Source organism: Salinivibrio sp. PR919, from assembly GCF_001995355.1.
Taxonomy (GTDB): Bacteria; Pseudomonadota; Gammaproteobacteria; order Enterobacterales; family Vibrionaceae; genus Salinivibrio; species Salinivibrio proteolyticus.
The window spans coordinates 1-45,100 of sequence record NZ_MUFL01000024.1 but is presented as its reverse complement, the minus strand read 5'-3'; the positions used below and the strand labels follow the sequence as shown (position 1 = coordinate 45,100).

The following is a 45,100-nucleotide window of genomic DNA, read 5'->3' as shown; positions in this document are numbered from 1 at the left end:
GTATATATGATCATGGTCGTGAATCTTATACGCAACACTTATCTTTCTGTGGATAACTAAAGCAACGCCAGATAGATCTTCACCATGAGGATCCTTGCGCCTTGCTCGACGCTTAACGATAATGCCGGTCATCTTGTGCCAAACATTATCCGTTGCCGAAAAGCTATCCGTATGCAGTCACCACAGTCCGAATCAGAACTCATGCAGCGTGCCGCTGATTTAGCCGGTTTCACGCTAGGGGAAGTCAGCCAAGAGCATGGGATCGTCTGTCCGGCCGATCTGAGCCGAGAAAAAGGCTGGGTAGGCATGTTGCTAGAAACCTGCTTGGGCGCGACGGCAGGAAGTAAACCCGAGCAAGACTTTGCTCATTTAGGGATTGAGCTAAAAACGATCCCCGTAAACGCGCATGGCAAACCACTCGAAACCACCTTTGTATGTGTTGCGCCTTTGACAGGTATTAGTGGTGTACAGTGGGAGCACAGCCATGTTCGACACAAACTCTCCCGTGTCCTTTGGGTTCCCGTTGAAGGAGAACGCACCATCCCACTCGCAGAGCGACGCATAGGCACTCCCCTGCTCTGGTCACCCAGTCGAGAAGAAGACGCGCAGCTGCGTGCCGATTGGGAAGAGCTGATGGATTTGATTGCCTTAGGACGGGTGAATGATATTACCGCGCGTCACGGCCAGTATTTACAGCTGCGCCCTAAAGCCGCTAACAGCCATGCACTTACCGATGCGTTTGGGGCAAAGGGCGAACCGATCAAAACCCTACCGCGTGGCTTTTATCTGCGCACCCAGTTCACCCATCATATTCTAAGCCGATTTTTCGTCAGCTGACCGAACGGCTTAAAAGCGTATCGGCATATCCTCTTTGCAGGGCGGTTGATCACCGGTGGCAAACTCGTCGTAGGGGTCGAACAAGCGCAACACACCTTGTTCAATCCCCAGCGCCTTTAAGCGGTCTCCCACTTGACCCACATTATCAAACTGCATCACTTCACCAGTAGCATCGTCACGCAAAGGTTCGAGGTGGTGTTTCACCTCCACTTCAACGGAATATTTCGCACCACCGGCGTGGGCCATCACATAACACTGGGGGCAAGAGCGCGGGTCGGCGCGCATCCATGCCTTAAGTTGTCCATAGTTCATGATGCTCTCCTCATTATGATCTTTATCAGTTAAGAGCAGGATCTGAGAAACTGTCAAGCAAGGCACACAATGCTTTTGCTTCGCAATAAAATTCTCTACTATGGAATGCCATAGGTCGATTGCAGACAAGGAGACAGGATGCAATACCACCGCCTRCCCCATTCCACCTTAGATGTCAGTAAAGTGTGCTTGGGCACCATGACCTTCGGTGAGCAAAACACCGAAGCCGATGCTCATGCGCAATTGGATTTTGCCTTCGAGCGCGGCGTTAATTTTATCGATACCGCCGAAATGTATCCGGTTCCGCCCAGCCAAGCCACGCAAGGCCGCACTGAGGCGTATATCGGTAGCTGGTTAGAAAAGTCGGGGAAACGTGATCGTGTGATTTTAGCGACTAAGGTCGCAGGCCCACGCAATGTTCCTTACATCCGTGAGGATATGTCCCTCAATCGTCGTCATATTCATCAAGCGGTTGAAGACAGCTTATCGCGCTTAAAAACTGATTACATCGATTTGTATCAGGTGCACTGGCCACAGCGTCACAATAACTGTTTTGGCAAATTGAACTATCCGTATCAAGACGAGCACTCCGGCGTCACCTTGCTAGATACCCTGGATGCGTTAAATGATCTGGTGAAAGCCGGTAAAATTCGCTACGTCGGGGTGTCCAATGAAACGCCTTGGGGCGTGATGAGCTATTTGCACTTAGCCGAGAAACACAGCCTGACGCGGATTGTATCGATCCAAAATCCCTATAATTTACTTAACCGTAGCTTTGAAGTCGGCCTGTCTGAAATCAGTCATCACGAAGGCGTCGAGCTACTTGCCTACTCCCCCCTTGCCTTCGGGGCACTCAGCGGGAAGTATTTGGGCGGCGCGCGTCCCTCTGGTGCGCGTTGTACCTTACATCAGCGTTTTTCCCGCTATTTTACTGAGGCGGGACAAAAAGCGACGCAGGAATACGTTGAGTTAGCCCGAGCGCACGGCTTAGATCCGGCGCAAATGGCGCTCGCCTTTGTCAACTCTCGCCCTTTCGTTGCCTCCAATATTATTGGCGCAACCACCCTAAAACAGCTAGAAAGCAATATCGACAGCCTCGATATTACCCTCAGTGAAGACGTCCTCGCGGGGATTGACGATATCGCTACTCGCTATCCAAACCCATGCCCTTAAACCAGAAACGGCAGCCTTATAGGCTGCCGCGGAGAGGATGATTAGATAGGGCGGCGTTTGCTCTCAAACGCCGCTTTCTGGGACCCATTACAGCCACCGCCATCGTCGTCGCCATGTCACAAGATAGCGTTTTGCCGCGAAATGTGTACTCACAGGCAACCCATCTTGAAAGTCGGCGGTGATAGCAAGATCACGCTGCAAATGACGGTTCAATGCAACATTGGCAATTCGATAGCGGTTCGCGTTGGTACGACGCCGACGAAGTGTATCGATACGAACAACAACTTGCGCTAATGGGTATAAAGATAGTTGAGTCATGTTGGCTCTCCTTGTTGGTTAAAGGAGGCCACAGGCACAATACGTAGTGGGACTGCAATCTGGCCGCATTATGCCCGCGGCCAGTTACAATTGGTCGCAGAGTCAGATGTATAAGCGGGTATCTCGTGCGCAATGATTGGCACGACCCATCGCTGAGGCAAAGATGACACCCTGTTTTTGGCTCGGTATGTATGTCATGTTGCCTCCTAAATACACATGAATCTGCGTGACTTGAGGGTTTATTGTTCAACATCACGTCATTATATTCAATAACTTATTCGAAAATTGTGCAAATTTAACGCAATACTCTGCTGTCGTTTTTAGCAACCTTGTATTTGCACTGCTCTGGTTAACAAGGCTGTGACATAAATAGATAATTATTCTGTTCCTATCTCAGCATCAGCTGTCGCTTTCATCCCCTTCGAGCCTTAAACTCATTGAACGGGCGATAAGTTGACCTTTGAGGCAATAAGCTGTTGGCGCAACGCTTGTAGGGCTATCCCCATAGCCTGCTGAGGCAACCAAACCAAATCGACAAAAAGTTCCCAGCTATCTTGTGCAAGATCGGAAGGCAAAATCACTAACTCACCTTGTTGAACCGCCGTTTCCACCAATGAGAAGGGTAGCTCCGCCCAACCAATCCCCGCCTCAACCAAACGCAATGCCACACTCAAGTTTTCTGTTCGCCATGCGCTGTCTGCATATTGCCAACGCGGCGCCGCGTGCCTATCTCGTCCGGCCACCACAATTTGGCGATGCTTCACAATTTCAGGCCAATCAAAGTGCGTTAACCGCGCGAGTGGATGTTGAGCACTGCAAACCGCGCACATGCGCATCATCTCAAGGTTATAAAATTCAAAGGCGGTCGGCAGCTGTTGCTCCTGCACCAGCAGCCCTAATTGCGCGCGCCCTTGCTCAAGTAAGCTAATCACATCCACATAAGCGGCGGTGAGAATTTCAATTTCGACCTGTGGAAACTGCTGTTCAAACGCCGCCAGACGCGCAGCAATACTGGGCGAGATCGCGGCAGACTCTGCAGCAATGGTGAGGCGGGTTTCGACACCGGTTGCAAACGCATCTGCGCTGGCTTGAAGACGCTGCATTTCGGTTAAAATTCGTTTCGCTTTACCCAGCAGTGCCTCACCTTGCTCTGTCAGCACCGGGTAGCGCCCTTGACGGTCGAATAACGTCACCGCCCAATCAATCTCGAGATTCGCGACCGCGGTGCTGACCACAGATTGTGCTTTACCCAGCTTTCTCGCCGCCGCAGAAAATGAGCCAGTCTGTGCTGTCGTCACAAACGCGGCTAATTGATCCAATGAAAACGCCATCAAGCTCTCCCGAGAATTATCATCTATCTATTTATACGATAGTTAATAACTTAGATACATCGATTTTATCTATACAATAGTTCAGAAGCTCGATAGTGGACGAAACGGTGTCTTCTCCCTAGCGTCGCCACTATCGATCGCGAATAACGTAAATTGATTGGGTTGTGTGAGGTTGTAATGCGAACAAAAGCCGACCGCTGGCGCCATGCCATTGGCTTTGAATTAATAGGCCTAATTCTAGTGGTATTCGGGCTCAATTTGATATTGGGGGCTGATATCGGCCACTTGGGGGTGATGGGCGTGCTGTTTTCTGTGATCGCGACGGGTTGGAACTATGTGTATAACATCCTGTTTGATAGAGCCATGCTCGCGATGCGAGGCAGTGTCCTCAAAACCCTACCAATCCGAATCCTGCACGCCGTGCTGTTTGAAGCTGGGCTTTTGGTGGTCACCATTCCGTTTATTATGTGGTGGCTCTCGATGACCCTTTGGCAAGCCGTGGTGATGGATTTAGGTATGGTTGTGTTCTACTTGTTTTACGCCTTTGWTTATAACTGGGTCTATGATCAAATCTTTCCGATCCCTTCCCATTCGCCCCAAGCGTAATGGTCAGGCTGCACGGAAGCAGCCCAACCCAATCTCTTTATTGACGAAATGTGCGAGGGGTGGGGATCAAGTTATGTTTGTTGAGCAAGCGATACATGGTAGCTCGCGACACGCCCAACTCTCTCGCCGCTGCCGACACCTGCCCTTTGTTCGACTCGAGTACCGCAATCAATGCATCGCGCTCTGACTCTTCGCGTATTTTGCGCAGACTTTGTTTGTAGTCCCCTTGGCGAGGTAAATCGAGATGTTCCGCTTCGATGACCAAGTGATCGGCAAGAAGCACGGCCCGTTTGACTTGATTGATCAACTCCCGCACGTTCCCCGGCCATGAATAGGCGCTTAATACACTCTTGGCTTCATCTGAAAACGTTCGCGCTTGGGTATTATATTGACGGGCAAACTTGAGCAGAAAATAGTCGGCTAAGTCGATGACATCAGCTTGTCTATCTTTCAACGACGGCATGTTAATACGCAACACATTCAGCCGATAATACAGATCTTCGCGGAACAATCCTTCAGCGACCCGTTTCTCTAAATCCATATGGGTTGAGGCGATAACACGCACATCCAAATCACGATTGTATTTGTCATGACTGATGTCGAGCATCCCCTCTTGCAATAAATGCAATAAATGGCTTTGTAAGTGCAGCGGTAAGTCACCGATTTCATCAAAAAATAAGGTGCCTTGATGGCATTGGCGTATTTTTCCGGGCGTCTCGTCATCACCCAATAATTCTTGCTGCATTTGCTCGTCGGCCAATGCCGAGCATTTAATCGACTCAAACGGGCCTTTGGCGCGGGTAGATGCATTATGAATAGCCAGTGCGACCAGCTCTTTACCTGTCCCACTCTCACCGGCCACCAATACAGACACATCGGTTGGCGCGACACGTCGCACCTGATCGCGCAGCTTTTTCATTGCAGGGCTTTTGCCTTCCAAGCCCATATCACTGTGATCGCCCAAATGGGGCCACACCTGACGCTCCAAACGCAGCATACCCAATTGGTGACCAATGGTGCTCATCAACTGTGAGTTCGGCACTGGCGAGGTGAAGTAATCAATGCAAAAGCTGACAATAAACTGGCAGATTGCTTCATTCCCCAATTGCTCTTCGCGCACCAAGGCCAACCAACGCACTTGCTTGTTACGGTTAACCATAGACGCGACGCCATTGAGGCTAAAATCATCGTGGCTTAAGTCAACAATACCAATACAGGGGCCAATGTCTTGCAACAAAGATTGCGCTGCGCGCAAGTCGTAACAACGATGACACCGCCAGCCTGCTTGTTCCAGGGTTGCTATCCAAGGCTCATACGGGCCCCCGACGACCACCAATGAGCTCAAGTTTGTTTCACTCCCTGTGTGTAATCCCATAACCTCTGCCTTACATCCAGTCTGTGATACTGCGGAAGAACCAAAGCCCCATTATAAGGAGGCTCAGTCCTGATTCTGTCTCAATAAAGAGACATTGAGTAGGTCAGAATACGTATAATTTTAGTCACTCGTCGCAAAAAGCAGAATAAAATAAAGCTTTTAGCGCGGGCATGATGCCGCTGATAGAAAAAAAGCGGCTCGAAAGCCGCTTTTTGATCAAACCTGACGATTTAGCCGTTTTGTTGTGGGCGCATCGCTGGGAATAGAATAACGTCACGGATGGTATGCGTGTTGGTAAACAGCATTACCAAGCGATCAATACCAATCCCTTGTCCTGCCGTTGGCGGCAAACCATGCTCAAGCGCGTTGATGTAGTCTGCATCATAATACATGGCTTCATCGTCGCCCGCGTCTTTCGCTTCCACTTGGGCTTTAAAGCGCGCGTCTTGATCTTCCGCGTCATTCAGCTCCGAGAAACCGTTCGCCACTTCACGACCACCGACAAAGAACTCAAAGCGATCGGTTACAAACGGGTTGTCATCGTTGCGACGTGCTAGTGGTGAAATATCTGCCGGATACTCAGTGATAAAGGTTGGCTGAATCAACTGAGGCTCGGCGGTTTCACCAAAGATTTCTTCCATCAGCTGACCGGCAGTCCAAAATGACTCCACACTGATTTTCAGTGATTTGGCAATCGCCGCGAGATGATCACGGTCTTGCGCATTCTCGTAGGTCAATGCTTGGATCTCAGCATGATCGGGGTTGTATTGCTTAATCGCATCCAGCATGGTCATGCGTGGGTATGGACCAGCAAAGTTAATTTCATGCTCGCCGTATGGCATCACAGATTGCCCCAGAACCTCGAGAGCAACACGCGATAGCATGTCTTCGGTCAAGTCCATCAGATCATTGTAATCCGCGTACGCCATATAGAATTCCATCATAGTGAATTCTGGGTTATGACGAGGCGACAAGCCTTCGTTACGGAAGTTGCGGTTAATCTCGAACACACGCTCAAAACCACCCACGACCAAACGCTTAAGATAAAGCTCTGGCGCCACACGCAAGTACATATCAATATCTAGCGCATTGTGGTGAGTGATAAATGGACGTGCAGTCGCGCCCCCAGGGATGACATGCATCATCGGGGTTTCTACTTCCATAAAGTGTTTTTCTACCATGTAGTTACGGATGGCTGTCACTACACTGGAACGGATTTGGAACGCCTGACGCGATTCTTCGTTGACGATCAAGTCGACATAGCGCTGACGATAGCGCAGCTCTTGATCCGCCAAGCCATGGAATTTTTCAGGCAATGGACGCAAGGCCTTGGTCAGCAACTGGTAGCGTTCCATATTGACATACAGATCGCCTTTGCCGGATTTGTGCAGCGCACCGTGTACACCGATGATGTCACCGATATCCAAGCCGTGGTATTCGGCTTTCAGTGCCTTTTGAACGTCTTTAGAGGCATAGGCTTGAATACGGCCCGAGACGTCTTGTACCACCAAGAAAGGACCACGTTTTGCCATGATACGGCCTGCGATGGTCACTTTATGATCGAGCGCTTCTAGCTCAGCTTTTTCTTTTTCGCCAAATTCAGCTTGTAGGTCCGCAGCAAGGTGCTCGCGACGGAAATCATTAGGATGACCGTTCGCCTTGCAGTTTTCACGGATGTGATTCAGTTTGGCGCGACGCTCGGCTATCAGCTTATTTTCGTCTTGTAACTGGTCAGTCATAGAAAACCCTTTACTCAAAGTCGTGATTACAGGCCAGATTTGAGGCTGGCTTCAATAAATTTATCCAAATCGCCGTCAAGTACGGCCTGTGTATTGCGGTTTTCAACCCCGGTGCGCAAGTCCTTGATGCGTGAGTCATCCAGCACGTAGGAACGGATCTGGCTTCCCCAGCCGATATCTGACTTCGCGTCTTCGTTGGCTTGTTTTTCCGCGTTTTGCTTTTGCAACTCAAGCTCAAACAGTTTGGCGCGAAGCTGCTTCATCGCTTGGTCTTTGTTTTTATGCTGCGAACGGTCGTTCTGGCACTGCACCACCGTATTGGTCGGCACGTGAGTAATACGGACCGCTGACTCTGTGGTGTTAACGTGCTGACCACCTGCGCCAGATGCGCGATACACATCAATACGCAGATCGGCAGGATTGATGTCGATGGCAATATCATCATCAATTTCAGGGTATACGAACGCAGACGCAAACGAGGTATGGCGGCGACCACCCGAATCAAATGGTGACTTACGAACCAAACGATGCACCCCGGTTTCGGTACGTAACCAACCGTAGGCGTATTCACCTGTAATCCGCACGGTGGCAGACTTTAAGCCGGCGACTTCACCTTCAGATACTTCAATGACTTCCGCTTTAAAGCCTTTCGCATCGGCCCAACGCAAGTACATGCGTAACATCATGTTGGTCCAATCTTGCGCTTCTGTGCCGCCGGAACCGGCTTGCAGATCGATATAGCAATCTGACGCATCGTGTTCACCGGCGAACATACGGCGAAATTCCAGCTTCTCAAGTTTGGCTTCTAAGTCGGCAAGCTCTGGCTCGACTTCATCAAAGGTTTCTTGATCGTCTTCTTCAACGGCGAGCATCAAAAGCTCGTTAACATCCTCACCACCTTGGGTGAGTTGGTCAATGGTTTCAACCACAGCTTCCAACGAGGCACGCTCTTTGCCCAGTGCTTGTGCGCGCTCAGGTTCGTTCCAGACGTCTGGCTGTTCTAATTCGGCATTAACTTCTTCTAGACGCTCTTTCTTGGCATCGTAGTCAAAGATACCCCCGAAGAACATCGGTGCGTTCAGCGATGTCCGCGAGGCGGTTTTTGATTGGATTGATCTCAAACATGGTCAAGCATCTTCATTTGCGGAAATTTAACCGCCGAATTTTAGCGAATTGTGGGGTCAATAAACAGGGCATGACGGAAAAAGCCGCACAATTAAGCACTCTCCAGATGAGAAACAATCAATTGCGCACTGCGATTACCACGAAACTCGTTAATATCCAGCCGGTAGACTAACCGCATCTGCTTCACACTCGGGTCCGGCCAACGGCGCACATCGATATTAAACGCAATTGCATCAATCATGGCACCACCGTCTGGATGCTCCACCATTAATTTCAGATGCTTACTGCCAACCAGCTTTTGCTGTAACACCTTAAACGTGCCATCAAATTGCGGCTCCGGAAATCCTTGTCCCCAAGGTCCCCCCGCTTGGATAAGCTCCGCGGTTTCGATGCTCAAGTCACGACTCGACAGTTCCCCATCACTGAGTAGTACGCCTTTGAGATCATCCTCGCTGACTGCCTCACGGACTTGCGTATCAAACAGACGGGCAAAACGCTCAAATTCACTCTCATCGATAGTCAGCCCTGCCGCCATGGCATGCCCGCCAAACTTTTTGATCAAGCCGGGATGCTGAGTATCGATCCGATCCAGCGTATCGCGCATGTGCAATCCTGGAATCGAACGCGCCGAGCCTTTAATGGTGCCATCGCCCCCATCGGCAAAAGCGATCACGGGACGATGAAACTGCTCTTTCAGACGCGAGGCTAAAATACCAATCACGCCTTGATGCCAATCTCGTTGAAAGAGTGCAAGGCCAACGGGTAAGTCTTGTTCGCTTTTTTCGGCAATCAAGCGCTCACACCATGCCACCGCTTCTTGCTTCATCCCGGCTTCAATTTCTTTGCGAGTTTGGTTAAGTGCGTCCAACTCAGAGGCCATGCGGCGCGCGGCGTGGATATTGTTGCTCAGTAACAGCTCCACCCCAAACGACATATCATCCAGTCGACCCGCCGCGTTGATCCTTGGGCCTAAAGCAAATCCAAAGTCGCTGGCCACCAAGGTCGCCATGTTTCGGTTAGCGACTTCGATCAGTGCCTGAATACCGGGGCAACATCGCCCTGCACGAATGCGCTGTAAGCCTTGGTGCACCAAGATACGGTTGTTGGCATCCAATGCCACCACGTCAGCTACGGTTCCCAATGCAACCAAATCAAGCAGTTCCGCCAAGTTCGGTATCGCAATGCCTTGTTGCTCAAACCAACCTTGTTCACGCAAATGGGCCCGCAATGCCAACATCAAATAAAATGCTACCCCAACACCGGCAAGGGCTTTGGACGGGAAGCCACAGTCATTTAGATTAGGGTTTACCATCGCATCTGCGTCAGGCAGCTGCTCTCCGGGTAGGTGGTGATCGGTCACCACCACTTGCATGCCTAGCGCTTTGGCATGCGCGACTCCGGCCAACGATGACACACCATTATCAACGGTCATGATGAGATCAGCATCACGCTCGGCCGCTTGTTCGACGACGTCAGGACTCAGTCCATAACCATCGTCAAAACGGTTTGGCACTAAATAATCGACTCGCGTTGCGCCCATCATGCGAAGCGCCTTCACCGAGAGCGCCGACGAGGTCGCGCCATCAGCGTCAAAGTCTCCCACGATAAGAATCGACTTGTGGGTTGCGATCGCCTCCGACAGTAGTGCGACAGCGCCTTCGATACCGGTTAACGCTTGGTATTGATGTAAGCCTGCCACACTGCGGTTTAACTCACTGTCTTCGCGCAGTCCTCGATTGGCATACAAGCGTTGTAGCAAAGGGGGAATATCATCACTAAAGGCCGGCGTGACCGTCGGCATTCGTCGTTTTATCTCTATCATAATCACCAATCAGGGTTAGCCGCGTGGATGATGAGTTTGATGCAGCTGTTTCAAGCGCTCAGTCGCAACATGGGTATAGATTTGGGTCGTCGAAAGGTCGCTATGGCCAAGTAACATTTGTACCACACGCAAATCAGCACCGTGATTGAGCAAATGGGTGGCAAACGCGTGGCGTAACACATGCGGGGAGAGCGCGTCGCTATCAATCCCTGCCAGCTGAGCGTAATACTTAATACGATGCCAAAACGTTTGGCGTGTCATCTGTCGCGCCCGTTTGCTGGGGAAAAAAACATCGGTACTGGTTTCGCCAAGCAGCACAGGCCGGCTGTGTGCCAAATAATGCTCCAACCAATCTACCGCAGTTTCTCCCATCGGCACCAAGCGCTCCTTGTCGCCTTTACCAACCACACGGACCACACCTTGCCGTAAACTCACATTTTCAGTGGTCAAGCCCACCAGCTCAGTAACACGCAACCCCGTGGCGTAAAGCAACTCAAGCATGGCTTTATCGCGCAGCTCCAGCGGATCGTCGGTATTGGGCGCATCGAGTAATGCGTCAATTTGCTCTTCACTGAGATCTTTCGGCAAGCGTTTCGGTTGTTTAGGGCTAATTAAGGTGGCACTCGGATCATCCGGACGCAGCTTTTGACGGTATAGATACTGGAACAAACGACGCAGTGCCGACACCATACGGGCTCGGCTGCTGGGCTGATAGGCTTGCTCGTGCAACCAGTACTGATAATCCTGCAAGTCCTGTTTACTCACCGACAGCAATGCACGGCTATCAAGCCAGTGGCAGAGCTTAAGCAAGTCATTCCGATAAGAGCCGAGGGTGTTTTCCGATAGCCCCCGCTCCATCCACATGGCATCGAGGAACTGCTCGATTAATTCAACATTCTTGTTCACATTCAGCCTGCTTATTGGGGAAAACTCGAATAATAACGGCGCCACACGCGACTTAGCGCGGGTCATTATACAAAATGTCGGCGCCGCTTGCTGGATCAAATTACCCACCAGCAGGTAAACTGCAGGTAATCAAACCAAATGAGTCAAACTATGAGAATCGGTCTGTTTTATGGCTCAACCACCTGTTATACCGAAATGGCAGCGGAAAAAATCCGTGACTTTATCGGCGACGATTTGGTTGAGTTGCACAACGTCAAAGAAACGCCGCTGGCCAAAATGGCAGAGTATGACTTGCTACTTCTCGGCATTTCAACTTGGGACTTCGGTGAGCTGCAAGAAGATTGGGAAGCCGTTTGGCAAGACATTGATAGTCTGCAACTGCAAGGCAAAGTGATTGCATTATTTGGCCTTGGCGACCAAGAAGGCTATGCCGAATGGTATCTTGATGCCATGGGCATGCTCCACCAGCAGCTGCAAGGCAGTGGTGCGCAATTTATTGGCTATTGGCCCACCGAAGGCTACCGCTTTGATGCGTCTAAAGCTGTGACAGACGACGGAAAACAGTTTGTTGGCTTGGCCCTAGACGAAGACAGTGAGTACGACCTAAGCGACGAACGGATTCACACCTGGTGCGAGCAAGTTTTGGTTGAATACCAAGCGTTACTCGAACAGGCCTGATACCTCGCCTGTTGATATAAAAAAACCGCGCCTGAGCGCGGTTTTTTTATTGGGTAAGATCGTTACGCTTGCGCGAACTTGTCCGAACTTGTCCCAAGCCATTTCGCCACAATCATGGCCGCCACGGTCGGGAGCAACCATGCCATGCCAACATCGAACAATGGCAAGAAGTTAAAGGCGCTCATATCCACACCCATCACTTTCACCGCATCGAGCAGGCTAAACAGCAAAGCTACGCCAAGTACGACACGATAACCCAATGCTGGGTTTGGCAACCAGCGACGGATAAAGGTTAAACCGATCAGGGCAATTGCAACCGGATACAAGGCAAACAATACCGGCACTGAGATCGCGATCAGTTGTTTAAGACCCACGTTTGCAACAATTGCACACACTAAAGACACCACAACTACCCAGCGGCGATAAGTCCAACTGGTCAAAGTGCTAAAGTAATCGGCACAGGCGCTTACCAAGCCAATTACTGTGGTGAGACAGGCCAAGCCAATAATCGCCGCCAAAATCATTTGCCCTACAGGACCAAACAACGCATTAACGTAGGCGGCCATGATTTCGCCACCATTTTGCGTCCCAGCGGCCACTTCACTGGCAGTCGATCCCAAATAAAACAGAGAAATGTAAACAAACGCCAAGCCGGCTGCTGCAATCACGCCTGCATAAATCAGATACATACAGGTCGTTTTATTGTCTTCGATGCCTTTTTTGCGAATCACATCGACAATCAGCATACCGAACATCAGTGCCGCAAAGGTATCCATGGTGTTGTAACCTTCGAGGAAACCTGTAGTCAACGCATTGTTCACATAGGCGCCTTGCGCCGCTGCCACGTCACCCTGAGGATTGACAATCACAGCAATCGCAAGAGTTGCCAACGCCGCGAATAGCAGCGGAGTCAGTAGCTTACCAATCGAGTCAATCAATTTGCCCTGAGAGAGTGAGAAAAACATAGCAACGGCAAAAAAGACGATGGAGAAAGCTGTCAGTTCAACTTGACCTGGCTCGAGCAAAAAGGGTTTAAAGCCAATTTCGTAAGCAACGAGCCCGGCACGAGGCGCAGCAAAAGCAGGACCGATAATGATAAAAATCAGCACTGCCATTAAAGTGGCGAGTCCCGAGGGTAAATCACGCGTCAGGCCTTTCCAGCCGCCACCAGCGATGGCAACCGCAATGATACCAACCAGCGGGAGACCAACAGCCGTGATCAAAAAGCCCGTCATGGCGGATGTGAAGTGTTCACCGGCTAACATGCCAGCTTGAGGCGGGAAGATGATATTCCCTGCGCCTAAGAAAAAGGCGAAGGTCATAAAACCTAACGCTAAAATATCAACTAATTTTAAACGCTTAGTCACGATTAATTCCTACAGCTTTAGATGGTGTTTGCAATGAGTAATGATTCGCCCAGCTGAAACCTAGATTTATAATATTTTGTTTCATACAACGGGCAGAATTTAGAATAATGAACAAGATCATCATCACAGTAAAGCCATGACAGCAAAACCTTGTGATCTTCTGTTTTAAAAGTAACAGTTAGCTCAATAAACTGGCTGTGATGTTAAAAGCGATATTTTTTAACAGACCCCACCAGTAACATACTGATTACATAACAGTAAAAAACACTGCTCTTCGGGCAGGATGCATCAAGCGGAGAAGGCAACCTAGTGAGCGAGTTTCGATTCAAACAATTTAGCGTGACCCAAGACAACTGTGGAATGAAAGTCAGTACCGATGGGGTATTGTTGGGCGCTTGGGCTGATCCCAAACAAGCGAAAAGTAGTCTCGATATTGGCACAGGAACCGGCCTCCTAAGCTTGATGCTTGCGCAGCGTTTTCAACATTTATCGCTCACCGCCATCGAGTACGATCCCGCCGCTTATGCCTGTGCAACCCAAAATGTGCATGCCTCCCCCTTTGCAACGCAAATTCAGCTACGACAAGGCGACATTACACAGTGGCACACGAGCACACGCTTTGAGCATATCGTATGTAACCCTCCCTATTTTACCAGCGGACAAACCGCACGCGATGCAAAGCGTGCCACGGCTCGGCATGCACATACATTGACGCATGAGGCGCTGCTTCACGTGCTCGTTGCGCGATTAACCCCAAGCGGATGCGCCGATCTTATCTTGCCGGTTACCGAAGGCGAGCGATTGATTGCCGATGCGACACAATATGGCCTGCACCTCCATCGTCAGGTGTACGTTTACCCGACCCCTGGCAAACCCGCATCACGATTACTTTTTACCCTCAGCCCCACGACGCATCCATTGRTCTCTGATACGCTGGTGTTACGTGATGACCATAACCACTTTACCCCCGCGTTTGCAGCATTAACGCGCGATTTTTATCTAAAATTGCCCTAATCAGTACACACCTTTCTGGTAGTCACTCGATGTGATCTATTTACTGATACTCTGCATATCGACGCGATTTACGTATATAATGCTGCTCTTAACTGTCCTTGGAGAAAAACCCTGTGCGAAGCTTTGCCGAACTTGAGCTCGATCCTGAATTGCTCAGTGCCCTCGACGATATGGGCTATCAACGTCCAACGCTTATCCAATCCGAGGTTATCCCCCACGGGATGGATGGACGCGACATTTTAGCCTCTGCGCCAACAGGTACAGGCAAAACCGCCGCCTTCTTGTTGCCTATGTTACAGCACTTGCTCGACTTTCCTCGCCAAAAGCCTGGACCGGCGCGCGTGCTGATCTTGACCCCAACCCGAGAGCTCGCGATTCAGGTCGCTGACGAAGCGCGCGCCTTGGCAGTCAACACAGAGCTCAAGATTTTCACCATCACCGGCGGTATTTCCTATCAAGATCATGCAGAACAGTTAGGCAAAACACAGGATATCGTCGTCGCCACACCGGGGCGACTCATGGAGTACATTGAGGCAGAACGCTTCGACTGTCGCGCCATCGAGTGTTTGGTGTTAGATGAAGCCGACCGCATGCTCGATATGGGATTTGCCAGTGCGGTAAACCGCCTCTCTGATGAATGTCAGCGTCGCAGTCAAACCATGTTGTTTTCCGCCACACTTGAAGGTCGCGGCGTCACTGGATTTACCGAAAGCTTGTTGACCGACCCTGAGCTTATTAATGTGGAGCCACCCCGCCGGGAACGCAAAAAAATCACCCAGTGGTATCACCGTTGTGACGATCTCGCGCATAAACGCGCCTTGCTGAAACATATTCTTACCGAGCAAGCCGAGCGCGCTATTGTGTTTGTCAAAACACGCGAGCGTTTAGCCGATCTGCGTGATTACATGCAGTCACAACAACTGGATTGTGCGTGGATCCAAGGTGAAATGCAGCAAGCCAAACGCAACAATGCAATTAGCCGGTTTAGTGAAGGTAAAGTGAACRTCTTACTGGCCACCGATGTCGCCGCACGCGGTATTGATGTGCCAGATATTACCCACGTGATTAACTACGACTTACCGCGTACCGCAGATGTCTACTTACACCGCATTGGTCGCACCGCACGCGCAGGTAAAAAAGGCTCAGCCTTGTCATTGGTAGAAGCCCATGATCAGCCGATGATGGAACGTATTTCGCGTTACATGGATGAAGATGTTAAAGAGCGAACCATTGATGGCCTGAAACCAAAACATAAAAAAGCAGAGCATAAGAAGAAAAAGAAGAAGCAAACCGGTAAAAAAGCCGTTTCTGCTAAAAAGCCGAAAAAGCGTAAAAAGAGCTAGACAGCCCTTGCCTGATGCGACAGCTTGATTGTCCATCGCTTATATGAAGGAGGCCGCATAAGGCCTCCTTTTGTTTTGTTATCCCGCCTATTTTTCTGAACACAAAACGATCAGATTCACACATCAAAAAACCAAATGACACAAAATATTAACAATTGAGCACCGAATCAGTTTAAGATGCGGGTGGATAAAAAAACAACATGATGCAAACACAGTAGAAGGAACTCACTATGCAATCGTTTGTCGATTTTTTAAATAGCATCATTTGGAGTCCAGCGCTGATCTATACCTGCTTGGGTGCCGGTCTGTTCTACTCCATTTTGACGCGTTTCGCACAAGTCCGTCACTTCTCAGAAATGTGGCGCTTACTCTTCTCCAATAAAAGCTCAAAAAAAGGGATTTCCTCCTTCCAAGCACTCGCGGTCTCACTTTCGGGGCGTGTCGGTACCGGTAATATCGCTGGGGTTGCTGCTGCCATTGGGTTTGGCGGCCCAGGTGCGGTATTCTGGATGTGGGTCGTCGCCTTTCTCGGTGCGGCTACCGCGTACACAGAGTCAACCCTCGCACAGATTTATAAAGAAGAGGACAACGGCGAATTCCGCGGCGGTCCGGCCTACTACTTTGAAAAAGCGTTAGGTCAAAAGTGGTACGCCATCTTGTTTGCATTCGCGACCCTACTTGCATGTGGTGTAATGCTGCCGGGCGTGCAGTCTAACGCCATTGGTAACGCAGTAGAGACCGCTTTTGGTTCTGGCGCTATGGTTGATACGGCGATGTTTGGCGCCCTAGAGGTGTCGAAAGTCATCACCGGTGCCTTTATTTCCGTTGTACTTGGCTTCATCATTTTTGGTGGTGTAAAGCGTATTGCCCACTTTACTCAAATCGTTGTGCCATTTATGGCGCTTGCTTACATCATCATTGCGTTCGTGATCATCTTGCTGAACATCAGCGAGATCCCTGGTGTCATTGCTATGATCATCGGTGATGCCTTTACACCGATGGCAGGTGCCGGTGCTGCGATTGGCTGGGGTGTGAAACGTGGCGTCTACTCTAACGAGGCCGGACAAGGAACAGGCCCTCATGCCGCCGCCGCAGCCAACGTTGAGCACCCGGCACAGCAAGGTTTAGTGCAGTCATTCTCCGTCTATATCGATACTCTGTTAGTTTGTTCTGCCACCGCGTTTATGATCATCATTACCGGTGCCTATAACGTACACGGTGCGGGTGACGCCTTTATTGTGCAAAATCTCGCGTCATCTGTTGCGGCAAATAGCCCTGAGTTTACGCAGCTGGCTATCGAGCAAGCAATGCCGGGCCTAGGTAAACCCTTTATTGCCTTTGCGCTGTTCTTCTTCGCATTCACAACTATCTTGGCGTACTACTATATTGCCGAAACCAACGTTGCATACTTGCGCCGCACTTTCAAAGTGCCCGGTATGATGTTTGCGCTTAAAATCGTGCTGATGTCAGCGGTATTCTACGGGTGTGTACGTAGCGCGAACCTTGCGTGGGCATTTGGTGATGCCGGTGTCGGTCTGATGGCATGGCTCAACATTGTCGGTATTATCATTATTTTCTTTATTGGTAAACCGGCACTCAAAGCGCTTAAAGACTATGAAGAACAACAAGCGAAAGGGGTTGAGACCTACACGTTTGATCCTGTGAAATTAGGGATTAAGAATGCAGATTATTGGGAACAACGCCTTGCTCGTCGCCAACAAGCGCAAAGCGACCAAGCAGAAGATGGAAAAGGTAAGCCGGTGAATCCCACCGCGTAACCACCGCTTAGTTAGCCGCAATAAGGGCGCCCATCGGCGCCCTTTGTATTAATGAAGAGAGGCAGGATTAATCGTCAAGACGAAAAATAATATCTACTTGATCACGCACTTCCATCGTCGCATCTTGATAACTGGCCGCCACATCCGCTTTAGCACCGCGCATTTCAGCCTGCATCATGACTGGGCGAGGCGAGCTTGAGCGATAGCGAATCTGCCATACACCATCTAACTTCATCGCTAAACTTTCGGCCAATGCGGCTGCTTTTTCTCGCGCATCTTTCACCGCCGCCTCTCGGGCTTTCGCTTCTAACGCGGCATAATCACTGCTCGTCAGTTGAATATGGCTAATACGGTTTATGCCATCACCTAACGCACCATCCAGTACCGCGTTTAGATTAGTGAGATCATTTAAGGTCACTGTCACTTGACGCTCGGCGCGGTAACCCGTTAATTCTGGAGCTTTATCTTTGGGATACTGGTAACGTGGTGACAAATTGATGTGCGCACTTTCTATTTGTTCACGCGTAACGCCTTGCTTATTCAAACGGTTAATAAACTCAGCTACCGCTTTATCCGAGGCGAGCTTGGCGGCTTTGGCGCTTTTTCTTTCTGTCACTACGGCCACATGGATCATCGCCATATCTGGCTTGGCTGTCACTTCACCGACCCCTGTGATTTCAAGATGGGGAAAATCGATATTAGCCATGGCGGCAGGTGCCATCACCAGTGCACTGGTCAACAGCACCATAGCTTTGAGTTTACGCATACGGTCTCCTTAAATGGATTCACGATTTTACTAACACTCAGGTAAGACTCTCGATGAGCCAAAAGGCTCCCTGTATTTGGTCAATTTCCGGTTAAGATTGCACTAATGCACGCTGTGCCGCTTGTTGGCAAGCATGGGTCATTTCCGACAACACACCACTTTCCATTGCCCAATAGTGCCAATAAAGATGGCGGGCCTCGACTTTACCCGGCATCACATCAATCAAGGTTCCCTCCTCGAGCTGCTTTAACACCATTAAACGGGGGATTAAACAATACGCCATACTTTTACTCGCCATCGCGACAAAGGCCTCAGACGAACGAACAATGTGACGCCGCCACCCTGCGGCAGGCATCGCAAAATGGGACGCAAGAAAGTCCGCATGCATATCATCATGCGCATCGAAAATGACGGCGGGTGCCGCCATTAAGGCCTCCCTATCAATCCCTTGGGAGAAATATCGCTGTGAAAATGCAGGGGTTGCCACACAGCTATAGTCCATGCGACCCAAATACAGGCAATCACATCCATGCATGGGTGTGGAGTCTGTGCTAATGGCTGCAATTGCCTCACCACTTCGCATCCGTTTCAAGGTGCGGCTCTCATCTTCAACGAGCAAATTGAGATCAATCGCTTGCGCGTCTAACAAGGGGGCGAGTGCCGGTAGCAACCATGTCGCGAGACTATCAGCATTGGTGGCAATTGATACCGAGAGTACGGAGCCATCCGCATCTGGAGCAAGCTCTGGCAATGTCTCTTGCTCCAAAAGCTGAACACGCCGGTACAAACCCAGTAGACGCTGTCCAATCGGTGTTAGCCGAGGTGGCTGCTCGCGAACCATCACAGGTTGCGCAATTTGTCGCTCCAGTTGTTTGATCCGCTGCGAGACCGCCGATTGGGTAATAAACAACGCCGCAGCGGCACGCTCAAATCCCCCTAAGGTGATCACCGCGTCTAACGCTTCCACGCCTCGATAGTCCATTCACACCCCCATAAGTTAAACTAATTAACCATAAATATAATTAAGTTCACTTAATAGCCATCCCTGCTTAAAGTGGGAGTCATACCTCGTGATAAAAGGATCAAACTGTGAGTAGTTTTTTTGTGGCGCTCCAAGGCTTGGGGCTAAGCCTAACCATGATTATTCCTATCGGCGCACAGAATGCCTACGTGATTAACCAAGGGATCAGCCGTGAACATCATATGACCACTGCTTCCATTTGCTTTTTATGCGATATCATACTGATTTCAAGCGGCATTTTTGGTGGAGGCGCACTACTGGCTAGCTATCCGGTGTTGCTCAACACCATTACATTAGCCGGTATCGCATTTTTAAGTATGTATGCATGGCAGTTTATTCAAAGTGCTCGCCAGCCTGCTGAAAATGACGTTTACACGCCCACGATGAGCCGAGGTCGACGTGCCGTGATTATTGGCGCGCTAGCGGTGACGCTACTCAATCCACATGTCTATTTGGATACAGTGGTCGTCCTAGGTGCCATTGGTGGACAGTTTGCCTTTGATGAGCGTGTAGCCTTTACGGTTGGCGCATTACTCGGCTCTTGCTTATGGTTTTATGGTTTATCCGCAGGGGCGGCGCGATTATCTCCTTGGCTATCAACCCCATCAATTCGCCGCCTGCTCGATACCTTAATGGCCAGTATGATGCTTTTTGTCGCGATAAAACTCGCATTAGGCTTGTACACGCGCCTCGTCGCAGGATAAGAAAACGGCACCTCGTAGGTGCCGTTCGATGACCAACGTCAAAGCACAAGTTATTCACTCACATCGCTTCGGTTGATATGCACGCTCATCTGCGGGAATGGGATCTCAATATTGTGTTCATCCAAGGACTCTTTTATCGACTGCAGCAGCTCATAATACACGCTCCAATAGTCGCTGGTTTTCACCCAAGGACGAACCACAAAGTTCACGGATGAGTCCGCTAATGTCATCACACCAATAGTCGGTGCGGGATCCTTCAATACCAAAGGATGATTGGTAACCACTTCCGTTAAAATGGCTTTGGTCTTTTTCAGATCCGCGTTGTAAGACACGCCAATGGTGTAATTAATACGACGCGTCGCATGTTTCGAATAGTTGGTGATTGGACTACTGATCACCGAGCCATTAGGCACCACCACCATCTTATTATCAGGCGTGGTCAGTACCGTGGAGAAAATTTGAATCGACTCGACCGAACCGGCAACGCCGGCTAACTCCACGTAATCGCCTGATTTAAAAGGCCTAAAGGTGACAATCAGGACACCAGCAGCAAAGTTGGCTAACGACCCTTGCAAAGCCAAGCCCACCGCCAAACCTGCCGCACCGAGAATCGCGATGACAGACGCGGTTTGTACCCCAATCCGGCTGAGCGCGGCAATCAATACAATGATAAAGAGCAGATAACGCACCAAGCCGTGAATAAACTCCACCACCGCGTTATCCATTTGACGCTTACGCATCACCGCAGCCAGTGAATTGGCCAAGCCTTTCACCACCAGATTACCGATAATTAGGATCAGTAACGCAGACAAGATGTTTACGCCATACTGGATCAATAGGTCCTGATGGTCGATAAACCATGTTTGCGCAAACTTAGCACCTTCTACTACCGCGTTTTCTTCACTCATTCCCTTGCCCCTCTTTTTGGACCATCAATGATAAAGCTATGCTAGCAGGGTTTGACCCACTTGTGTCTAGCTTTGTAGAACGAAACTGAGACAGTTATGACTACACCTTCACTGAGGCTCCCAGTGAAGATATAAAAAAACCCGCCAAGTGGCGGGTTTTGATGACCGGAGAGACAATACTTATAGTACGTCAATCGCGTTAAGGTCAGAGAATGCTTGCTCCAAACGGGCAACCATAGATTCTTGACCTTTACGTAGCCATACGCGTGGGTCGTAGAATTTTTTGTTTGGTTGGTCGTCGCCTTTCGGGTTCCCGATTTGGCCTTGCAGATAGGCTTCGTTCTCTTGGTAGTATTGACGAATACCGTTCCAAGTTGCCCACTGGGTATCGGTATCGATGTTCATTTTGATCACACCGTAACCGATAGACTCTTCGATCTCTGCTTGTGAAGAACCAGAACCACCGTGGAATACAAAGTTCAGCGCGTTTGGTGCTAGACCAAATTTCTCTGCACAGTAAGCTTGAGAGTCACGCAGGATGGTTGGTTTTAGAACCACGTTACCTGGCTTGTACACGCCGTGTACGTTACCGAATGAAGCGGCGATGGTGAAACGGTGGCTAACTGCAGACAGTTTCTCGTACGCGTAGGCAACTTCTTCTGGCTTGGTGTAAAGATCGGCGGTATCAACATCGCTGTTGTCCACGCCATCTTCTTCACCACCGGTGATGCCCAGTTCGATTTCCAGCGTCATGCCCATTTTGTCCATGCGCGCTAGGTACTCAGCACAGATTTCCATGTTCTCTTCCAGTGACTCTTCAGACAAGTCAATCATGTGAGAAGAGAACAAAGGTTTACCGTGTTCTTTGTAGAAAGCTTCACCAGCGTCTAGCAGACCATCAATCCATGGCAGCAATTTTTTCGCAGCGTGGTCAGTGTGCATGATCACAGGCACACCATAGACTTCAGCCATCGCGTGTACATATTTTGCACCCGCTACTGCGCCTTTGATTTGAGCTTCTTGACCGTCTAGCTTCAGGCCTTTACCTGGGAAGAAGCCAGCACCACCGTTTGAGAACTGGATAACAACCGGTGCTTTTACTTTCGCAGCGGCTTCCATCACAGCGTTGATAGAGTCAGTGTTCACCACGTTGACTGCTGGCAGCGCAAATTTGTTCTCTTTGGCGACTTCAAATACTTTCTGAACGTCATCGCCCCAGATAACGCCAGGTTTTACAAAATCAAAAACTTTAGACATGGCTCTCGTCCTATTAACTCGGGTTGTCTTTGCTTAAACTTCGTGAAGGTGCCACAGCACCTTAACTAGAAATGGTGCAATCGTTTACGACTCGGCCTATTGTAGTCAAACGAATGCGAAAACGGGAGACATCGCTCCCGTTTTATCACGTCAATTACGCGTCTTTGGCACGTGCTTCTAGCATTTCTACCGCTGGTAGTGGTTTGCCCTCAACAAACTCGAGGAACGCACCGCCACCTGTGGAAATGTATGACACGTCAGCTTTGATGCCAAACTTATCGATGGCAGCCAAGGTGTCACCGCCACCGGCGACAGAGAAGCCTTCTGACTCTGCAATCGCTTGTGAAATACCCTTAGTGCCCGCTTCAAAGTTCTTGAATTCAAACACGCCTACAGGGCCATTCCACAGGATAGTTTTGGCATTTTTCAGAATGTCAGCCAGTGCTTGGGTAGATTCTGGGCCTAGGTCGAAGATCATGTCATCGTCTTGCACGTCTTCAACACGCTTGATCTCAGCGTCTGCGTTTTCATCAAACGCTTTGGCACACGCCACATCTGTTGCCACTGGAATATGACACTCTTCCATCAGTGATTTTGCAGTCTCGACCAAGTCTGCTTCGTACAGAGACTTGCCTACATTGTGACCGGCTGCAGCGATAAAGGTGTTGGCGATACCGCCACCGACAACGAGCTGATCCGCCACGGTTGACAGAGATTTCAGCACAGTCAATTTGGTCGATACTTTTGAACCACCCACAATCGCCACCATTGGGCGCGCAGGGTTATCCATCGCTTTACCCAGTGCATCTAGCTCGTTCGCCAGAAGTGGACCTGCACAGGCAATCGGTGCATGCATACCCACGCCGTGAGTCGATGCTTGCGCACGGTGTGCAGTACCAAATGCGTCCATCACAAACACATCACACAAAGCAGCGTATTGTTTTGATAAAGCTTCGTCGTTCTTTTTCTCGCCTTTGTTAAAGCGTACGTTTTCTAGAACCACCAGCTCACCGGCATTCAGCTCAAGGCCATTCAGGTAGTCTTTGGCCAAGCTAACCTTGCAATCCAATGCATCGTCAAGGTAGTTCACAACAGGCTGTAGCGAGAATTTGTCTTCAGGCTGGCCTTCTTCAGGACGGCCAAGGTGAGAGGTCACCATCACTTTCGCACCTGCCGCCAGGCAGTGTTTGATGGTTGGTAGTGACGCCAAAATACGCGCGTCAGATGTGACTTTGCCATCTTTCACTGGCACGTTGAGGTCTGCACGGATAAAGACACGCTTTCCGGCAAGATCCAAGTCGGTCATCTTAATTACAGACATAAGGTCCTCTCTATAAGGTTGCAAATTGAAACTGACTTAATCAGGGCGATACCCCCACTTGCTGGCTACTGCGTTGTCGCTGCCATGGCAAGGGTGGTATCCAACATTCGGTTGGCAAAACCCCACTCGTTGTCACACCAAACCAGCGTTTTAATCAGCTGATGGTTACTCACCCGCGTTTGTGACCCATCGACAATGGCGCTGTGTGAGTCATGGTTGAAGTCAATCGACACCAAGGGCGCTTCGGTATAATCCAGGATACCGTCTAATGTACATCGAGATGCGGTTTGCAGAGCTTGATTTACGTCATTAACTTTCACTTTAGTACGTACAGTGACACTTAAATCCATCGCTGTCACGTTTATCGTCGGTACTCGAACCGAGATCGCCTCAAACTTGTCAGAAAATTTCGGAAAAATCCTACCAATCCCGACATGTAATTTGGTGTCTACCGGAATAATAGACTGACTTGCCGCACGTGTGCGACGCAGATCGGTATGGTAGGCATCGATCACTTGTTGATCATTCATCGACGAGTGAATCGTGGTAATGGTGCCTGACTCAATGCCAAAGTGCTCGTCAAGCGCTTTAATCACGGGCACAATGCAGTTGGTGGTACAAGAACCGTTTGAGACGATACGATCATCGCTGGTCAGTGCTTCGTGATTCACACCAAAAATAACCGTACGATCGACATCTTGGCTGGCGGGATGGGAAAACAGTACTTTTTTCGCCCCCGCGGCAATGTGAGCCTCACCATCGGCGCGCGTGCCGAATTTACCGGTACAATCGAGCACAATATCAACGTCTAGGTCGCGCCAAGGCAAAAGGTGGAGTTCGGATAAGTGAAGGAGACGAATGCTGTCAGTAGCAACGAACAGATGTTCTTGATTGAAAGACACCGGCCACCCGAAACGCCCATGGCTGGAGTCATACTGCAGCAGGTGGGCCATCGCTTCTGGTTCCGCGAGTTCATTGATCGCCACCACTTGGATGCGATCCTGTTTGCCGCTTTCATACAAGGCGCGCAATACACTGCGACCTATGCGACCAAATCCATTAATTGCGACTCTTAGTGTCATGTCCATCGGTGCTCGTTTGACAACGCCGCCCAGTGTATCTCAAGCACGTAAAAGACGCACGTCTTATGTGAGGCTAATCACGCGACTGATCACCCTACCCCATCCAAAAGCGCCCGTTTGGCAATAGACCAAAACGGGCGCGGCAGTGTTATCGCTGTCTCTATCCTGATGATAAAAGAGTCATATAGGGAAGAGCCTCCTTAGAAGTGGATATTCATCCCTACCCAGTAGCGACGCTCATCGCTGATGTAACCGTAGTCGTCATAGTCCAGCGATTTATCCAGCAGATTGTATATCGCCCCTTGCAACTCAATGGCATCGGTCAGTTGGTAGTTCGCCCCGGCATCCACCATGGTATACGCAGGTTCGATATTGCTGCGCGATGATGGGCCTGTTACCGGATCCATTTCTTTACCACGGTAAGTCACGCTCGCCCATGGGCTGAGTTTTTCGGTCGCTTGCCAGTTCACTTCACCATGCGCTAGCGATTTCGGGATTTGATTGAGTGGCTGCCCTTTATACTCACCGGTTTTTTGTTCCGAGTCGGTATAGGTGTAGCTGGCACTTACATCCACGGTATCACCGATGGGCACGAAAATACTCGCTTCCACCCCTTGGGTAACCGCTTCATCCACATTGACACGATAAGTTGGATCCGAGCCCCATTTGTTTGGTCCCGCAGTACATACGGTATCGGGGCACGTCACACGGGTGATCTTGTCTTTAAAGTCATTGTGGAACACACCAATCGATCCCGTGATGCCGTTATCCCCTTGATAGTTGAGGCTCAGCTCGGTATTCACGGATGTTTCAGGGTCAAGGTCGGGGTTACCGTAGATATTACCGCCACGGCTCACCTGGGCCCAGTTAGGCGTAATTTCGCGAAGCTGCGGAGACTTAAAGCCTGTCGCCACCCCACCTTTTACAATCCATTTATCAGTAACTTGATAAACCCCATACAGGCGAGGACTGGCGTGGTAATCGTAGTTTTCATCGTGATCGACTCGAAGCCCTAAAGTCACACTCAACGGCTCCAAGACGCGCCATTCGTCCTCAACAAAAATCGCTGATTGCGTATTATCGATACTGGTCTTGGTCGACGCTTGGTTGGAGGTAAAATCTTCCAACTTCGCATAGACAACAGAGCCACCCACCGTCAGGGTATGTGCCTCGAAATCACGCACTAAGCTGGTTTTAAATTCGGTATTTTCGATGGTCATTTCGCGGCTTTTATTCCGACTCTGTTCGTATTGCAAGTGGCTGTCAGACCATCCCCAGTCCCAATTCCCTTTGTGGCTGACCGCTATCGACTGACGCCGATATTCATTATTACTGTTCTCACAGCTGCCGCGACAAAGGCTATCGTCACTCGGTACGGAGCGGCCGACATGACCACGGCGATCTTGTGCGTTGACGCCGAGGTCAAGCTCCCAACGGTGCAAATCATTATGATCGTAAGTCAAAGTGGTGGATAAAGAGCGTAATGACTTATCTTCATAGCCGTACTGGATATCATCTTCTTGGCGCTGCGTGTTTTGACCCGTCAGTTTCAATCCAACTTTGTCACTTAACATGCCTGATAGGTAAAAGTTAGCGCTTTGCTCATCGCCCGATGCGCGGTTTTCTTGCATCACCGTACTCAACTGCACGTTACCGTGCCAATCTTGTTCACCACGGCGCGTAATAATGTTGATAACCCCCCCGATCGCATCCGAGCCATACAGGGTTGACATAGGGCCACGAATGACCTCAATACGTTCAATCGCTTGTAGCGGTGGCAACCACCCCTGCTCAATACCCGGGCCATCACTGTTAGGGCGTGTTTCACGGCTTGAAGTTCGTCGACCATCCACCAAAATCAGGGTGTATTTTGAGGCCATGCCGCGAATACTGATGTCCGTCGTATCACCACCGCCAGTCACCACCACACCCGGTACCCGTTTTAATGCGTCGGTCACATCACGATAGTAGCGCCCTTCTAACTGATCTCGGCTGATCACACTGATACTGGCAGGTGCTTTGGCTGTCACTTGCTCAAACCCAGAAGCGGTGATCACCATGGTTTCCGTGTTGGCTGCCTCAGCGGCAGAAAGTGAGGCTATCGGCATTCCCGCTAATACCATCCCAACCACAACGGGACGAAGACGACTAGACATATCTTACTCCATTATTTGATAATAATTATCATTTGATTAGTGAGAATTATTCATATTAGAGTAAGGAAACCCAGCCCTAAAACTGGAACAACTTGTTCCAGTTTTCGAACGTGAGACGAGTAAGGGTTTATTTCATCTTACTGATAAAAAAGAAAAATAGGATAAGGAAGTATGCAGGATCTTGCCGCTATCCGTGCGTTCGATGCCCTTTGCCGCCATCAAAGCTTGACCGCAGCGGCTGACGCACTTCACCAGCCCAAATCGACCATTAGTCGGCGACTGGCACAATTAGAAAGTGACCTTGGCCAAGCGTTAACCCAACGGCAGGGAAATCGCTTGGTACTCACTAAAGCCGGCGAAACCTTTTCGCGCTATTGCTCGCAAATTTTGGCCCTGGCAGAGGAAAGCCAAGAAGCCATTCACGGTCTGAATAATGAGCTAAAAGGGCCAATTGAAGTCATTTGCCATCCGGCGCTCATGCGTGGCTGGGCTGGCCCTTTACTGAATCATTTTTTAACCGAGCATCCCAAAGTGTCCATCACTTTAACCAGTGAGCTGAGTGCACAGCGTATCCAAGCGGCTGATATTGTTATCTGGGCCGACGATGTGATGGTCCCCACTAACTGTCGCACCCAAACACTGGGTCACTGGCACTACGGCATTTACGCCTCGCCCGCGTATGTGCAGGCACATGGTCCGTTTTCACACCCCTCCGCGTTGGATGATCACGCTTGGCTGGATGTATTTGCGCTCCGCCGACGTGGACTCACGCTGTTTCATTCCCATCAGCCTCCCTATCATTTGAGCGCGCTTCCCAGCCGGTTTAACTGCGATATGGTTGCGATTCAAATCGATGCCATTGCCAACGGACAAGGTGTGGGCCTACTACCTACATGGAATGCTGAAGGGTATCAGGCGCATCACCCAGACAAGATTATTCGCTGTTTGCCACAATGGCAGTCAGCCGCGATACCGATTCGATTATATAGCGCCTCAGGGAGGCTGCCTTTGCGCATAGATACACTGGTGGAGCGGTTTATCACTCGCGCTCCCAAAGCGTGGACAGAGGCTCAGATGGCCGATGATGTTATGCCTGCAGCCGTCGAATAACGCCTCATGGCGCAATCGTTTGCTATACCTAAATGCATGACGCTATGCATCAACTTGCTTGCGTTTGTCACAATTACGAATAGAATAGACGTCTAGAAGTTAAAACATCTGAGATGATCGGCGATCGATTTCGCCTCGTATCGTCGGTATCCTTGATAAACAATGAGAGTGTCACATGGCTAAGCACCTGTTTACTTCAGAGTCTGTCTCTGAAGGCCATCCAGATAAAATCGCAGACCAAATTTCAGATGCCGTTTTGGATGCAATTCTTGAGCAAGATCCAAGAGCGCGCGTTGCCTGCGAAACTTATGTAAAAACCGGCATGGTAATGGTCGGCGGCGAGATCACCACCTCAGCGTGGGTCGATATTGAAGAGCTGACACGCCAAACGGTTCGCGACATTGGCTATGTACACTCAGACATGGGCTTTGATGCCAACTCGTGCGCGGTTCTCAACACCATTGGTAAGCAGTCACCAGATATTAACCAAGGTGTTGACCGTGCCGATCCCAAAGATCAAGGCGCAGGCGACCAAGGCATTATGTTTGGTTACGCAACCAACGAAACCAATGTCCTTATGCCTGCCCCGATCACTTACTCGCACCGTTTGGTCGAGCGCCAAGCGCAAGCGCGTAAAGATGGCACCCTAGATTGGTTGCGTCCAGACGCTAAAAGTCAGGTCACTTTTGCGTACGACAACGGCAAGATCGTCGGCATCGACGCAGTTGTACTTTCTACTCAGCATTGCGACAGCGTCTCTACCGAAACTCTGCGTGAAGCGGTGATGGAAGAGATTATCAAGCCAGTTCTGCCCGCAGAATGGCTGACCAAAGAAACCAAATACTTCATCAACCCAACCGGTCGTTTCGTGATTGGTGGCCCAATGGGCGACTGTGGTCTTACTGGCCGTAAAATTATCGTCGATACCTACGGCGGTGCAGCCCGTCACGGTGGTGGTGCATTCTCCGGTAAAGATCCATCGAAAGTTGACCGCTCAGCCGCCTATGCGGCACGCTATGTGGCGAAAAACATTGTCGCTGCCGGTCTGGCGGACCGCTGTGAAATCCAATTGTCTTACGCGATTGGTGTCGCCGAGCCGACTTCTATCATGGTCGAAACCTTTGGTACCGAAAAAGTGGCCCCTGAAGTCATTATCAAGGCGGTGCGTGAAAACTTCGACTTGCGCCCATACGGTCTGCAGGAAATGCTAGATCTGCTACAACCGATTTATAAGCAAACCGCCGCATACGGTCACTTTGGTCGTGATATTTTCCCTTGGGAGAAAACCGACAAAGCCGAGCTATTGCGCGAATTTGCTAAACTTGGTTAACCTTGGGCTAACGCTCATTGTGCGCAAAGAAAGGAAGGGAAGCAGCGGCTTCCCTTTTTTTAATCACCCATGTGTTGTGACACATGTTAAATGACGCATGTTACATGACCCCAAGACGTTAACTCGAGTGAGGTAACGATTGCCATGCCCGCAGTCTCTGAACCACTGGCTGATGCCGTTTTTGAACGGGTACGCGAGTGCATTGACACCGCCAACCACCAGCTCGGTATTCAACTGACTTATCCCGACACTAGCCTGTCGCTGCGGGGACGTGCCGCCGGCACAGCGCATCCGACCCAATGGCGATTGCGTTTTAATCCCGTGCTGCTTCAACAGTCTCCTCATGTGTTTTTTGAGGAAGTGATCCCGCATGAAGTCTGTCACCTCGTCACCTTCGCATTGTATGGACGCGTTAAGCCTCACGGCTCACAATGGCGTACCTTGATGGAAACCGTGTTTCAGGCACCGGCCAACACCACCCATCAACTCGATATTACTGCCGTTCAAGGCAAAACGTTTGCCTATGCGTGCCATTGCGGGGAAGTGGCCTTGACCGTACGGCGCCACAATAAAGTGCGACGCGGTGAGGCGAGCTACCGATGTAAACGCTGTCACCAAACGCTGATGCCGGTATCCGCGGTACTATAATCGCGTTTTTCTCGTCTTGGTTTTTTTCGTGTCTGTCCCCATATCAACACAAGCCTCCCAGTCACMGAACAGCGTGTTACACTGGCAACTTATTGATCACGGAACTCAAGCATTATGCGTATTCCTCGAATTTATCACCCAGACCCTTTRCCATCACAAGGCGATGTGACGCTCACCGACGATGCGGCCAATCATATTGGTCGCGTATTGCGCATGCAGCCGGGCCAAGCCGTGCTGCTTTTTGATGGCAGTGGCGCTCAGTTTCCCGCCACTTTAAGCGATGTCACTAAAAAACAGGTGTCCGTGACCATCAGTGCACGAGACGATCACAGTGTGGAGTCGCCACTTGACCTCGAGCTTGGACAAGTGATCTCGCGCGGCGAGAAAATGGAGTTCACCATTCAAAAGTCGGTCGAACTGGGCGTCAATGTGATCACTCCGCTGATATCAGCACGGTGCGGCGTGAAGCTCAATGCAGAACGACTCGAGAAAAAACGCCAACAATGGCAAAAGATCGCCATTGGCGCCTGCGAACAAAGTGGCCGTAATCGCGTCCCAGAAGTTCGTCCTGTGATGATGTTGGAGGCGTGGAGCCAAGAAGCCTTTGCCGGACTGAAGCTCAACCTACACCCTCGCGCCCCGTATTCCATTAATACGCTGCCAGAGCGTCCATCGAAGCTACGCTTATTGATAGGCCCCGAAGGTGGATTGTCCGATGAAGAAATCGCCATGACGCGCGATTGTGACTTTAAAGAAATTTTACTCGGCCCCCGTGTATTGCGGACCGAAACCGCCGCACTGACGGCCATTACCGCTTTGCAGGTTCGTTTCGGTGATTTGGGCTAGTTGGCGAACAGGAGAATCAAGATGAAAATTGGTGTTGTGATGGATCCGATCTCGGCCATCAATGTAAAAAAAGATTCCACGTTTGCCATGATGTTGGCAGCACAAAAACGCGGTTGGGAAGTGCATTATATCAACATGGATGATATGTCGATGTTGCAAGGCGCGCCGTACGCGAAAACCCATCAAGTCTCGCTACAAGACAATCCGAACGATTGGTATCAAATTACCCACACTCAAACACAGCCACTGAGTGCGTTTGATGCCATTTTGATGCGTAAAGATCCCCCGTTTGATACCGAATATATTTATGCGACCTATATGCTAGAGCGTGCCGAGCAAGCGGGAGTATTGATTGTTAACAAACCGCAGAGCTTGCGCGATTGCAATGAAAAGCTTTATACCGCGTGGTTCCCAGAACACACTCCGACCACATTAGTGACCCGTCGTGCCGACGAGATCAAAGCATTCCAGGCCGAACATGGCGATGTGATTTTAAAACCGCTCGATGGCATGGGCGGCGCGTCTATCTTTCGGGTCAAACAAGGCGATCCGAACCTGTCAGTAATTATTGAAACCCTGACCGAGCACGGCAACCGTTTTTGCATGGCGCAAACCTTCGTGCCTGATATCAGCAATGGCGACAAACGTATCTTAGTGGTCGATGGTGAGCCGGTGCCGTACTGCTTGGCGCGTATTCCTGCCGATGGCGAAACACGTGGTAACCTTGCCGCTGGCGGACGTGGTGAAGCACGCCCCTTATCCCCGACCGATTGGGAGATTGCGCGCGCGGTTGCACCAACGCTTAAAGAGAAAGGCTTAATTTTTGTCGGCCTTGATGTCATTGGCGACAAGCTGACTGAAATCAACGTCACCAGCCCCACCTGCATCCGCGAAATTGATGCAGCGTATGATATATCGATTGGTGATTTGCTGATGGATGCCATTGCAACACGTTGCCAAGGGTAAGTCAGTGGGCGCATTTAATGCGCCTATTTTCACCTAACTTTGTTTTTTAGCGCATACTCAAAGTACGCGCCTCAACGGGAGAACGGCGATATGAATCTGAAAAATCATTTTTTAGTCGCAATGCCAAGCATGACCGATAGCCGTTTTCAACATGGTGTGATTTACGTGTGTGAGCATAACGATGACGGCGCGATGGGATTGATGATCAATCAGCCTATCAATATCTCGGTGGGCAAAATGCTCGACCAAATCGAGGTTGAGCGGCAGCTTCCGCTCTCACAAGCCAAAGATAGCCTAGCGCAACCCGTCCTGTTTGGCGGCCCAGTGTCGGAAGATCGCGGCTTTGTGCTCCACCGTGCAGATCGAAGCTTTGGCACGAGCATCCCACTGTCTGACGATCTTGCGGTTACTACCTCCAAAGACATACTGTCTATTTTGGGAACCGATGAGCAGCCCGACCAATTTATTGTCGCGCTCGGCTATGCCGGATGGGAGCCCGGGCAACTTGAGCTGGAGTTAGCCGAAAACAGCTGGTTAACCTTGGAAGCCGATCCCAAAGTGATTTTTGACACCCCCCTTAGTGAGCGTTGGCAAAAAGCCCTCGATCAACTGGGGATCAAGGCGGCGAATTTATCTTCAGAAATAGGACACGCATGACTTCACACACCGTGCTTGGGTTTGATTATGGCGTCAAAAGTATTGGCGTTGCGATCGGTCAATCGTTAACGGGAACCGCACGCCCTCTATGTGCATTAAAAGCCCGCGATGGGATCCCCAATTGGGAAGAGATCGCGTCATTACTCAAAGAATGGCAACCCGATGTTTTGGTGGTCGGGTTGCCACTTGACTTGAATGGTGAACCACTTGAGACCATTACCCCGCGCGCCCGCAAGTTTGCCAACCGTCTGCATGGACGTTTCGGTTATCCTGTCGAACTGCACGACGAACGTCTTTCCACTCGGGAGGCCCGTGCGGCATTGTTCGAACGTGGTGGCTATAAGGCACTGCAAAAAGGCGCGGTCGATGCACAATCTGCGGTGGTGATTATCGAAAGTTGGTTTGAACGCCAATACGCCGATTAATCCTGAGAACCCGCTCTTTCAATTCGTACATGATCCAGTGCGCAGCCCGGCGCACTGTGCTTGGCACCGGTTTTGATCATCAACTTCAATTCATTGGCCGAGTCAGCATGCCGCAGCGCCTCATCCTCACTGATACTCCCTTGCACATAAAGCGCATACAGTGATTGATCAAAGGTCTGCATACCAAAATGCTCCCCGCTCAACATGGCTTTTTTCAACGCGTGCAGTTCACCATTACGGATCAGCTCTGCCACATGCGCGTTATTAATCAATAGTTCAAAGGCACCATGCCGCCCAACTCCATTCACGCCCGGTACCAACTGTTGAGCGATGACACCTTTTAAGTTCATCGATAAATCAAATAAAAAGGTCTCTCGCTGTGCTTTAGGCATCAAGTGTAATGCTCGCTCTAGTGCTTGGTAAGCGTTATTCGCATGTAAAGTGGCCAAGCAAAGATGGCCCGTTTCCGCAAACTGAAGCGCGAAGTTCATGGTTTCTGGTGTGCGTATTTCACCAATCACCACCATATCTGGTGCTTGCCTGAGCGCATTTTTTAGCGCTGTTTGATAATCTTGGGTATCAATACCAATTTCGCGTTGACTGACAATGCATTGCTGATGCTCATGAACAAATTCGATTGGATCCTCAACCGTTAGGATATGGCCTTGGCCATAATGATTACGAAACCCCATCATCGCAGCCATGGTTGTCGACTTACCCGACCCCGTCGCCCCAACCACTAGCACCAAGCCTCGCTTTTGCATCGCAAGCTCTTCGAGCACCACTGGGGTGCCTAACGATGACAAACGCGGAATCTCGGTTTCTATCCGACGGATCACCATGCTGGGCATATCGCGCTGCCAGTAAGCACTGATCCGAAAACGCCCAACACTGCGTTTTACCGCAAAGTTCGCTTCTCGCGTGGTAATAAATTGCTGCTTTTGTTCCTCGTTCATCGCACTGTTCAACATGACGTTGATTGCCGCCAACGACAACGGCGAAGACAGAGGTTTTAAGCGTCCATCCACCCGTAACATCACAGGCGCATCCACAGAAATATACGCATCCGAGGCGGTGTGTTCTTGCATCGCCACCAGCACACTACTGAGTTTCATGCTTCCTCCTAAAGCGCACGTAATACGCGATCGCGTTGTTCAGGCGCGATCGTCCCTTGCCCGACTAAATCGGCCAGTGCTTGCTCCATGGTTTGCATCCCTTGATTGGAGCCGGTTTGAATCATCGACACCATTTGCGCCACCTTATCCTCACGGATGAGGTTACGAATCGCTGGGCTTGCGATCATGATTTCATGGGCGGCCACGCGCCCACCTTGCGCTGTTTTTATCAGTTGCTGAGACACGACCGCCCGCAGTGAGGCCGAAAGCATCGAGCGGACCAGCGGCTTATCACTGCCGGGAAAGACATCAATAATACGGTCGACTGTTTTCGCTGCGCTTGACGTATGCAAGGTGCCGAATACCAGGTGTCCGGTTTCCGCCGCCGTTAACGCCAAGCTAATGGTATCGAGATCACGCAGCTCTCCCACCAAAATCACATCCGGATCCTCACGCAACGCCGAACGCAGCGCTTGCTGAAACGATAAAGTATCGCGCTTCACTTCACGCTGATTAATCAAACTTTGTTGCGGGTGATGAATAAACTCAATCGGATCTTCAATGGTAAGAATATGTTTGGGCGCATGGCGATTAATATGATCAACCATGGCCGCCAGCGTGGTGGATTTCCCCGAGCCCGTCGGGCCGGTGACCAACACTAATCCGTTTGAGAGCCGAGCAAAATCCGCAAAAATCTCTGGTGCATGGAGGTCCGCCAAACTGGGGACTGTCTCGGGGATCACCCGAAATACCGCCGCGCAGCCGTGTTGCTGATGAAATGCATTAACCCGAAAGCGTCCCACAGACTGCATATGAAATGAAAAATCCACTTCCAACTGCGCTTGAAATTCACGCTGCTGGTTATCATTCATAACATCCAGGACCAATTGATTGACCTCTTGATGGCTCAACGCTGGCAAACTCAACTTGCGCACATCGCCATCTACCCGCACCATAGGCGCCACTCCCGCGGAAAGATGTAGATCTGACGCATTATGTTTTACACTAAAGGCCAATAGCTCAGTGATATCCATTCATTTTCCTCGCAGAATCAAGTATGTGTAGTATCAAGAAAAACATTGAACAGGTCATGGAACACATAGACCACGCGACGCAAAAATGCGGCCGACCCGAAGGTTCGGTGCAATTGCTTGCGGTGAGTAAAACCAAGCCCATCGAAGCCATCGCAGAAGCGTTGGCGGCAGGACAACACGCGTTTGGTGAAAACTACGTACAAGAAGGCGTGGAAAAAGTGCAGCATTTTGCTCAGCATGCCGCACATTCCGCATTGGAATGGCACTTTATTGGCCCCATTCAGTCCAACAAAACGCGTCAAATTGCCGAGCACTTTGATTGGGTACATTCTGTGGATCGCTTAAAAGTCGCCAAACGTTTGAGTGAGCAACGTCCCGCACATTTACCCGCCCTGAATGTATTGGTGCAAGTGAATAGCAGCGGGGAAACGTCAAAGTCAGGGGTCGCTTTTGAGGAGGCCGAAGCGCTGATTGAGGCAATCGCTCAGTTACCGAATCTCACCGTACGGGGTTTGATGTCGATTCCTCAACCTGAAACCGACTATATCCAACAATGTGCCGCCTTCACCCCTTTGGCTGACATGTTTTCAGCATTAAAAGCGAAATACGAGAGCGTCGATACGCTATCAATGGGGATGAGCGGCGACATGGAAGCAGCGATTGCATCCGGAAGCACCATGGTACGAATTGGGACAGCGGTATTTGGGGCACGAGAAAAACGCTAACGCACTGCGGGAAAAAGAAAATAGAACGACACGTGACGTGCTGGTTATCAGCATCAGGTACCACCAACAATAGGAACGTCATTCATGGAACATCGCGCACTGACTTTTATTGGCGCAGGGAACATGGCTCGCTCCATTATCGCGGGCTTAATTCAATCGGGCTATCCAGCCTCAGCGATTACGGCGGCGTCACCAAGTGCCTCGCCGAATAGCGGCTTGCAGGCCGAATGGGGTATTCAGACCACCGCCGATAATCTTGCCGCATGCCAAGGGGCAGAGGTGGTGGTATTGGCGGTCAAGCCACAGCTGATGGCGCAAGTGCTCGCCTCGCTGACCGACGTCGATTGGCAAAACAAATTAGTGATTTCGATCGCAGCAGGGATCCATGCCGATCGCCTGATGGCGATGGCAGGCACAACACTCAACCTCGTTCGCGTGATGCCCAATACTCCCTCTTTAGTCGGACAAGGGATGAGTGGCCTTTACGCCGTCCCTACCGTGTCGGATGAGGATCGTGATTATGCGGGCGCACTCATGCAAGCTGTCGGTGAGATCTGCTGGGTCAACCAAGAATCTGACATCAATGGCGTGATTGCGGCAGCCGGCAGCGCACCCGCGTATTTCTTCCGATTTATGGAAGCCATGCATCAAGAAGCGATGCAGCAAGGCTTTGACGACCACACCGCACGTCGTTTGGTGCAACAAGCGGCGCTTGGCGCTGCGCAAATGGTGGTAGCCAACCCAGATATCGGATTAGGCACTCTACGCGAACAGGTGACCTCCAAAGGAGGCACAACCGCTGAAGCATTGCGTGTGTTTGACGAAAACCGGATCGGTGATATTGTCGCGCAAGCCATGCAAGCGGCAGTTAGCCGTGCCGAACAAATGGAAAAAGAATTTTAATCACTAAGGCGACGATATGAATGCAATGACCTTTCTGATCAACACCGCGTTTGATCTTTACATCATGGTGGTGCTGTTGCGCGTTTGGCTACAATTAGCCCGTGCCGACTTCTATAATCCTTTCTCCCAGTTTGTGGTGAAAGCAACCCAGCCTGTTGTCGGACCGCTACGCCGTCTGATCCCATCACTGGGCAGCTTAGATCTCGCTACCGTGCTTTTTGGCTACCTGTTAATGGTCGCGAAGTTTGCCGTGCTCGATTTGGTGGCGGGTAATCCATTGACGCTAAGTGGTGGCATGTTTATTTTCTCCGCCATCGCACTCCTAAAAGCCGCTGGGAAACTGCTGTTCTGGGTGCTGATTCTGCGCGCCATTCTTAGCTGGGTCAGCCAAGGGAATAATCCGGTTGAATACGTGTTCCACCAACTGACTGAGCCCGTATGTGCGYCGGTACGTCGCGTGATCCCACCGATTGGCGGGCTCGATTTAAGCATCTTGGTGGTGTTTATTGCGTTACAGTTTATCAATATGCTGATTGGCGATTTTCTCGGCCCAGTGTGGTACGCGCTGTAATGCCCGTCCGTGTTGATACTGAGACAGGCGCAATCACATTGCGTCTGTACGTACAACCCAAAGCAAGCCGAGACCAGTGTCTGGGCCAACATGGCGATGCGCTTAAGATCGCCATCACAGCACCACCCACGGATGGCAAAGCCAATGCCCATTTATGCCGATGGCTTGCCAAGCAGTGTAAGATCGCAAAAAGCAATGTGACAGTGACCCACGGGTTAACAAATCGACACAAGCAAGTGCAGATTGAAGCCCCCCAACAGCTTCCTGATTGGCTAACCCCGTATCTTCCCCACTGATCACTCATCGTCAATTATCCGTATTCAGGCGAGGCGACTCGCACGACAACAAGGAAGAATTATGCGTACATTTACGGTAATGCTGGTCAGTTTTCTGAGTCTATTCTCGCTGTCAGCGTGGTCAGGGCAATACAAAGAGGTGGGTGAGCTCGAAGTGCACTACAACACGATCTCGACCACCTTTTTAACCCCTGAGATCGCAAAACAGTACGACATCACGCGAAGTGGCTACCGCGGACTAGTGAATATCGCCGTGCTTGATAAAATGCAGCTCGGCAAACCGGCGGTCAGTGCGACCTTGACAGGAAGCGTGAAAAACCTCGTTGGCAATAGCCGTGAGCTAGACTTCAAGGAAATACGTGAAGGTGAGGCGATTTACTACATCGCGACCTTTGCGGCTGACGATGAAGAAACGTATCAGTTTCATATCGAATTAAACGCCCAAGGCAACCGATCCGCCACCTTGGACTATCGCTACAAATTTTACGTTGATACCCCTTAATCGGGCTTTAAGCAAATAGGTACTATTCATGAACAAAGTTGTACTCGCCACCGGCAATGCTGGAAAAGTAAAAGAAATGGCTGGCTTACTCTGCGAGTTCGGTTTTGAGGTCTTGCCTCAGAGCGATTTTGCCGTCAAGGATGCCGATGAGACTGGAACCACGTTCATTGAAAATGCCATTATCAAAGCCCGTCATGCGGCAAAAATTACTGGCCTGCCTGCCATCGCAGACGACTCAGGTCTAGAAGTTGATTACCTCAACGGCGCGCCTGGAGTCTACTCTGCCCGTTATGCAGGTGAACAAGCGAGCGATAGCGACAATGTCGTCAAACTGCTAGACGCGATGCAAGACGTACCGGATGCGCAGCGTACCGCACGTTTTCACTGTGTGCTCGTATATATGCGTCATGCCAATGACCCTACTCCTCTGGTGTGCCATGGTGTGTGGGAAGGCAAAATTGCCCACACCCCTCAGGGTGACAATGGCTTTGGTTATGATCCTGTGTTCTTACCCCATGACCAACAGTGCGCCGCCGCAGAGATGCCCGCATCAGAGAAAAAACAGCGCTCCCATCGCGGCCAAGCGCTCAACCACTTATTCAATGCGTTAAAAGCGGCCCAGTAAGCATGATCCCTCTGAGTTTGTACGTACACATCCCGTGGTGTGTACAAAAATGCCCATACTGCGACTTTAACTCTCATGCGCAAAAAGGGGTGATCCCAGAGTCGGACTATATCAGTGCATTGCTCGATGACCTTGATACCGACTTGGCCGCTTATCCTTCTGTCGCTGAGCGACCACTGCATTCGATTTTTATTGGTGGTGGCACGCCAAGCTTGATGTCGGCCCCCGAAATTCAGCGCTTGCTGGATGGCATCAAAGCACGCCTAATGCCAAGCGCAAACATGGAAGTGACCATGGAAGCGAACCCCGGCACGGTGGAAGCCGATAAGTTCATTGGCTACCGTCAAGCGGGCGTCAATCGAATCTCTATTGGTGTACAAAGCTTTTCCGCCGATAAACTCGAGCGCTTAGGGCGTATTCATGGTCCGGGAGAGGCCGAACGTGCGGCTCAGCTCGCACACCAAGCCGGATTGGATAGCTTCAATCTCGATTTGATGCACGGCTTACCCAATCAATCGGAGCAAGAAGCGCTGGCGGATCTTGAAAAGGCCATTGCACTGAATCCACCGCATTTGTCTTGGTATCAGTTAACCATCGAGCCTAACACCCAGTTTTACTCCAAACCGCCTACGCTGCCAGAAGAAGATACCCTTTGGGATATTTTTGACAAAGGCCATCAATTGCTCACAGACGCCGGCTATGTGCAGTATGAAACCTCGGCCTACAGCCTTGAGAACAAGCAATGCCAGCACAATCTCAACTACTGGCGATTTGGCGACTATTTAGGGATTGGCTGCGGGGCTCATGGAAAACTGACATTGCCAGATCAAGGTCAAGCACGGGTGTTGCGCACAGTCAAAGTCAAGCATCCGCGCGGCTACCTCGACCCGGAAAAGGCCTACCTGACCGATAGTCAATGGGTCAAACCCACAGAGCTGGCCTTTGAGTTCTTTATGAATCGCTTCCGTTTATTGGAAGCTTGTCCCAAAGCTGAGTTTGTCCAGCGGACAGGCTTGCCGCTATCGACACTCGATGCGCCTATGGCAGAGGCAATTGAGCAAGGGTTAATCACAGACACCCGATCACACTGGCAAATCACGCCAAAGGGAAAATTATTCTTAAACGATCTGTTGGCGATTTTTTTAGCTGACGCAGACTAATCTGTCTATGGTAAGGTGCTCATAAATACGGCGGATCACCGATCCGCCTTAGTTTATCGAGGGCATCGCCCACCGACATTCAGCAAAAAAGGATACGCCTGTGAGCCCGTCATTTCGCGTCGAGCCCAAACACTGGACCCTGATTGCAGCGCTTATCGTTGCCACCTACGCGTGTTATCTGCTTATTGAGCCCTATATTGGCGCCATTGTGCTGGCCTTTATCGTCTCGCTATTGTTTTTTCCGGTGCATAACCGTATCGAGCAACGCTTGGGCGATCGCCCGAATACTGCCGCGGTGCTGTCCTGTGTGCTGCTAACCTTTATTATCATTATCCCGCTGACCTTAGTCGCCGCGGCCATCATCCAACAAGGTGTTAGCTTTTTTACTCAAAGTTATGACTGGTTGAATAATGGTGGCGCAAAATCCCTGATGAATAACCCACAAGTTCAGGGTGCGCTCCACTTTTTCAATCAATGGCTTCCGTTTGATTTGATAGACCCGCAAGAAACGGTGAAGAAACTCGCTGCTTGGATGTCATCATTCAGTGGGCAAATGTTAGAGTTCAGCTCCAAAGTACTGGGCGATGTGACCAACTTTTTTATCAATTTTATGCTGATGCTGTTTGTGCTCTTCTTTTTACTCCGAGATCACGAAAGCATCATTCAAACTCTGCGTCATGTGATCCCACTTTCTCGCAGCCAAGAAGACCAACTGCTCGATGAAGTCGAGAAAGTCGCCAAATCTGCCGTGTTAGGCTCATTTCTCACCGCACTCGCCCAAGGCGCAGCCGGTGGCTTAGCCATGTGGGCCGTGGGACTGCCCGCCCTATTCTGGGGAACCATGATGGCTTTCGCTTCCTTTATTCCCGTGGTGGGCACAGCACTTATCTGGCTGCCGACAGTGGTGTATTTAGCCATCACGGGCGAATGGCAATGGGCGCTAGGGCTATTGATATGGAGCGTGGTGGTGGTCGGCTCGATTGATAACCTGCTACGCCCGTTTTTGATGCAGGGGAACTCGGGGATGAATACCTTGCTCATCTTCTTCTCTTTGCTTGGCGGCCTGCACCTATTTGGATTGATGGGACTGATTTATGGCCCCATCATCTTCTCGCTCACCCTCGTCCTCTTTCGCATGTATGAAATTGAGTTCGAGCGTTTCCTCGACCGCCAAGACAATGCCTAACTTGGCATAGGTTGGCCTAGTGCGCGCTTTGTGGGACAATCCGCTCCCCAGCGCGCACCTAAGCGCGTCGATTGTCACGTCTGAATCACGTAAAGAGAACGATCATGAGTTTAACGGCCCCGAGTGAAATTGCGCAGCGCCACCTGACGCTATTTGAAAACAAACATGTTCTATTGGCAGGTGAGCTGGAAGATGACTTTGCTCGGCAACTCCTCGCACATGCAAAAAGTGTCTCTGWGTTTACCACGCATCACGGCTATGCAACGCGCATGGCCGATACGGGTGTCACTGTGCACGCAGGTGCTGAGTATAATGATGAGCAGCCGGTGGACCTTGTGCTCTTTTATTGGCCCAAATCGAAAGCAGAAGCTGACTTTCTTCTCGCGATGMTCACCCATCGCCTCGGCGCCAACGTCGACTGGATAGTGGTGGGTGAAAACCGTAGTGGCGTCAAAAGCATCGAAAAACGTTTTGCGCCTTATGGCCACGTCACCAAACAAGACTCTGCGCGCCGGTGCAGCCTGTATTACGGCGAGTGCACGTCCCCAGCGCCTCAGTTTGAGTTAGCGGCATGGTTTAATGATTACCCGTTGCAAATCGCAGAGATGGCCCTCACGATCCGAGCACTCCCCGGCGTATTTAGCCAAAAAAGTTTGGATGACGGGACCGCTTTACTGCTGAAAAACCTCCCCGCTATGGAAGGGGATGTAATTGACGTCGGTTGTGGCGCTGGTGTCATTGGCACCGCATTGCTGGCGAGCAACACCAAGCTCGCACTGACGTTTGTCGATGTGAATCACTTAGCCGTTGCCTCGACACAAGCGACCCTTGAGGCCAATGGACTCAAAGGTTCTGTGTTGGTTTCAGATATGCTAAGTGCCGTCAGTGGACAGCAGTTTGATGCCATTATCAGCAATCCCCCATTCCATGAAGGGCTAGAGACACATTATCACGCCACCGAGTCGTTACTGGAAAGCGCCCCTCGCTATCTGCGCCGTCGCGGCCAACTGGTGATCGTCGCCAATAGCTTCTTACGTTACCCACCGCTTATTGAAAAAGGGTTTGGTCAGTGCGATACCCTCRCGAAAACACGTCGATTCGCAGTTTATCATGCGCAAAAAGCGCGCTAGTTGCTGATAACACCATCAATCAGCGCACTAACACAGTTTTAAGGCTTGATACCTGACAGCAGGTCACAGTTTTAGCTCATCGGACGTGTTAGCGTTTACTCTCTCGCGGCTGCCTTTTGGCAGCCGCTTGTGATTCAAGCCCGCGTGATCAGGGAGAGGTACTCACAGCGTGCAAATGGATATGGGTTACTCGACGCGTCTTCAACGCCGCTTTATGTGGTGGTTTTTTAGCCTTAGCATTATTCCTGTGATAATTCTGACCGGTTACTTTACATGGAGTCAGTCACAGCTGTTGATCACCCAAGCCCACCAACAGCTGGAGAACGAACGAGATCGCTACTACTTCACCATCAAAGAATATTTTCATGATCAGGTGCGTGCCGTTGTTAACCTTGCAGACTCCGACTTGGCGATCAGTAGTGGTGGGCGCTTCTATGGCTTTCCGAATGCGTTCGCCCAATTAGGTGAAGACACGTCCCAAGCGCACCGACAGCTCATGCAAATCCTGCAGCAAAACGCAGGAACACACCTCAATACCAACAACCAGAACTATCATCGCCTTTATCGACAGTTTAACCGTCAATACCAATCATGGATGGCAAGGTATGAGTTCAATAATGTGGCGATGTTTGACCGAAACCAACACCTCGTTTTTGCCGTCAAAGCCACGCCACAGTTGCTCGCGGATACCAGACTACGCCAAGCTGTCACCCAATTATTAGATGCCCCGCCTAAGCGGCGCCCTAAGTGGGTACGCACTCACTTTGCTCCCCAAGGCTCACGCACCATGCAAGCATGGTATCTCGCCCCGATACTGAAAAGCGGTCAGATCCAAAGTATCCTTGCCGTAAGTACCACGACGGATAACTTATCCGCCATGCTTCGCCAGCTTCAACGCCCTCACTCAGCCTTATGGCTTATTGATCAATCGCATCAGTCCTTACTCAGTGGCTGGGTACCCCGCTCAAGTCATGCCAAACTCGCTGTTTCCCCTCCCCAAGCGGCAATTATAAAAAGCTTGGAGGGTCAACAAGGAGTATTGTCACCCAGCGACTATGCATTGATGCCACAACTGACCGCTTATCGTCCCGTCAGCATCGGCAACACATCTTGGGCACTGATAACTTGCACCCCCAAGCAAAGCGCGTATCAGCCGCTTTATCGACTGTATTCAATCAGTGTGGCCTTGGTGATAGTCCTGATTGTATTACTGCTATTTATTGGGCACTGGCTCTCCCATCGTCTTGCTCTCCCTATGTTGCAACTGACTTGGTGCGCCGAACAATTTGCAGCCGGTGAGCTTGACTATCCAGTGACGCATCGGCAACGCCAAGATGAAATCGGACGGCTTGCCACGGCCTTATCGCACCTGCAACACCGCTTAAAAGCGACGTGCTTTTCAACATCATCTCCCTCACCCAGTGAGCACACGCCTGCAATGCAGTCAGACAGCTTACATCACAGCTTAGTCATCGCGATGAACCTCGCGTTAGAGGCATGGGGCGGTGATAAAGTTGGTTTGGCCGAGCAAAGTGGTCTATGGCGCGTCTATTCCGACAAAGGTAGCCTGCAAACAAGAACCTTGGATAAATACCTGCACCTTGAAACGGTTCCCAAAACGCCACGTTGGCGGAATGTGGTACGTAGTCTCGATTTCGTTCTCCAGCATACGGACAGACAATCGCCGTACTACCAACCCTTAAAACAGGCCCAACAAGAAATCCAACATTGGATTACCGACCGTCGTTAACGTTGTCATTGAGAGTCCGCGGCCTTATAGTGGCTCAAACCCTTAATCGCTAGGTCGTAATGGCGCTTTCACTTCCTCAATTGCGAGTGTTTTTAACTATCGTGCAAGAGGGCACGATCACCGCCGCCGCCAAGAAACTGTTTCTCAGTAAACCAGCGGTCAGCATGGCGCTTGCCGAGTTAGAAAGTCAGCTCGGTTACCCCTTGTTTGATCGACGCGGCAACCGACTCCACCTTAATGACCAAGGTGCTGCGCTGATCCCTAAAGCAGATGAATTGCTGACCCGTAGCGATGAGATTAGCGCAGCACTGAAAGACGACAGCCAGTTGATTGGCTGCCTACGTTTAGGGGGAAGCGATACGGTGGGCAACCAGCTTTTGCCGGCACTGATCGGCGATTTTCGTCATGCAACCGCGCATCAACAACAAACATTAGTGATTGCAAACAGCCAAGAGATCATCGCTCGTCTGCAACATTTCGAGCTGGATATCGGATTAATAGAAGGTGAAATCCAACATCCTGATTTACTGCAAACGCCTTGGCTAAGTGATCAGATGGCAGTGGTGTGTCACCCTGATCACCCACTTGTCAGTCAAGCGCCGTTAAGTGTTGGGGATCTAGACAATCAAACTTGGCTGATCCGCGAATCTGGCTCAGGCACACGCGAGCACTTTCTCTCACGCCTTGCTCCTCGCTTCGAGCGCTGGCACCTTTCTTTCGAGCYTAATACCACAGAAGCGATTTTAAACGCAGCGAGTGCCGGGTTAGGCTTGGCATATCTATCTAAGCTCTCCGCGCAACACGCCATTGCCGACGGTCGAGTCGTTGCCCTCGAACTCCCTCTGCTATTATCCCGGCGCTATTGGCTCGTGCGTCACAAAGATAAATACCAGTCAGGTTTACTCACCCGCTTCTGGGATTTTTGCTTACACTGGCAACCTCAATCCCATTCTTCTACTTAACCAGCAATCACCCAAGCGACAGATACAAAAAAGCCCCGACCGTCAGGTCAGGGCTTGATGTTTTCTCATCAAAGTCTTACGCATATCCGCTTTGATGCTTAAATTTTTGCTAACTAAAGCCCAACATTAAGCTCTAATTAGATTATCTTGTTTGATGCGATGAGGATGTTGAATCGAGACGCGCAGTGTATGCCAATACATGAGCATCGCAGATATCAAC

General features: G+C 50.5%; 44 protein-coding genes. 26 read left to right on the top strand and 18 right to left on the bottom strand.

The annotated features are described in order from the left end of the window. Positions 1 to 171 precede the first annotated feature (171 nt). Positions 172 to 837 (top strand): DNA mismatch repair endonuclease MutH, encoded by a 666-nt coding sequence (gene mutH, locus BZG83_RS06715; RefSeq protein WP_077479860.1) that lies wholly within the window; start codon positions 172 to 174, stop codon positions 835 to 837. Between the two features lie 9 nt (positions 838 to 846). Here mutH and BZG83_RS06710 read toward each other — a convergent pair whose 3' ends face one another. Continuing rightward, on the bottom strand, positions 847 to 1,149 hold the full coding sequence (locus tag BZG83_RS06710; protein ID WP_077456307.1) for a DUF6482 family protein: 303 nt from the start codon (positions 1,147 to 1,149) through the stop codon (positions 847 to 849). Between the two features lie 138 nt (positions 1,150 to 1,287). Between BZG83_RS06710 and BZG83_RS06705 the strand changes: the two genes are divergently transcribed. Further along, a complete protein-coding gene (locus BZG83_RS06705; protein WP_077479859.1) occupies positions 1,288 to 2,322 on the top strand; it encodes an NADP(H)-dependent aldo-keto reductase in 1,035 nt (344 codons plus the stop codon). Positions 2,323 to 2,409: 87 nt separating this feature from the next. Here the strand turns inward: BZG83_RS06705 and BZG83_RS06700 are convergent, their stop codons facing one another. Both BZG83_RS06700 and BZG83_RS06695 read right to left on the bottom strand, forming a co-directional pair. After that, a complete protein-coding gene (locus BZG83_RS06700; protein ID WP_077479858.1) occupies positions 2,410 to 2,640 on the bottom strand; it encodes a hypothetical protein in 231 nt (76 codons plus the stop codon). A 434-nt stretch (positions 2,641 to 3,074) separates the two neighbouring features. Continuing rightward, a complete protein-coding gene (locus tag BZG83_RS06695) occupies positions 3,075 to 3,971 on the bottom strand; it encodes a LysR family transcriptional regulator (RefSeq protein WP_077479857.1) in 897 nt (298 codons plus the stop codon). A 177-nt stretch (positions 3,972 to 4,148) separates the two neighbouring features. On the opposite strand from BZG83_RS06695, the gene BZG83_RS06690 reads away from it, so the two are divergent. Further along, positions 4,149 to 4,577, top strand: coding sequence for a PACE efflux transporter (locus tag BZG83_RS06690; protein ID WP_077479856.1), 429 nt, complete (start codon positions 4,149 to 4,151; stop codon positions 4,575 to 4,577). A gap of 37 nt (positions 4,578 to 4,614) precedes the next feature. Here BZG83_RS06690 and BZG83_RS06685 read toward each other — a convergent pair whose 3' ends face one another. From BZG83_RS06685 to xerD, 5 genes are all read right to left on the bottom strand, one after another. Beyond that, on the bottom strand, positions 4,615 to 5,952 hold the full coding sequence (locus tag BZG83_RS06685) for a sigma-54-dependent transcriptional regulator (protein WP_077479855.1): 1,338 nt from the start codon (positions 5,950 to 5,952) through the stop codon (positions 4,615 to 4,617). A gap of 230 nt (positions 5,953 to 6,182) precedes the next feature. After that, positions 6,183 to 7,691, bottom strand: a complete 1,509-nt coding sequence (gene lysS, locus BZG83_RS06680) for a lysine--tRNA ligase (protein ID WP_069586549.1) — start codon at positions 7,689 to 7,691, stop codon at positions 6,183 to 6,185. A 26-nt stretch (positions 7,692 to 7,717) separates the two neighbouring features. Further along, positions 7,718 to 8,816 (bottom strand): peptide chain release factor 2 gene (prfB, locus tag BZG83_RS06675; RefSeq protein ID WP_101494789.1). Its coding sequence is split into 2 segments (ribosomal slippage): positions 7,718 to 8,740 and positions 8,742 to 8,816, totalling 1,098 coding nucleotides; the frame shifts between segments, so codons are not numbered across the junction. A gap of 91 nt (positions 8,817 to 8,907) precedes the next feature. Then, complete coding sequence (gene recJ / locus BZG83_RS06670; RefSeq protein ID WP_077479854.1) at positions 8,908 to 10,638, bottom strand: single-stranded-DNA-specific exonuclease RecJ; 1,731 nt, start codon at positions 10,636 to 10,638, stop codon at positions 8,908 to 8,910. A gap of 15 nt (positions 10,639 to 10,653) precedes the next feature. Next, the gene (gene xerD, locus BZG83_RS06665) at positions 10,654 to 11,502 is read right to left on the bottom strand and encodes a site-specific tyrosine recombinase XerD (protein ID WP_232112119.1); all 849 of its coding nucleotides are present in this window, start codon (positions 11,500 to 11,502) and stop codon (positions 10,654 to 10,656) included. A gap of 192 nt (positions 11,503 to 11,694) precedes the next feature. Here xerD and fldB point away from each other — a divergent pair, with 192 nt between their 5' ends. Then, entirely contained in the window at positions 11,695 to 12,222 is a 528-nt protein-coding gene (gene fldB, locus BZG83_RS06660) for a flavodoxin FldB (protein WP_069586546.1), read from the top strand. A gap of 62 nt (positions 12,223 to 12,284) precedes the next feature. Here the strand turns inward: fldB and brnQ are convergent, their stop codons facing one another. Continuing rightward, the gene (gene brnQ / locus BZG83_RS06655) at positions 12,285 to 13,589 is read right to left on the bottom strand and encodes a branched-chain amino acid transport system II carrier protein (RefSeq protein ID WP_077479853.1); all 1,305 of its coding nucleotides are present in this window, start codon (positions 13,587 to 13,589) and stop codon (positions 12,285 to 12,287) included. A gap of 267 nt (positions 13,590 to 13,856) precedes the next feature. On the opposite strand from brnQ, the gene BZG83_RS06650 reads away from it, so the two are divergent. From BZG83_RS06650 to BZG83_RS06640, 3 genes are all read left to right on the top strand, one after another. Continuing rightward, positions 13,857 to 14,603, top strand: a complete 747-nt coding sequence (locus BZG83_RS06650) for a tRNA1(Val) (adenine(37)-N6)-methyltransferase (RefSeq protein WP_274532432.1) — start codon at positions 13,857 to 13,859, stop codon at positions 14,601 to 14,603. Positions 14,604 to 14,716: 113 nt separating this feature from the next. Then, a complete protein-coding gene (gene srmB, locus BZG83_RS06645) occupies positions 14,717 to 15,946 on the top strand; it encodes an ATP-dependent RNA helicase SrmB (RefSeq protein WP_077479852.1) in 1,230 nt (409 codons plus the stop codon). Positions 15,947 to 16,176: 230 nt separating this feature from the next. Beyond that, on the top strand, positions 16,177 to 17,724 hold the full coding sequence (locus BZG83_RS06640) for an alanine/glycine:cation symporter family protein (RefSeq protein ID WP_077479851.1): 1,548 nt from the start codon (positions 16,177 to 16,179) through the stop codon (positions 17,722 to 17,724). A 67-nt stretch (positions 17,725 to 17,791) separates the two neighbouring features. Here BZG83_RS06640 and BZG83_RS06635 read toward each other — a convergent pair whose 3' ends face one another. Together BZG83_RS06635 and BZG83_RS06630 are read right to left on the bottom strand one after the other, a co-directional pair. Beyond that, positions 17,792 to 18,490: an oxidative stress defense protein gene (locus tag BZG83_RS06635; protein WP_077479850.1), complete on the bottom strand. Its 699-nt coding sequence runs from the start codon at positions 18,488 to 18,490 to the stop codon at positions 17,792 to 17,794. A gap of 91 nt (positions 18,491 to 18,581) precedes the next feature. Continuing rightward, the gene (locus tag BZG83_RS06630) at positions 18,582 to 19,472 is read right to left on the bottom strand and encodes a LysR family transcriptional regulator ArgP (RefSeq protein WP_077479849.1); all 891 of its coding nucleotides are present in this window, start codon (positions 19,470 to 19,472) and stop codon (positions 18,582 to 18,584) included. Between the two features lie 155 nt (positions 19,473 to 19,627). Between BZG83_RS06630 and BZG83_RS06625 the strand changes: the two genes are divergently transcribed. Further along, positions 19,628 to 20,215, top strand: a complete 588-nt coding sequence (locus tag BZG83_RS06625) for a LysE/ArgO family amino acid transporter (protein WP_077479861.1) — start codon at positions 19,628 to 19,630, stop codon at positions 20,213 to 20,215. Between the two features lie 50 nt (positions 20,216 to 20,265). On the opposite strand, the gene BZG83_RS06620 is transcribed toward BZG83_RS06625, so the two are convergent. The 5 genes from BZG83_RS06620 to BZG83_RS06600 form a co-directional block, all read right to left on the bottom strand. Continuing rightward, the gene (locus BZG83_RS06620; RefSeq protein WP_077479848.1) at positions 20,266 to 21,123 is read right to left on the bottom strand and encodes a mechanosensitive ion channel domain-containing protein; all 858 of its coding nucleotides are present in this window, start codon (positions 21,121 to 21,123) and stop codon (positions 20,266 to 20,268) included. A gap of 180 nt (positions 21,124 to 21,303) precedes the next feature. Further along, on the bottom strand, positions 21,304 to 22,380 hold the full coding sequence (gene fbaA, locus BZG83_RS06615; RefSeq protein WP_069591186.1) for a class II fructose-bisphosphate aldolase: 1,077 nt from the start codon (positions 22,378 to 22,380) through the stop codon (positions 21,304 to 21,306). A 154-nt stretch (positions 22,381 to 22,534) separates the two neighbouring features. After that, positions 22,535 to 23,701 carry a phosphoglycerate kinase gene (locus BZG83_RS06610; protein ID WP_077479847.1) on the bottom strand — a complete coding sequence of 389 codons (1,167 nt, stop codon included), beginning with the start codon at positions 23,699 to 23,701 and terminating at the stop codon, positions 22,535 to 22,537. Between the two features lie 65 nt (positions 23,702 to 23,766). Then, positions 23,767 to 24,783 (bottom strand): erythrose-4-phosphate dehydrogenase, encoded by a 1,017-nt coding sequence (gene epd, locus BZG83_RS06605; protein WP_077457434.1) that lies wholly within the window; start codon positions 24,781 to 24,783, stop codon positions 23,767 to 23,769. 200 nt (positions 24,784 to 24,983) lie between these two features. Further along, complete coding sequence (locus tag BZG83_RS06600; RefSeq protein ID WP_077479846.1) at positions 24,984 to 26,939, bottom strand: ligand-gated channel protein; 1,956 nt, start codon at positions 26,937 to 26,939, stop codon at positions 24,984 to 24,986. Positions 26,940 to 27,110: 171 nt separating this feature from the next. Between BZG83_RS06600 and BZG83_RS06595 the strand changes: the two genes are divergently transcribed. The 7 genes from BZG83_RS06595 (at position 27,111) to ruvX (ending at position 32,921) form a co-directional block, all read left to right on the top strand. Further along, on the top strand, positions 27,111 to 28,049 hold the full coding sequence (locus tag BZG83_RS06595) for a LysR family transcriptional regulator (RefSeq protein WP_077479845.1): 939 nt from the start codon (positions 27,111 to 27,113) through the stop codon (positions 28,047 to 28,049). Between the two features lie 175 nt (positions 28,050 to 28,224). Then, complete coding sequence (gene metK / locus BZG83_RS06590; protein WP_077479844.1) at positions 28,225 to 29,379, top strand: methionine adenosyltransferase; 1,155 nt, start codon at positions 28,225 to 28,227, stop codon at positions 29,377 to 29,379. A 144-nt stretch (positions 29,380 to 29,523) separates the two neighbouring features. Then, positions 29,524 to 30,027 (top strand): SprT family zinc-dependent metalloprotease, encoded by a 504-nt coding sequence (locus tag BZG83_RS06585; protein WP_077479843.1) that lies wholly within the window; start codon positions 29,524 to 29,526, stop codon positions 30,025 to 30,027. A gap of 114 nt (positions 30,028 to 30,141) precedes the next feature. Beyond that, on the top strand, positions 30,142 to 30,873 hold the full coding sequence (gene rsmE, locus BZG83_RS16885; RefSeq protein WP_069591180.1) for a 16S rRNA (uracil(1498)-N(3))-methyltransferase: 732 nt from the start codon (positions 30,142 to 30,144) through the stop codon (positions 30,871 to 30,873). A gap of 21 nt (positions 30,874 to 30,894) precedes the next feature. After that, a complete protein-coding gene (gene gshB / locus BZG83_RS16880) occupies positions 30,895 to 31,839 on the top strand; it encodes a glutathione synthase (protein ID WP_077479842.1) in 945 nt (314 codons plus the stop codon). Positions 31,840 to 31,929: 90 nt separating this feature from the next. Beyond that, on the top strand, positions 31,930 to 32,496 hold the full coding sequence (locus BZG83_RS06570; RefSeq protein ID WP_077479841.1) for a YqgE/AlgH family protein: 567 nt from the start codon (positions 31,930 to 31,932) through the stop codon (positions 32,494 to 32,496). After that, positions 32,493 to 32,921 (top strand): Holliday junction resolvase RuvX, encoded by a 429-nt coding sequence (gene ruvX / locus BZG83_RS06565; RefSeq protein ID WP_069591176.1) that lies wholly within the window; start codon positions 32,493 to 32,495, stop codon positions 32,919 to 32,921. Before BZG83_RS06570 ends, ruvX begins: the two co-directional genes overlap by 4 nt. Here the strand turns inward: ruvX and BZG83_RS06560 are convergent. Beyond that, positions 32,918 to 34,036 carry a PilT/PilU family type 4a pilus ATPase gene (locus tag BZG83_RS06560; RefSeq protein WP_077479840.1) on the bottom strand — a complete coding sequence of 373 codons (1,119 nt, stop codon included), beginning with the start codon at positions 34,034 to 34,036 and terminating at the stop codon, positions 32,918 to 32,920. The two genes, ruvX and BZG83_RS06560, sit on opposite strands and share 4 nt — an antisense overlap. 8 nt (positions 34,037 to 34,044) lie before the next feature. Then, on the bottom strand, positions 34,045 to 35,070 hold the full coding sequence (locus BZG83_RS06555) for a type IV pilus twitching motility protein PilT (RefSeq protein ID WP_069591174.1): 1,026 nt from the start codon (positions 35,068 to 35,070) through the stop codon (positions 34,045 to 34,047). Positions 35,071 to 35,093: 23 nt separating this feature from the next. Between BZG83_RS06555 and BZG83_RS06550 the strand changes: the two genes are divergently transcribed. From BZG83_RS06550 to BZG83_RS06500, 11 genes are all read left to right on the top strand, one after another. Continuing rightward, positions 35,094 to 35,795, top strand: coding sequence for a YggS family pyridoxal phosphate-dependent enzyme (locus tag BZG83_RS06550; RefSeq protein ID WP_077479839.1), 702 nt, complete (start codon positions 35,094 to 35,096; stop codon positions 35,793 to 35,795). Positions 35,796 to 35,879: 84 nt separating this feature from the next. Next, entirely contained in the window at positions 35,880 to 36,698 is an 819-nt protein-coding gene (gene proC / locus BZG83_RS06545; RefSeq protein ID WP_077479838.1) for a pyrroline-5-carboxylate reductase, read from the top strand. Between the two features lie 16 nt (positions 36,699 to 36,714). Continuing rightward, on the top strand, positions 36,715 to 37,269 hold the full coding sequence (locus BZG83_RS06540; protein WP_077479837.1) for a YggT family protein: 555 nt from the start codon (positions 36,715 to 36,717) through the stop codon (positions 37,267 to 37,269). Beyond that, positions 37,269 to 37,565 (top strand): DUF167 family protein, encoded by a 297-nt coding sequence (locus tag BZG83_RS06535; protein ID WP_077479836.1) that lies wholly within the window; start codon positions 37,269 to 37,271, stop codon positions 37,563 to 37,565. The genes BZG83_RS06540 and BZG83_RS06535 overlap by 1 nt, the downstream gene beginning before the upstream one ends. 61 nt (positions 37,566 to 37,626) lie before the next feature. Then, on the top strand, positions 37,627 to 38,067 hold the full coding sequence (locus BZG83_RS06530; RefSeq protein WP_069591168.1) for a DUF4426 domain-containing protein: 441 nt from the start codon (positions 37,627 to 37,629) through the stop codon (positions 38,065 to 38,067). A gap of 28 nt (positions 38,068 to 38,095) precedes the next feature. Next, positions 38,096 to 38,692, top strand: a complete 597-nt coding sequence (gene rdgB, locus BZG83_RS06525) for an RdgB/HAM1 family non-canonical purine NTP pyrophosphatase (protein ID WP_077479835.1) — start codon at positions 38,096 to 38,098, stop codon at positions 38,690 to 38,692. A gap of 2 nt (positions 38,693 to 38,694) precedes the next feature. Continuing rightward, positions 38,695 to 39,852, top strand: coding sequence for a radical SAM family heme chaperone HemW (gene hemW / locus BZG83_RS06520; RefSeq protein WP_077479834.1), 1,158 nt, complete (start codon positions 38,695 to 38,697; stop codon positions 39,850 to 39,852). Between the two features lie 100 nt (positions 39,853 to 39,952). Next, on the top strand, positions 39,953 to 41,038 hold the full coding sequence (locus BZG83_RS06515; RefSeq protein WP_077457424.1) for an AI-2E family transporter: 1,086 nt from the start codon (positions 39,953 to 39,955) through the stop codon (positions 41,036 to 41,038). Positions 41,039 to 41,142: 104 nt separating this feature from the next. Then, positions 41,143 to 42,168 (top strand): 16S rRNA (guanine(1207)-N(2))-methyltransferase RsmC, encoded by a 1,026-nt coding sequence (gene rsmC / locus BZG83_RS06510; RefSeq protein WP_077479833.1) that lies wholly within the window; start codon positions 41,143 to 41,145, stop codon positions 42,166 to 42,168. A 181-nt stretch (positions 42,169 to 42,349) separates the two neighbouring features. Next, a complete protein-coding gene (locus BZG83_RS06505; protein WP_158011460.1) occupies positions 42,350 to 43,918 on the top strand; it encodes a HAMP domain-containing protein in 1,569 nt (522 codons plus the stop codon). Between the two features lie 59 nt (positions 43,919 to 43,977). Next, on the top strand, positions 43,978 to 44,880 hold the full coding sequence (locus BZG83_RS06500) for a LysR substrate-binding domain-containing protein (protein ID WP_077479831.1): 903 nt from the start codon (positions 43,978 to 43,980) through the stop codon (positions 44,878 to 44,880). The last annotated feature ends 220 nt before the right edge of the window (positions 44,881 to 45,100 follow it).

What these genes read in the sequence shown, in the direction of transcription:
- mutH (WP_077479860.1), top strand. Translation starts at nt 172, where the DNA reads ATGCAGTCACCACAGTCCGAATCAGAACTCATGCAGCGTGCCGCTGAT.
- BZG83_RS06710 (WP_077456307.1), bottom strand. Translation starts at nt 1,149, where the DNA reads ATGAACTATGGACAACTTAAGGCATGGATGCGCGCCGACCCGCGCTCT.
- BZG83_RS06700 (WP_077479858.1), bottom strand. Translation starts at nt 2,640, where the DNA reads ATGACTCAACTATCTTTATACCCATTAGCGCAAGTTGTTGTTCGTATC.
- BZG83_RS06695 (WP_077479857.1), bottom strand. Translation starts at nt 3,971, where the DNA reads ATGGCGTTTTCATTGGATCAATTAGCCGCGTTTGTGACGACAGCACAG.
- BZG83_RS06685 (WP_077479855.1), bottom strand. Translation starts at nt 5,952, where the DNA reads ATGGGATTACACACAGGGAGTGAAACAAACTTGAGCTCATTGGTGGTC.
- lysS (WP_069586549.1), bottom strand. Translation starts at nt 7,691, where the DNA reads ATGACTGACCAGTTACAAGACGAAAATAAGCTGATAGCCGAGCGTCGC.
- recJ (WP_077479854.1), bottom strand. Translation starts at nt 10,638, where the DNA reads ATGATAGAGATAAAACGACGAATGCCGACGGTCACGCCGGCCTTTAGT.
- xerD (WP_232112119.1), bottom strand. Translation starts at nt 11,502, where the DNA reads ATGTGGATGGAGCGGGGGCTATCGGAAAACACCCTCGGCTCTTATCGG.
- fldB (WP_069586546.1), top strand. Translation starts at nt 11,695, where the DNA reads ATGAGAATCGGTCTGTTTTATGGCTCAACCACCTGTTATACCGAAATG.
- BZG83_RS06640 (WP_077479851.1), top strand. Translation starts at nt 16,177, where the DNA reads ATGCAATCGTTTGTCGATTTTTTAAATAGCATCATTTGGAGTCCAGCG.
- BZG83_RS06635 (WP_077479850.1), bottom strand. Translation starts at nt 18,490, where the DNA reads ATGCGTAAACTCAAAGCTATGGTGCTGTTGACCAGTGCACTGGTGATG.
- BZG83_RS06630 (WP_077479849.1), bottom strand. Translation starts at nt 19,472, where the DNA reads ATGGACTATCGAGGCGTGGAAGCGTTAGACGCGGTGATCACCTTAGGG.
- BZG83_RS06625 (WP_077479861.1), top strand. Translation starts at nt 19,628, where the DNA reads ATGATTATTCCTATCGGCGCACAGAATGCCTACGTGATTAACCAAGGG.
- BZG83_RS06620 (WP_077479848.1), bottom strand. Translation starts at nt 21,123, where the DNA reads ATGAGTGAAGAAAACGCGGTAGTAGAAGGTGCTAAGTTTGCGCAAACA.
- fbaA (WP_069591186.1), bottom strand. Translation starts at nt 22,380, where the DNA reads ATGTCTAAAGTTTTTGATTTTGTAAAACCTGGCGTTATCTGGGGCGAT.
- BZG83_RS06610 (WP_077479847.1), bottom strand. Translation starts at nt 23,701, where the DNA reads ATGTCTGTAATTAAGATGACCGACTTGGATCTTGCCGGAAAGCGTGTC.
- epd (WP_077457434.1), bottom strand. Translation starts at nt 24,783, where the DNA reads ATGACACTAAGAGTCGCAATTAATGGATTTGGTCGCATAGGTCGCAGT.
- BZG83_RS06600 (WP_077479846.1), bottom strand. Translation starts at nt 26,939, where the DNA reads ATGTCTAGTCGTCTTCGTCCCGTTGTGGTTGGGATGGTATTAGCGGGA.
- BZG83_RS06595 (WP_077479845.1), top strand. Translation starts at nt 27,111, where the DNA reads ATGCAGGATCTTGCCGCTATCCGTGCGTTCGATGCCCTTTGCCGCCAT.
- metK (WP_077479844.1), top strand. Translation starts at nt 28,225, where the DNA reads ATGGCTAAGCACCTGTTTACTTCAGAGTCTGTCTCTGAAGGCCATCCA.
- BZG83_RS06585 (WP_077479843.1), top strand. Translation starts at nt 29,524, where the DNA reads ATGCCCGCAGTCTCTGAACCACTGGCTGATGCCGTTTTTGAACGGGTA.
- gshB (WP_077479842.1), top strand. Translation starts at nt 30,895, where the DNA reads ATGAAAATTGGTGTTGTGATGGATCCGATCTCGGCCATCAATGTAAAA.
- BZG83_RS06570 (WP_077479841.1), top strand. Translation starts at nt 31,930, where the DNA reads ATGAATCTGAAAAATCATTTTTTAGTCGCAATGCCAAGCATGACCGAT.
- ruvX (WP_069591176.1), top strand. Translation starts at nt 32,493, where the DNA reads ATGACTTCACACACCGTGCTTGGGTTTGATTATGGCGTCAAAAGTATT.
- BZG83_RS06560 (WP_077479840.1), bottom strand. Translation starts at nt 34,036, where the DNA reads ATGAAACTCAGTAGTGTGCTGGTGGCGATGCAAGAACACACCGCCTCG.
- BZG83_RS06555 (WP_069591174.1), bottom strand. Translation starts at nt 35,070, where the DNA reads ATGGATATCACTGAGCTATTGGCCTTTAGTGTAAAACATAATGCGTCA.
- BZG83_RS06550 (WP_077479839.1), top strand. Translation starts at nt 35,094, where the DNA reads ATGTGTAGTATCAAGAAAAACATTGAACAGGTCATGGAACACATAGAC.
- proC (WP_077479838.1), top strand. Translation starts at nt 35,880, where the DNA reads ATGGAACATCGCGCACTGACTTTTATTGGCGCAGGGAACATGGCTCGC.
- BZG83_RS06535 (WP_077479836.1), top strand. Translation starts at nt 37,269, where the DNA reads ATGCCCGTCCGTGTTGATACTGAGACAGGCGCAATCACATTGCGTCTG.
- BZG83_RS06530 (WP_069591168.1), top strand. Translation starts at nt 37,627, where the DNA reads ATGCGTACATTTACGGTAATGCTGGTCAGTTTTCTGAGTCTATTCTCG.
- rdgB (WP_077479835.1), top strand. Translation starts at nt 38,096, where the DNA reads ATGAACAAAGTTGTACTCGCCACCGGCAATGCTGGAAAAGTAAAAGAA.
- hemW (WP_077479834.1), top strand. Translation starts at nt 38,695, where the DNA reads ATGATCCCTCTGAGTTTGTACGTACACATCCCGTGGTGTGTACAAAAA.
- BZG83_RS06505 (WP_158011460.1), top strand. Translation starts at nt 42,350, where the DNA reads ATGGGTTACTCGACGCGTCTTCAACGCCGCTTTATGTGGTGGTTTTTT.